This is a genomic window from Meridianimaribacter flavus, assembly GCF_004366715.1.
Classification (GTDB): domain Bacteria; phylum Bacteroidota; class Bacteroidia; order Flavobacteriales; family Flavobacteriaceae; genus Gaetbulibacter_B; species Gaetbulibacter_B jejuensis.
Genome location: NZ_SOQZ01000004.1, coordinates 230,686 through 288,356 on the forward strand (window position 1 = coordinate 230,686; position 57,671 = coordinate 288,356).

The following is a 57,671-nucleotide window of genomic DNA, read 5'->3' on the forward strand; positions in this document are numbered from 1 at the left end:
GGCTTTGTTTGAACCTGACAGGAATGGAATGGAAATTCCTGCTTGATAGGTATAAAAACCTGAATTACCATTAACTTTTTGTAAACCACCCTGAAGGTTCAATTTCGGTAAATTATCGGCTTTTGCCGCTCTCAATTCTGCTTCGGCGACATTCAATTGATTTTCTGAAACAGTAACCATTGGATGTTCATTTGTTGATAAGCTATCAGTTTCAATCGTTGCAATGTTTTCCAATTCTTCTGATACAGTATAAATTTCGTCTTCAAATAACCAAAGATTTAACTGTTGTATGGCTATGAGGTAATCTCTGTATGCCTGTACTTTTTTATTTTGAATTTGAAACACTTGATTTTTTGCCGCTGAATACTCCAATTTAGAAATGGCTTCCACTTCAAAGTTCAGCGTAACTGCTTGTTCAAAATTACCATAGATGGAATCAAGCTCTTTGTACAACTGAAAGTTTCTCATAGACTGATAACATTTTGCCCACGCTTTTTTCACTTCCAGTTCTACCTCCAATTCAGATAATTGCAATGCTTTTTGAGACAACTCAATGCGTTGTTGTTGCAGTTTTCGTTTTGCTCCGATTCCAAACACATCCATATTTGATTGTCCAACACCGACCGTTGTGTAGATTCCTGTTCCATCTTTCACTTCTTCACCTCCTGTAAAGATTTGAGTAGAACCAAAATCATATGCTGTGGATTTTAGGTTTTCTTGTTTGGTAACTTCCAATTGTTTTTGCTTCAATAGTGGATAGTTCTTTTTAGATAAAGCAACAGCTTCGTTTAAAGTGATTTTAGACAAGGTATCCGTGATTTGTTGTGCATTACTTCGAGTTGAAAACACAAACATTAAAACCAGTACTGCGGTTGCACTCACTACTTTTTTGTTCGGCTTTAACCTAAAGGTCTTATTCTCTACCCAATGATATAAAATAGGCAATACAAATAAAGTGAGTAATGTAGAAGTCAATAATCCACCAATAACTACCGTTGCCAACGGACGCTGTACTTCTGCACCTGCCGAAGCTGAAACAGCCATTGGTAAAAAGCCCAACACATCTGTAAATGCTGTTAGCATAATAGGGCGTATTCTTCGTTTTGTGCCTTCCAAAATCCGTTCTTTTAAATTGGTAACACCTTCTTCTTTCAATTCATTTAAGCCACTTATCATTACCAAGCCGTTTAATACGGCCACGCCAAACAATACAATAAAACCAACACCTGCCGAAATGCTAAAGGGCATATCTCGTAACCACAAAGCTACCACACCGCCAATGGTAGCCATTGGAATAGCAATGTATATCATTAAGGTTTGTGGTACTGATTTTAAAGCAAAGTATATCAGTACGAAAATAAGTAGTAAGGCAATAGGTACTACGGTTTGCAAGCGGTTACTGGCACGTTCTAAATTTTCAAAAGCACCGCCATAGCGTACAAAATAACCAGAGGGTAATTCTAATTGTGCATCTAATTTGGTTTTAATTTCTTCTACCAACGATTTTACATCACGTCCTCTTACATTGATGCCTACATAGGTTCTTCTGTTGGTATTGTCCCTACTTATTTGCATAGGTCCCGCTTTATAAGATATATCAGCTACTTCACGAAGTGGAATTTGTGCCCCTGAAGGCAAATTGATAAACAGATTTTGAATATCTGATATATCCTTACGGTTGTGTTGATTTAAACGAACTACCAAATCAAACCGCTTTTCGCCTTCAAAAATAACGCCTGCATTTCCTCCTGCAAATGCCGATTGCACCATTTTGTTAAGTGTGTTGATTTGCAGTCCATATTGAGCCAACTTATCTCTACTGTAGTTTATAGTCATTTGAGGCAGACCTGTTGTGGCTTCGGCTTTCATATCACCAATACCCGGTGTTCCTGCAATTATTTTTGTTATTTCTTCTGCCTTTTGAGATAAGACCTCGATGTCTTCGCCGTACAACTTAATGGCAATATCTTCCCGCACTCCTTCAAGTAACTCGTTAAAACGCATTTCTATAGGTTGGGTAAATTCATAATTGACTCCAGGAATAATTTCAACAGCTTCTTTCATTGCTTCAATAAGCTCGTCTTTTGTCTCTACCGTAGTCCATTCACTTTTAGGTTTCAGTATAACGAATACATCTGCTAAATCCATAGGCATTGGATCGGTGGGTATTTCGGCCACACCAATACGGCTCACAATTTTTTCGACTTCGGGAAATTTTGACTTTACAATTTGCTCTATTTTAGTAGTGGTTTCTACTGTTTCAGATAACGAGCTACCCGGTTTTAAAATGGCGTGGAATGCAATGTCGCCTTCATCGAGTTGTGGGATAAATTCACCTCCCATTCGGGTAAACATAAAGACTGTTACCGCAAATAGTGCCACTGCAATTCCCACAATCCATTTTCCTTTTAAGAGTGCTTTTTCCAATAAAGGTTTGTACTTATCTTCAACCCAATGCACAAATTTATCACCATGAGATAATTTGTTGTTTTTTGGTGTTCTCAATACCAAAGCAGACATCATTGGTACATAGGTAAGACACAAAACCATAGCTCCAATCATTGCGAAAATAAAGGTCAATGCCATTGGTTTGAACATTTTCCCTTCAATACCTTGTAAGGCTAAAATGGGAAGAAACACAATAAGTATAATCAACTGACCGAAAAAGGCTGCATTCATCATTCTTTTGGAAGCCGATGCTGCAACCTCATCACGCTCTTTGGCTGTTATTTTTTTCTTTTTAAGTACTTGGGAAGCGATAAGGAATACCGTAGACTCCACAATAATTACTGCACCATCTACAATAATTCCGAAGTCTATAGCCCCTAAACTCATCAGGTTTGCCCATACATTAAATACATTCATCAAAATAAATGCAAACAGTAAGGATAGTGGAATGGTTGAAGCTACAATTAAGCCACCTCGCCAATTACCCAACAAGAAAATGAGAACGAAAATAACGATTAAAGCCCCTTCAATAAGGTTTGTAGCAACCGTTGATGTCGTTTCTCTAATTAACTTACTTCTGTCTAAAAGTGGTTCAATAACAACTCCTTCTGGCAGGGATTTTTGTATTTGAACCATACGCTCTTTAACATTGGCAATCACATCATTTGAATTTGCACCTTTAAGCATCATTACCAAGCCACCGACAACTTCTCCTTCGCCATCTTGGGTTAATGCTCCGTAACGAATGGCTGAACCAAATTGAACCGTTGCTATATCACCAATGGTAATAGGTACATTATTAATGGTTTTAACCGTAATTTTTTTAATGTCGTCTAAACTTCTTGCCAATCCTTCCCCTCGTATAAAATTAGCCTGATGGTTTTTTTCGATATAAGCACCACCCGTATTTTGGTTATTGGCTTCGAGGGCTTCAAATACATCTGTAATGGTAATCCCAATAGATTTAAGCTCGTTAGGGTCTACAGCAACTTCATATTGTTTTATTTTACCACCAATAGCGTTGACCTCGACAACACCAGGAACCATTGCCATTTGGCGTTGTACAATCCAGTCTTGCATTGTACGCACATCTGAAATGGAATATTTATCTTGATATTCTGGTTTTACTTTTAATGTGTATTGGTATATCTCTCCCAGACCTGTGGAAATAGGTCCCATTGTAGGTTCTCCAAAACCCGCAGGAATTTGTTCTTTTACTTCGTTGAGTTTTTCTGCTACCAATTGCCTTGGAAGATATGTACCCATATCATCATCAAATACAATGGTGACAACTGACAGACCAAAGCGTGAAATTGAGCGAATTTCTTCCACATTGGGCAAATTGCTCATTGCCACTTCAACAGGGTAGGTTATTATCTGCTCAATATCTTCTGTACCTAAATTTGGTGATTGCGTTATTACCTGAACTTGGTTATTGGTAATATCGGGAACGGCATCTATGGGTACTTTGGTCATACTCCAGATACCTGCTCCAATAATGGTAAGCGTTAGCAAACCAATAATGAATTTGTTATTGATTGAAAAATCAATGATTTTATTGATCATAAGAATGGTTATAATGAATTTATAAAAGAGATAAGCAACCTATTTTAAATGGGTTACTTGAATTTATAAGACACCTACATACGCAGGTATTCATTAAACCTGTGGTGGCTGTAAAAGGGTAGTATTGAAGTCTTTTTCAAGACCATCAAAATAATAGAATAATTGAGTTGGAATAACAGTATTAGATAAACTGTAATCTACAACATTAAAATGTGTAACGTGAATATGACAACAGTGGCATTGGCAAAATGGTGAGCATAGATCTGCTCCTTGATGTTGATGGTCGTTGTCTAACGCTTGAGAAATTTCGGTTTTAACCTCATTATCTGGTATACCATTATCTTCACAAGGCACTAAATTGAGCGCAAAGATATAAATAGATAATATGAGTGCTAAAACTTTCATTGAGACAAAGATAAAAATATTTTAATGCAATGGTGTTGCAAAGTATTTATAAAAACCACAACGTATCTTTAGCGTCCTCTGGAACACCGTTTTCGAAACGAGGTGCTATTTGGGCTACCATTTCGGGATATTTTATGGTAATTGGTACATTTTGTTGGCGTAAGGATTTCCAATACAATCTGCTGAACTGATATACTTGGGTTAACAATTCTTCAATCACCTCAACATCTTCAAAAGCGTCTTCATCCGGACTGCTTATTTTTATCTTTATTGGAAATGGATAACCATCTGTATCTGCATAATAAATATCGTTTGGGTAACGTGCATTATTAAAAAGCAAAAATTTATTTACTCCTATGCGAATGTATGTACCGCTTACAGGCATTAATTTATTACCCCAATTTACATCGTAAGCAATCATATCTTCTGCTTCGGTTTTATTGATATTCAGAATATATAAAGGCACTCCTAATTTTAGTTTGTTCATACCATCAATAATTGGTTGCAGTTCTTCGTAGCTCATTTCTTTATAAAAATGAATGACTACTTTATCTGCTTGGGCTACTGATGTAAAATCTCTAATTGCTTTTAATATGCTACCTGCTAATAGTTTTGTTTCGTTTTGGTTGAAGTATTCAAAATTTCTAAACAATCCATTATTTTGAAAACTAAATGCACTGGCAATATACCTTCTGTTTTCCCCTTGATTGGTAAATGCTCCTACTCCAATTACCAATTCTTTTTTATCAGTTACTGCCAGCTTCCAAGGTGCACCACCTAATTTAGCGTGAATAGCCAATGCCATATTTTGTAATGAAAACTGAAAATTGTATTGGTCTTGGATGTTTACAATCATTTTTTCGTAATCGACCACTTGGGTTACAATGCCTTCATTTAAAAACAGTTCTTTAATTCGGATGTAAATTTCCCTATCGTCAGGATCTGGTGTAAACTTATCGAAAGGACTGATGTAAAAGGCTGCATACTTTACATTGTCGTGGTCAAAAGTTAAACTTTCAAGCTGTTCAACTATTTCAGGTATTGGGTCGTTTTCGTTAGTAAACTCAATAAAATGTTCTCTTGATGCTGTAGCCTTTATATTTACATAAGCCTCCAATCCTTTGTAATAGTTCTTTTCAGTATTTACACCTTCTTTTAAATTTTGATAGAAAGACAGCACAGAATCTTTATGTGAGGTATGGCAAATGAAAAATATCTTGATATTTTGATTGCTTGGGCGTCTGTAAGGGTTTAGAATGTTCATTGCCTTTTTAGGCACTAAATGGGTTCTTTTATTACCATATTGGTCTTTACCAAACTCTAATAAGCCCAAATTGGGGTTAATGTGATTAATACGATTGCCAGGAACATCTATAAATGCATCTTGCTTAAACGGAAATAAAGCCTTAAATTCTTCTGTAAACAAGTAGTTTTTAGCAAAAGTAGTGATGAGTGCTACGTATTTTTGGTATCTGTTCTTTGGTCTGTCGGGTTCTTCAATAGGTATGTTTAAAGCTCTTGCCAATTGTAAATTGAATATTGGGAAGGCTTGACTAAAATCTATGTTATTGTAAAAGTCTTCTTTGTTCTCTGTATCAAGGTTCATTTGGTAATTGAAGGTTTTTTGACCATACACACAACGCTTAATATACTCTGTTTCCTCAATATCCTTAACTGATTTTGTGAGGACTTTTGACGTACCATCATACGATACCACAAGTTCTGGTAAGTCTGTTAGTGTTGCAAACAGTATTTTGAATGAGAATTTATAGTATAAATTATAGTCTGCTGTATTTCCTTTTTTTGAAGGCATCCAAACCTGTACATCACGTACAAAGTTTTTGACCACGATGTAACCCTTTTCTAAAAAGTAGGTTTTTAATTGGTGCTTCAGGAATTGTTTGTATATGCGTAGTTCTTTGTCCTTTACCAAGTTTATTTTGATACTTGGGGCATTGGGTATTTCTTGGGTAAATGTGGTAAAAATATGCTCTAAACCTGATAAATCTGTATCTGGAAACGCCTCTTTTATCTGCTTTGAAAACTTTGATCTATGGATGGGATGGCTACCCTCAATATCTTCTAACGATAGATATATGACAGGTGTACTACTTGGCCATTTAAAATTGAGTATGTTGGTTTTTAAGTGTTCTTGCATAGATAATGGGGTGTTTTTGTATTTACATATAGTGAGTGATTATAGGTTATAAATAGACATCGTACTTTTCAAGTTTTTCAAATAGACCTAATATATTTTCAATGATTTCATTAATAAAATTCTTGTTGTCAAATACCAAGTTGTAATAAACAATATCCCTATCTTTCTCCAATAAAATATATCTTCCTTTAGAAAAGGATTTTAGAGTATTATATTTTCTAATTTCATCACCAAAGACTGTACTGTTATTGTGTACAATACAATTTCTCACTCTCCTTAAATTATTTATATATGACCAATGAGGTTCTAATTCTTTAATATCAACTTTAGCAGCTCTTGTTAAAAACAACTTTGCTTTTTCAAATTCACTATTACCACGTAAATCATCCAAACCAAACTCTTTATTATGCATTAAACAATAAGAATTACACACGTCTTGAATAGTCCGTTCTATAAAAGAAAACAATTGTGTAATCATTGAAGCCCTAAAACTTTGCACAAAATCCCTATCAATTTCGATTACTTTATCAACTAAAGTATCCTGTAAATGATTTAAATATTCATCCGCATACTTTTTAGGTTCTGCTTCAATTTTCTTCATTATTTCAGTATATTCCTTTTCGTGATTAGTCAAGGAACTATCAAAATGGTCTTCGACAAACTTTGCATAATTGCGAAAGGTTTGTAACTCCAAGTCTAAAAAGAAAATATTGTTATCTTTTCTGAAATTTGAAAGTGCGTTTATTCTTGACATTATTTACTATTCTTTTCAATCTTACTAATTTTTTCTTCAGCTATTTTGAGGATTTCCGTACTGTCCTTTTCGTTTTTTATCATTTGTACAATCTGTTCGGACATCCAAAGCTTAATTAATTTGTTCTCATCTTCTTTTAATTCTTTTGCAAATGCTATTACCTGCTCTCGTCTTGCCAAACGGTTTCCTCGTTCAATCTTGCTTAAATAAGCCACATCCATATTGACGTTTGCAGCCATTTCCCTTAATAACAAATTGCGCTTTTCGCGCAATGAGCGTATGTATTCTCCAAACTCCATAATAGCATTAATTAGACTTGTCAGATTTTGTCTAATTTAAGAAAAGGAAGCTAAAGGAAAACAAAAAGATATAAACAGTTATTAACAGAAAGTGAGGAAGTTAAGGATTTAAGGAAACACATACGCAAATTCCTTTGTTTCCTCAATTTCCTTATAATGATTTTGCAGGATTTGAATAGCTATTATGTGCTTCTCTATGTATTAATCCTGCTTCTACAAATTTGGTAATGTAGCCTTCTGCCGTTTTATGTGGGATGTTTTGTTTGGTGGCTAAATCTAAATAGTCTTGTCTGCTAAAATGCTTGGGTAGGCTTTCTAAAAACCGTTCTTTACGATTTAGGCGCTTTACCGCTTTTTGTTCAATAGGTAAATCGTTGAACACTTTACTGCTGTGCTTTACTAAAATAGAAATAATAGTTAGCGCATTTTGGAAATCGACATCCTCACATTCTTTTACTTGATTAACATCACCATCATCCATAATGCGAAATGCTGTAAATAACATCATTAATCGAAATGCTATTAAGCCTAATCGTCTAATGGTTGCAATATACTCTTCCGGTTGTAAGTTGATGTATTTGGTTTGTAAGGATTCAAAAAACGTATTGAATTGCTGTTGTTGAGTTTCGGATAAACGTATTTCAATCTCCGGGTTATTCTTTAGTGTTTTATACAAGTCTAAAAACTCATTACCTAATTGTGAATAGTAATCATCTAACCCAACATTTTTGTTGCTTGAAAATACATTTTTCCAAGTAGGCTTTATATTCATATAATAGAACATAAAACGACTGAATAAACCATTTTCTGCATTGGGAATCAAGGTTGCTACTTGCTTGGGTGTACCTGACAACACTGTTGACAAACAGGGTTTTTCAATATCCACATATTCTCTATCTGTTCTACGATAATAGCTTATTGTTTCGTGATGGAAAGCTTTACGAAAACCATCAGAATAATTACCGTAATCGCTTTTAAATGCTTGTGCCAAAGTATCTCCTTCTGTTTCAAAGATTAATCCTTTGCCTTCATTATCTGATATTAATTGATAGACACCCGTAACACTATTATTAGCAGGTATGAACAACATTCTTTCGGGTGGCTTACCGGGTTTCTCTAAATTTTCATCTTTACCTTTATTCATATTATAGGTTGCCATTTCTGTATTAAATTGTTGCTTTAGCACTTTAGCTTGTTCTCGTTTTAACTTGTGTACAGGATCTACCAAATTTTTAATTTGGTTAAGCCTGCCTTTACCTGCAGATGCAGATGCGGTAACAAATAAATATAAATTAGCAAAAACTTTACGTTGGTCGTAAATACCAAAGAGTTTAGGAAAACAGGCACTAAAAGCCGTTAAAGCACCCAATAGCAAAATATCTTTTTCCTCTTGACTGCTCGCAGGATTTACAACTTGTTGTAAAAACTTCGGTAAGGTATTAAATACCTCATCTGGTATTGTTGGCATTGCTTGCTCTATTGCATCAACAACAGTTGCAACATTTGTTGCAACCTCGTTGTTATTTGGTTGCTTCATTGGTCTTATACCTGCCTGATGTGCATAATGGTAAAACGTTGCAATGGTAATGCCGTGCCCTTTGGCATTTAGGCATTTATTGAACTGTTCGTCACATTCTTTTGAATCATAACCTACATAGTTTTTGCTTATTCTGTGAAAATAATCTCTTCCTGTTTCTCCATATTCTTCAGCAAAAGCAAATCCTAAATCTCTCCAAGTTGCATAATCCTCTGTGATGTCTGTACCTGATTGCTCAATTGCTGAAATATAGGTTTCAATGTCGTTATCAGCAACAGCAACAACATTAGTTGTTGCGTTGTTGCTTATTGGTTGCGATTGCTCTTCTGGAACTTCCAACCATTCTTTCGGATTAAATATTTTTGTCATAATGCTTGGTGTCTTTTATGTAAAAAGGCTGTTGGGTCGTATGGTAAAAAACACGCTCTGGAAACGTCTTTACCTGACTGGTCAACCTCTATGTTATAAGTATGCTTAATGTAATTGGCTACTGCCGTGAAATACTCTGAATGTGTTACTTCTGAAACATCTATCCTGATAATCCATTTTAGGCCATCGCCAGATGGTGATGTGAATAGCATTTCGGTTTCAAAGTATTCATCGTTTAGTAATTGCTTTTTTAACTCTTGAAGATTATCTAAATGGTCGAAATCAATAGTTAATAGATTGGAATGCTGTAACAAATTACTATCATTTCGCTTTTCAAACGTTCCTGAAAAGGTGACGTAATCAAAGCGATTCGCTTTGAATTTACGTGCTTCTTTTACATCGGTTATTGCTCTTAAATCTTCAGTAATTCTTTTGTATTTATCACTTGTGATTAATGCAAATACTTGATGTAATCGCATAGTTTCCGCAGGAAACACATTGCGAACTGGTGCTTTGAAAAAGCTACAATACCCATACCAGGTATCGTCTGGACCATTCAGCCAATCTAATTCGCTTTTTTCCTTGACTTCTAAATTTAGGTGCAACTCTTGGTTAATCTTATGCAACAATTCTTCTTCATCGGTTATTCTAAAATGGTATTGTGCAAAATCAAATACATCTCCGTTAAAAGTTTTTAGTTCTGTATCTCGATGTGTTGCCATTACTCCATCAATATGAATCCGTAAGGTTTCTTTACCTCCATTAAAAGGGTTTCGGGTTATCCCGCAGTCTCTTCCTTTTACAGAAAGGACTGTTGTTTCAGGATAATACTGTCTTAACACGTAGGCATAAATCTTTATGCCGTAATGTGTTTTGTCTAAAATTGCCTCTCTACTTACTTCCATCTTGCTTGAAATTATGGTTGTAATAGTTATCTTGAAGCAATTGCTCCACATCGGAAACCTTGTAATAAAACTTACCCTTTACCTTGCTATAAGGTAGTGTTCCGTTATCTCTAAAAGTCTGTAAGGTTCGCTTACTGATGTGTAAGGTCTGCAATACGTCTTGGTTGTCTATCCACGTATCTTTTAATACTTCTGCTCTCGAATGTCGTAACAACTCGATACGTGCTTTTAAGTCCTTTATTTCTTGTGAGAGTGCCAAGAGTAAATCGATTATTTCAGTCATAACTTCACCGCTCCTTTCTTAATTAAGTAATCGGCAGCTTGCTGTTCGATTTCATCTTGTGAATCAACACGGTTAGTTAATAACCATTGCTCCAGTTCAACTCTGTTGAAATAAATCTTCTTACCATTCGGTTTGTAATGCGGAATGGTTCCGGTACTCGTAAGCTTGTATAAATGGGATTGTGACAATTCCAAAAATTTACAGGCTTCGTTAAAGCTCAATACGTTTTTTACAATAATGTTTCTGTCTAAAACGTGTGCTTCGATAATTTTAAGACGTTCTAATATTTCGTCCATAACTAATTAATTTTAAGTAATAGAAATGGACATCTGGCCAAATGTCATTCTTGGTTTTCAAGAACAGGACAAAGGTTTAAAATCAATGATTTTTAAAGTGTGAGAGTTTTATATGAGTGTGAGAATACAATGAGATTTCTAAATAATCTCATTGTTTTTTATTGTATTTGTTTGAAGATATTATCAATGGTTTCCTTTTTTAGAGGTGCTTTACTTTTGGTATAAAGATTTTGAGCTGTCAATGGTTTACCCAATTTTGTATAAAATAAACCCGTAGATTCAATTAAAGTGGGTGTCATATTTTTGAAATGTGGCTGCAACCGTTTAACAACATATTTAAACTCGGTTGTTTTACAATCTAAATAGATTTTCTTTTGAAAACCTTTAAAATCTTTAGCCACTAATAAATTATGCAAGTCTTTAACATCTGTTTTTGCATCAAGTAAATCAATACTTAATTGAAGCCTGCTCAATATTTTAGACAACCATTCAGAATCATCTTTTAAATATCCAAATGAGGTTTTTTGTTTGCTTTTCGGTTTAGATGGCTTTTTAACTACCTCTTTTTTATCTACTTCTAATTTTACAAATACTGAAGTATCAAAATCAGTATCATTAAAATACTTTTCTGCTATTTCTTGAATTGAGAATAACCCAGTATCTGAAAATTGTCCGTATTGCTCTTGTAATTCGATGTACAGGCGAATTGCCGATGCTTTTAAGTAATTGATGATATAATCGGCATCATTGCCTAAATCGTTACTTATAGACTGCTTTTTAATGTAGGTGGCAATATCCTTTAAGTACTTATTGAACTTATTAAATTGTACGGTATAGTTATACTTGTTTTCGGGTTCCGTAGCATCTTTTGGGAATTGGGATTTTAATGCTGCTAATTCAGTTTCAGTGTCATTTGAAATCAGCTTAAAGTAATATTCTTTTTTACTGTTTAAAGGTCTTTTAAAGTTTACTTTAAAAACCGCATTATCAGCTTTTGGTGTTTCATTTAATTCAGAGTTCAGAATGTTAAATTCTCGTTCTGATCTATCGTCTCTATGTAATCCGTTGGTAATCGACACCAAACTTGCAAACACATTTCCTTTCATTATAAATCCAATTGAATACGGTTAGCAGCTTCTTTCTTTTTATCATCAATTACCTTTGCATAAATCTGTGTTGTTCTCAATTCTTTATGTCCTAATAATTTTGATACTGTGTAAATATCTGTACCCAAAGTTAATTGTAAAGTGGCATAGGTATGACGCGCACAATGAAAAGTAATATTTTTAGTAATACCTGCTTTTAACATCCATTGTTGCAATTTTAGATTTGACCAAGCACTATAATGTAAGCCTTCAAAAACTTTTGCTTCGGGTTTTCCTGCTTCACCTAATAATTCTCTTGCTTGTTCTGATATTGGCAAAGTTTCTGCTCCTTTGGTTTTCTTTTGTCTGAAACGTATGTAATAACCCATTTCTTTAGAGTGTTGGATTTCTGACCACAACAATTTTTCAATATCTGACCAACGTAATCCGGTAAGGGCTGAAAATATAAACGCATTTTTTAATAATGGTAATTCACATTCTGTGTTAACTGCTTTTTGTAATTCATCAAGCGTTAAAAATTCTCGTTGAGGTTCTCCTTGTTTGAAATAATCCACACCATTAGCAGGATTAACTTTTAAAATACCATCCTTAACCGCTTGCTTTAAAGCTGCGCAAAACTTACCATAGTATGAATATTTAGAGTTTTGAGACAATTTTTTACCTGCTCTTGCCATAGCATCTTTGTCTAAATACTCTTTGAAACGCTCAACAAATGATTTATCCAAATCTTGAAAACTAACATCTGTAGGACAAAAGGTTTTCAAATGTTTTAGCATACTGTTCCAATTCCCATAGTTGCCAGAGCTGGTATTTTTCTTTTCCGCTAAAGCTGTAACATAAGTAATAAAACTACCCTTTAATTTCTCTATATCCTGAAAGCCATAAATACCATTTTGTATTTCTATTTGGCGTTGTGCGCAAATGGTTTCTGCTAATTGCTTGGTTTTCTTGTTAACCTCTCTTTCGGTTTTAGTTTTAGGATTAGGCGTAAGGTATAAGCGTAAATACTCGGTTTTGCGTTTTCCTTTATGATAGTAATCTAAATACAGACTTATTTTATCATTCTTTTTGCGTTGTCTTAATGTTACTTTCATAGGGTGCTAATTAAAGAGGTTTTCTATTTGCCATCTGGCTACAATACGTTTTCTTCCAAAAGGGACTGCTTTTAAACGTCCTTGTTGAATCATTCTTTGAATGGTCCATCTACTTACACCAATCAATTGTGAGGCTTCAGTAACGCTTAAAAAATCTTTATTATTTACCATGTTGAGGTTTGGAACTTGAACAGCTTCCTTTTGCTGCTGCATATCCTTTGTGAGAGTAGCTTGTACTTTTTCTTTACGCTTACGTGCCTTATAGGCCTTTTTAGCGCAAGTATCACCACAGTATTTAGTTACTGTTGTGCGTGCTGTAAAAGCATTACCGCAATGTTTACAGATTTTTGGGATGTATAAATTACTGCTCATAAATGGTGCTTTATGTAGCGTTATGGTGCAACGTGGGGCAATATGGTGCATCATTTCGCCAATCTTTTAGCCAACAGATTTGGGCAACAAATCCATATTTAAGGCAACAGATATACAACAAATTTAGTTAAAAAAGAGCAAAAAAGCAACAAAAAAAAGAAGATAAAAACTCATAAAGTCAATAAAATCAATACATTAACAAACAAAAGAAAGTAAGTTACTTCCCGATACAGAAATTAGCAAAAATATTACCAAGTAGGTCATCATTAGTAATCTCACCTGTAATCTCACCAAAGTGGTAAAGCGTTTGTCGTATATCAATAGCCAATAAATCTCCTGAAAGCCCAGAGTCTAGTCCATACTTCACTTTCTGAACCTCCTCAAAAGCCTTTAAAAGAGCATCATAATGACGAGTGTTAGTTACAATAGTTTCATTATTACGTAAAGCACCTGTATTAATTAAATTCAATAACGAATCGGTTAATTGCTCCACACCAAAACCTGTTTTTGCTGAGAGTAACTGCACGCCTTCAATCTGTTGCTGTAATGTAGCAAGTTGGCTATCATCAAGTAAATCTATCTTGTTGGCAATAATAAGCAAAGGTTTTTGAGGGTACTTATTTTTTATTTTTTCAAGTTCTATTTGTATCGATTTTAAATCAGTAATCCCTTTTGTACTGTCAAAGAGGTAGATTGTGACTTGAGATTGTTCAATCTTTTCAAAAGTCTTTTTAATTCCAATACTTTCAACAACATCTTCTGTTTCTCTTATACCTGCAGTATCTATAAATCGAAACCCAATACCTCCTATAGATAGCTCATCCTCTATAGTATCTCTTGTAGTACCTGCAATATCACTCACAATAGCACGCTCTTCATTCAATAGCGCGTTCAATAAAGTAGATTTTCCAACGTTTGGTTCACCAACAATAGCTACAGGAATTCCGTTTTTGATGACATTTCCAACAGCAAACGAGTCTATCAAACGTTTTAACACAAATACAATACGGTCAACTAAACTTTTAAACTGTGTACGATCTGCAAACTCAACATCTTCTTCAGCAAAATCAAGCTCTAACTCAATTAAAGATGCAAAATTTAAAAGCTCTTCTCTCAACTTTGCAATCTCACTCGAAAAACCACCTCGCATTTGTTGCATAGCAATTTGATGAGACGCTTCGTTATCACTAGCTATTAGGTCTGCAACAGCTTCTGCTTGACTCAAATCAAGTTTTCCATTTAAAAAGGCACGTAGCGTAAACTCACCTGCATTAGCCATTCGACAGCCTTTTCTAAGAAATAATTGAATAATCTCCTGTTGTATATAGGCTGAACCATGACAAGACACTTCAACCACGTCTTCTCCTGTATAAGAGTTTGGATTTTTAAATACCGAAACTAATACTTCATCATACACTCGTTTATCCTCTACAATATGTCCTAAATGTATGGTATGTGTCGTTTGGTCTTTAAGTGACTTATTGTTTTTTACTGATTGAAAACAACTATCTGCTATTGCTATAGCGTCCTTTCCAGAAAGTCGTATAATAGCTATTGCACCACTCCCTGATGGTGTTGCCAAAGCTACAATAGTATCTTGATGAAACATCTTTGATATAATTTTTAACAAAAGTATTGTAAAATTACTAGTACTCACTAATTGAACCTAGTTTCTTTAGGATTTTATTAAGAAAAAACCATTGACATTCTCCTATATTCATTAGTATATTTGTGCAACTTTAAAAAGAATATAAAATGAAAAAAATACTTGGTTTTCTATTAGTAAGCTTATTACTAACTGCTTGTGAAACTACCGAAAAGCCTGATGGATATGTAGTAAACGGAACTGCCAAAGGGGTTTTAAATGGTATTAGAGTGTACTTAAAATCTAGAGATGACAAAGGAAAAGAAATGTTTAAGGACACAGCTATAATTGTAGATGAGAAATTTAAGTTTGAAGGCAAAATTGAAAACCCTCAAATGTGGTTCTTACAAGTAAATAGCGTTCCTGGAAGCAAACCTTTTATGATTGAAAATGGAGTTATAAACATACAGGTTGAAAAGGACAGTATGCATACTACTAAAGTATCAGGAACAAAGTCCAATAAAGCCTTTGAAGAATATAATCTTAAAGTAAAAGAGCTTTCTCAAAAACGCAGAACTTTAAGCATGAATCATAGACAAGCTGAAAGAGGTACAGATTCTGCAAAAACTAAACTAATCAAAGAAGATCTAGACAAGCTCACTAACGAAATGATGAGCTATCCTTTTGAGTTCATAAACAAAAACAATGACAACTTCTTCTCTTTAGTATTGATTGAATCGTTATTAGGAGGTAACAATACCGATTTAGACAAACTCAGCAATGCATTTAACAATCTTGAAAGTGACATTAAACAATCAATCTACGGAATGAGAGTTAACACTAGAATAATAACCAAAAAACAAGAAAAAGAACGTTTAGCAAACCTTGAAATAGGAAAAGCTGCTCCTGAGTTTTCAGCACCAGACCCAGATGGAAAAATGCTTGCCTTAAAAGATATGAGAGGAAAAGTAACTATTATCGACTTTTGGGCTTCATGGTGTGGACCTTGCAGAAGAGAAAACCCTAATGTGGTAAAAGTCTACGAAAAATACCACGACAAAGGTCTTGAAATTATTGGTGTGTCTTTAGATAAGCAAGGTCAAAAAGACAGATGGTTAAGTGCTATTGAAAAAGACAAATTAACTTGGCATCATGTATCTAACCTAGCTTATTTTAACGATCCTGTAGCTAAACAATATGCGATTAATTCTATTCCTGCAACTTACATTTTAGATGAAGAAGGAACAATTATAGCAAAAAACCTCAGAGGTCCAGCTTTAGAAAATAAAATTGCTGAATTATTAGATTAACAACACACAAGCACTAAAACAAAAAAGTCTTCATAATTGAAGGCTTTTTTGTTTTTATAACTTTCCTGTTTTATGCATCACAAATAAAATAAGTATTGGCACAGCTAATAAACCTACAAATAACAAATTGGTTTCAAACAACCAAGGTGCCAGCATTAGAGTTACAATATAGCCTCCTACTGCTCCACCAAAATGCGCATCGTGTCCTATATTTCCTATTCTGTTTTTCATTCCGTATATAGAATATAAAAGATACCCAATCCCAAAAATATATCCAGGTATTGGAATTGGAACAAAAAACATATAAAGTCCCATATTAGGCTCCAATAATATTGCAGAATATAACACACCAGTAACAGCTCCACTTGCTCCTACTGCACTGTAATAATATTCATCTTTATGAAAATATAAAGAGAGTAAGCTACCTAAAATTAAACTGGCAATATATACTATAATAAAGTTTAAACTGCCTAAATAAGCAATAACAACATCGGCAAAAAAGTATAGGGTAAACATATTAAAAAACAAGTGCATTGTATCTACATGTAAAAACCCAGAACTAAACATGCGTATTTGTTCTCCTCGTTTTATACTTCCTACATTAAATTTATAGCGCTCAAAAAAGCCATAATCATTAAGTCCTTTAAAAGAAATAATAACATTGGCAGCAATAATAACAATTGTAACTAAACTTAAATTACCCATAAACTGTAAACGTTTAAATAGAATATAACATATATTTGCTGATGCAAATCTAATACTAAAAAATGCAATTTCTAGTTTACATTCTGGTTTATCCCTTTTTATGGCTTATTTCTATTTTACCATTCAGACTATTGTATGCATTTTCTGATTTTGTATATCTTTTTGTCTTTCGCATTTTTGGTTACCGAAAAAAGACTGTAAAAGAAAATCTTCGATTAGTATTTCCTGATAAATCAAAAGAAGAAATTAATAGAATTACCAAAGTTTTTTACCACCACTTATGCGACATGATTGTGGAATCTATTAAGTCCATGACCATATCTGAAGCTGAAATGAAAAAACGCTTCACCTTTACTAATATCGATGTTATAAAAGCTATTGAAGAGCAAAATAAAAGTATCATTTTAATGTGTGCTCATTATGGGAGTTGGGAGTGGATATTTATTCTTCAAACTTATGTAAAATATAGAGGAAATGCTGTCTACAAGAGATTAGCTAATAAATATTTTGACCGATTAGTAAAACGTATTCGTGCCAAATACAACAGCTACCTTATCACTACTAAAGAGACTGTACCAACGCTTATTGACTTAAAACGAAAAGGGATTTTAACGATAAACGGATTTGTATCAGACCAATCACCTAAGCCTAGTAAAGCATTTCACTGGAATGAATTTATGGGCTTAAAAGTACCTGTATATACTGGAGCTGAAATGCTAGCTAAAAAACTAGATATGGCTGTAGTATTTTTTAAAGTGAAAAAGCTAAAACGTGGATATTATGAAACCACTTTTGAAACTATTACACTAAATCCAAAAGAATATAAAGACTACGAAATCACTGATATCTTTTTAAAGCTTGTAGAACAACAAATCTATGAAGCTCCAGAGTATTACCTATGGACTCACAAACGTTGGAAACATAGAGACAAAGTGCCTGAAAAGTTTTTATAATTACAACTTAAACCAATCGTCAATTGGTGTATTATTTGAGTTTGTCGCGTTCTTATGAATAAACTCATTAGTCATCTTATTGTAGTTGTAATCTTCTGCCCAAACCTTATGGTTTGCTACCAATGCTTTTAAGCTTTCGCAAACATAATTTACTTCTTCAGTTGTTGTTGTTGGGTGAATAGAAAGTCGTATCCAACCTGGTTTTCGCGTTAGCTCTCCCAATGAAATTTCTTGAGTTAACTCGTGAGAAGTATCATAATCTACATGCAACAAATAATGTCCATAAGTTCCTGCACAACTGCAGCCTCCACGTGTTTGAATTCCAAAACGATCATTAAGTAGCTTTACGCCTAAATTATAGTGTAAATCATCAATATAAAACGAAAATACGCCTAGTCTTTCTTCATGTTGACCTGCTAAAATATTTAAGTGTTCAACATTGCCCAATTCATTAAAAAGCGTAGTCAATAGCTCATGCTCTCGCTTTAACATATTGTCAACTCCCATTTGCTCCTTCAATTTAATCGCTAAAGCAGTTTTAATGGTTTGAAGGAAACCTGGTGTTCCACCATCTTCTCTATCTTCAATATTATCAAAATACTTATGTTCTCCCCAAGGATTAGTCCAACTTACAGTACCTCCTCCTGGACAATCAGGAATCATATTTTTATACAATTTCTTATTGAAAATCAACACACCTGAAGTTCCTGGTCCACCCAAAAACTTATGAGGTGAAAAGAAAATAGCATCTAAGGCTTTTGCTTCGTCTTTAGGATGCATATCAATATCTACATAAGGTGCTGAACAAGCAAAATCCACAAAACAAACGCCTCCATGTTGATGCATCAGTTTTGCAATATCGTGATATGGTGTTTCAATTCCTGTAACATTAGAACCTCCAACTACCGAAGCTATTTTTAAGGTTCTATCTTTATATTGATGTAGTAATTTTTCAAGATTTTCTAAACTGAATAATCCTTCTTCTCCTGGTGGAATTACCTCAACCTTTGCGATGGTCTCTAACCATGATGTTTGATTAGAGTGATGTTCCATATGCGTGATAAAAACAACTGGTTTCATTTCGTCAGGAACAGCAGTGTAACTCTTAAGGTTTTCAGGCACTTTCAAACCTAAAATACGTTGAAACTTATTTACAGCATCAGTCATTCCACTACCACATACAATCAACACATCGTCTTCATTGGTATTAACATGTTGCTTTATAATTTGACGTGCTTTATGGTACGCTTTAGTCATTGCTGTACCTGACACAGTGGTTTCGGTATGTGTATTGGCTACAAAAGGTCCAAAATCATTGGCTATTTTGTTTTCAATAGGTCTGTACAAACGTCCGGAAGCAGTCCAGTCGGTATATATGATTTTTTGAGTTCCAAAAGGCGATTGAAACTCTTGGTCAATTCCTATAATATGCTGTCTGAATTGTTGAAAATACTGTTCTAATTCAGTGGTGTTATGAGTCATTTCAGTCGTCAGCATAAGTCTGTGATTTAAAAGATAAAGTTACTAATTTTTCTACGGAAGTTCTTTTACTAATTACTAATAGCTTTAATTTCTGAAATGATTTTATCTGCTAAAGTATCAGCTTCTTCTTGAGAAGGCGCTTCGGTGTAAATTCTTATAATAGGCTCAGTATTACTCTTTCTTAAATGCACCCAACTATTACTGAAATCAATTTTTACACCATCAATAGTGGTAAGTTTTTCAAGGCTATACTTAGCTTCCATATGCTTTAAAATACCATCAACATCCAACTCTGGAGTTAATTCTATTTTCTTTTTGCTCATATAATACAAAGGATAAGTTGCCTTTAACTCACTTACTCGCATCTTTTTCTTTTGTGCCAACAAACTTAAAAACAACGCAATCCCAACTAAAGCATCACGACCATAATGTAACTCAGGATAAATGATTCCTCCATTACCTTCTCCACCTATAATGGCATTATTTTTTTTCATAAGCTCCACAACGTTCACCTCTCCTACTGCACTAGCTTCATAAGTTCCTCCATGCTTTTCAGTAATGTCACGTAATGCTCTTGTAGAACTCATATTGCTCACAGTATTTCCCGGAGTTTTGCTCAACACATAATCTGCACAAGCTACAAGGGTGTATTCTTCTCCAAACATGTCGCCATTTTCATCCATAAAGGCTAAACGGTCAACATCAGGATCTACCACTATTCCTAAATCTGCACGTTCTTTTACAACAGCTTCTGATAAGTCGGTTAAATGCTCCTTTAAAGGTTCTGGATTATGCGGAAATTGTCCGTTAGGTTCGCAATATAGTTTTACGGTATGCACTCCCAATCGGTCTAACAATAACGGAATTGCAATACCTCCTGTAGAATTTACACCATCAACTACCACTTTAAAGTTAGCCGATTCTATGGCTTTTTTATCTACCAAAGGTAAATTTAAAACCTCATCAATGTGCATATCAATATACGCTTGGTTTTTTGTGATTTTTCCTAAACTATCAACATCAGAAAAAGTCATGCTATCATTTTCAGCAATTTCTAAAATCTTAGCACCTTCCGCACCATTCAAAAATTCACCCTTAGCATTCAACAACTTTAAGGCATTCCATTGTTTTGGATTATGACTTGCGGTTAAAATGATGCCTCCATCAGCATGCTCCATAGGTACAGCAACCTCAACCGTTGGTGTTGTGGACAAGCCTAAATCTATAACATGAATTCCTAAACCTACCAAAGTGTTCATTACTAAGTTCTGTATCATTTCACCTGAAATTCTAGCATCTCTACCAACTACTACTCTATAATTTTCTTTTTGGCGTTGTTGTTTTAACCACGTACCATAAGCCGAAGCAAATTTCACAGCATCAATAGGTGTTAAGTTTTCACCAACTTGTCCGCCAATTGTACCTCGTATTCCTGAAATAGATTTTATAAGTGTCATGAATTTATTCTTATTTTTAGCAAATATACCATTTCAAAACCGTAAACCTAAAATCGTAATTCGTAAATTCGACCTATGAATTTTCTAGCTCATATATACCTTTCTGGAGACAACGAATTTGTAACTATTGGTAATTTTATTGCTGATGGCATTAGAGGAAAATCGTATAAAAAATTCCCAGTTGATGTTCAAATAGGCATTCTACTACATCGCGAAATTGACACATATACTGACGCACATCCTATTGTAAGACAGAGCACAAAACGCTTGCATAAAAACTACAGTCATTACAGTGGTGTAATAGTTGATATTTTGTACGATCATTTTTTGGCAAAAAACTGGAAAGACTATTCCAATGTTCCTTTAGAAGTTTATGTTGAACAGTTTTATGATTCGTTAGAAGCTAATTTTGAAATGCTTCCCAATCGCACACAGCGAATGTTACCGCACATGATAGCTGACAACTGGTTGTTGAGTTATGCTAAAATTGAAGGTATACAACGTGTTTTGGATGGTATGAACCGTCGTACTAAAAACATTTCTGGTATGAACACTGCTACTAACGAACTTAAGCAATACTACGCTGAGTTTGAAAATGAATTCACTTCTTTTTTTGAAGAATTAAGAGCCTTTACCAAACAAAAACGAATAGACATAACAAAAACATTTCAGCATAAATGAAAAAACTCATTCTGTTCTCACTCTTCTGTATCACTTTAATTTCTTGTAACGAAAACTCTAAGAAACAAACCCAACCCAAAACGCAAAGAGGTTTAATCACTTCAAAAGCTATGGTAGTTTCGGCAAGAGCTGAAGCTTCAAAAATAGGAACAGATATTTTAAAAAAAGGAGGTAATGCATTTGATGCTATGATGGCTACTGAAATGGCTTTGGCTGTAACATATCCTTATGCAGGGAACCTTGGAGGTGGCGGATTTATGGTTTACAGACTCAAAGATGGCACTTTTGGCGCTTTGGATTATAGAGAAAAAGCTCCTTTAGCAGCAACAAAAAACATGTATCTTGATGAAGAAGGTAATGTTATAAAAGACATAAGTACAGTTGGCGCTTTTGCGGTTGGAGTTCCTGGTACTATAGCAGGCATCTTTGCGGCTCACGAAAAATTTGGTTTTTTACCTGTTACTGAAATCCTTCAGCCTGTAATTGACTTAGCAAATAATGGTTTTGTAATTACTGAAAAACAGCAACAACGCTTTACAGAATATGACAGTATTTTTAATGCTGTAAATGAAAAAGAAATACTGTTTTCAAAACACACTAAAGCTAATGACACCATCAAAAACCTTAAACTTGCTAAAACTTTAAAACGTATAGCCAGCAAAGGAAAAGATGAGTTTTATAAAGGTGAAACAGCGCAACACTTGGTTGATTTTTTAAGTCAAAAAGGTGGGATTATAACACTTGAAGATTTAGAACTCTATGAAGCTAAATGGCGAGATCCAATTGCTTTTAACTACAAAGACATTAAAGTAGTTTCTATGTCTCCACCTTCGAGTGGTGGTATTTGTTTAGCGCAGATTATGAAAATGATTGAGCCTTTCGACATTCAACAGTATGGACATAATTCGTTAAAAGCTATTAAAGTAATTGTTGAAGCAGAACGTCGTGCTTATGCTGACCGTAGTTTTTATTTAGGTGATCCTGATTTTGTAGATATTCCAACCAATCATTTGTTGAGTGATGTATACTTACAAGAGCGCATGAGTGATTTTTCATTTAAGAATCCTACCATTTCCGATTCTCTATCTTACGGAATAATTCCAGGTTATGAAAGTGACCAAACCACGCACTATTCTATTGTAGATCAATTTGGGAATGCTGTATCTGTTACAACAACACTCAATGGTGCTTATGGTTCAAAACTGTATGTTGATGAACTAGGTTTTTTTCTTAATAATGAAATGGACGATTTTAGCAGCAAACCAGGAGTTCCTAATGTGTATGGACTTATTGGTGCTGAAGCCAATAGTATTGCACCACAAAAACGCATGTTAAGCGCTATGACACCTACAATTGTTGAAAAAGAAGGCGAATTACACATGGTACTTGGAACTCCAGGAGGATCAACCATTATTACATCAGTATTGCAAACTATATTAAATGTTGAGGAATTTGGGATGACAATGCAACAAGCTGTAGATGCTCCTCGTTTTCACCATCAATGGTTACCTGATGAAATTAGAATGGAAGTTAACCGTTTTCCTGATGAACTTAAACAACAACTTCAAAAAAGCGGTTATCCTATCAATGAAGAAGCACCTCCTATTACCGCAAGAGTAGATGCTATTTTAGTGTTAGATGATGGCACCTTAGAAGCTGGTGCTGATCATCGAGGAGATGATACTGCTGATGGCTTTTAATCGAAATAATTTAATAGTCAACGTACAATTGAATAGCAATTAAAAAAATCGCTTAACTTAACCTTTCAAAAATTAATATATGTCATCTAAAAAGATATTAAAAATAGTTGCTGGAGTAATCATTTTTATTACTCTACCTAGCCTTTTGCTTTTTGGATATCTGCATTTTAAATATGATGAAGACCTTCCTGTTGGCACACAAAATGAGCAAGCTGACGCTTTAGCAAAAAAAATGCTAACTGCTCTTGATTATGAAGCCTATAAAAACACGAAGTATATTGAATGGACCTATAAAAAACGTAGGCATTATAAATGGAAAAAGAGCGAACATTCTTGTACTGTTTATTGGGAAGAATACAAAGTTGATTTAAAACTTAATGAGCTAAACAGCAGTAAAGCTTACGTTCATAATTTTAAAGTTGAAGGCGAACAAGCTAAAAACTTGATTGCTGAAGCCCATACATATTTTAGTGAAGACTCATTTTGGTTAGTTGCACCATACAGAGTCTTTGATGAAGGTGTTACACGTAGTGTAGTTAATGTAAACGGAAAACAAGAATTACTTGTAAACTACCAACCTGATGATACTTATTTATGGCAACTAGACACTAACGGAATGCCTACCAGTTTTAAAATGTGGAATAATAAACTCCCTTTTGATGGTGTAGAGCTCTCTTGGAAAGACTGGACAACTACCGAAAGTGGTGCAAAGCTACCAACCTTTCATAAGTTTATGTTTTTTGGGATGGAACTTCAAGATGTTAAAGGCACCAAGTAAATGCTAAAGAAAATATTCAATCTGGTTTATGATGTTCTTATTTTTATCTCAAACCTCACAGGATTTAGCTACAAAGAGGTAAACATTATTATTTGGTATATTATTATTCCTTTGTTTTGGTGCATACTTATTGATAAGATTATAAAACGTCATTACTTAAAAAATGCATTTACACTCATTGTAGTAATTACACTATTAAGCGTTAAAAGTTTTTCAGAATTTTCAAATCAATTGTTTGATGCATCTGCAGACTTTTTAAGAAGTTTTAATGCAGTAGGAAGCAATTACACTACTTCCTCTATAGTTATATGCATTGTTATACCGATTGCTATTAGTATTTACCTTATCAAAAAAGCATTCAAAAAAAAATCTTAGTAATTAATTAACCTCCTTTTTGACCAACAAACTGTTGTGATTTTAATTTAAAAAGCACATTAAAGGTTGTTAAACTACCATAACTCCTGGTGATGTATTGTTGTAAGTCTATTTTCTCTTGCTCATCAAGGTTTTTACTGGAGTTAATTTTTTGTTCCATAACACGCAATCTATCACGCACCATTGTTATCTTATGAAAAAAAGTATCTATTGGTAACTCTTTTCCTTGTAAACTTGTATCTCCAGGTTCCATAACAAGTTTACCGCCTTTCCATTTATCAGCAATTGGCACTACTTCACTTACATCACTCCAACGTTTTAAAATTTGCACCAAGCTACTTTCAACTTCAGAAAAACTAATAGTATCAACATCATCTTCGCAAAGCTCTATAACTTCAAATTCACTATCGATATCAATAGTTTCTAACCCGTTTTCAATAAAAGTTACCCAATAGTGTTTTGATGTAACATTGGTCACTACACCTTTTCCGTACTCGTTGTGGTTTATTCTAGAACCTATTCCTAGTAATTGCATAAATTATAAGTTTTATGTTTAAGTAAAATGCTTGTTATTTAAAATTAAAATTTTTGGATGCATCAAGACAAACTAAAATACATTCGCAGAGTTAAAAGTAGTTATTTTTTATACGAATACTAAAAATCAACTCCTCAATTTATCACACAAAACACTGTTTCATAATTGACATTGCTATTGCAAAAAACTACCCGCTAATACAGCTATTCACTTCTATAAAATCATCTTGAGTATCTGCAATCACCATTAACACATCATTTTCTAACAATTCCGTGGAACCTCCAGGTCTAATATATTCTTTACCTCTTTTTATCATTACTATAAATGCCGATTTAGGAAACTTAACGTCAACTATTCGTTTATTAGCTGCATAAGAATGAGGTGAAATCACAAACTCTTGAAATGACGATTTAGGCAAATCTAGTATAAGCCTATCAACCTCAGTTATTTTTTTAGTTTCTTCTGGTAAAGCCACTTTTAACCAATTAGCAAAAACCGAAAGTGTTGTACCTTGTATTAAAACCGATGTTACCGAAATAAAAAATACAATACTAAAAATCATGTTTGCTTTATCAATTCCTGCTAGCAAAGGATATGTAGCAAACACAATAGGTACAGCTCCTCGCAATCCAACCCAAGAGATGTAAGCACGCCTTCTTAGTTTCATTTTAAAAAACATCAAACTAATAAAAACACCTATAGGTCTAGCAACAACAATAAGAAACAAAGAAATAAGTAGTCCGATACCTATATAAGGAACAATTTGAGAAGGAAATACTAATAAGCCTAAGGTAAGGAATAAAACAATTTGCATTAACCAAGCCAACCCATCAAACATCTTTAAAATTGTAGATTTATGAATTAAGTCTTGATTTCCTAAGTAAACAGCACAAATGTAAATAGCAAGAAAGCCATTACCTCCTATAAAATCGGTTGCTGAAAATGTAATAAACATTAGTGCTATTGCTAAAACTGGGTACAACCCTTCAAAGCCTAGTTTAATGGTATTTATCGTAAACTTACTCAATTTACCAAATCCAAAACCTGCTATACAGCCTATAACCATTTGTTGTAAAAATAAAGGGATGATTGACCACGCACTTTGATCTTGATTTACTACCAACGTTAAAAATGCAATAGTTAACACATAAGCCATTGGGTCGTTACTTCCGCTTTCAAGCTCTAGTGTAGGGCGAAGATTAGTGCGTAACGAAAGATTTTTAGAACGTAAAATTGAAAATACAGCAGCAGCATCAGTTGACGACACAATAGAACCTAACAATAAACTTTCATAAATCGTAAAATCGGTAACCATCCAAACAAAAACACCTAGCGAAGTAGCTGTAAGCAATACTCCTAAAGTAGACAACATTAAACCTTCTCTTAATACAGGTTTAACCGATTTCCAACTGGTATCGAGACCACCTGAAAACAAAATAAAATTAAGTGACACAATACCTATAAACTGCGCTAGCTTAGGGTCGTCAAAATAAATTCCCACAATACCATCAGAACCTGCTAACATCCCAATCACTAAGAAAAGTAGTAATGTTGGCACTCCAAATTTATAGGAAGTTTTACCCACAACAATACTCACAAAAAGCAATAACGAACCTATTAAAAGTATATTTTCAATTGTTATATCCATAAAGTTGTATCATTCAATCAGTTTTTTAGTTCTGTACTAAGAATTATTACATTTTCCAAAGGTCTGTCATTTTCATCGGTTGGCAAATTTACAATTGAATCTACTACATTCATTCCTTCAATTACTTCGCCAAAAACAGTATAATTTTGATCTAAATGCGGAATACCTCCTATAGATTTATAGACTGCTCTATGTGCTTCAGGAATAGTGTAGGCTTCAAAATCAGTATAAGTTTCAGCTAATTGTTGTATACTATCATTAAGCTTAGTTGCGAGCTGCTCATCATTACCTTCACTTGCTATCTTTAATGCTTCAAACAAAGGTTTATGCGCTTTACTTTTAATTACATGATAACGAGCAGTCATAGTGTTAATGCGTTGTTGAGCAACATCCAGTAAGCTATCGTTATACACTTTACCATCAACTATAAAAAATTGCATAGCGCTTGATGCTCGTGTTAAATTTTCTTCTCTGGCAGTAGCCAAGGCACCTCGTTTATGAAACAAATTTGGTCTAAATTCAGCTGGCACAGTATAATCTAAATCACCTTCACCTAAAAACTTTCCTAATGGTGCATTTTTACTATCAGGATCTCCTCCTTGTATGACAAAGTCTTTAATGACACGATGAAATAACAAACTATCATAAGCATGCTCATTGACCAGTTTTATAAAATTATCTCTGTGCTTAGGAGTATCATTAAAAAGCTCTAAGGTTATTTCGCCATAATTAGTTGTTAATACTACTATTGTATTACTTGTATCTTCTATTTTCTTTTTTTCTGGTTTTGAATTGCATCCTAAACACATAAGCATGCTAAACAGAACAAATACTACGTTTTTATTTTTCATTTTCACAAATCAAAATTTACACTCACTAATATACACTTTTATGCCTTTTAGCATCATAACATTGTACTTTTTTCCAAATTACCTTATGATCAGTTATATTTTAAAATTCAACAAAAACTAATACGCTCAGTAATATCTTTTTAACAAAACTCTAAAACAGCTTCACTTCGTTTTGTATTACTAAATCTGTACCTTTGCAACTTTGCAATTCTATGAGTCAATTTGAAGAACATATAGAGGTTCAAGGCGCAAGAGTCCATAACCTCAAAAACATAGACGTTACAATACCTCGCGAAAAGCTTGTGGTTATCACAGGTCTTTCAGGTAGTGGTAAGTCCTCTTTAGCATTCGATACTATTTATGCCGAAGGACAGCGTCGTTATATCGAAACCTTTTCGGCTTATGCGCGTCAGTTTTTAGGTGGATTGGAGCGTCCTGATGTCGATAAAATTGATGGACTATCTCCTGTAATTGCTATAGAACAAAAAACAACTAGTAAGTCGCCTCGTTCTACAGTAGGTACTATTACAGAAATATATGATTTCCTCAGACTTCTTTTTGCTCGTGCAAGTGATGCCTATAGTTACAACACTGGCGAAAAAATGGTGAGCTACAACGATGAGCAAATTAAAGCACTTATTGTAGAGTCTTTTAATGGCAAACGTATAAATATTCTTGCACCTGTTATTAGATCTCGTAAAGGTCACTATCGCGAACTCTTTGAGCAAATTGCAAAACAAGGTTTTGTAAAAGTGCGTACTGATGGTGAAATAAAAGACCTAGTAAAAGGTATGAAGTTAGACCGTTACAAAACGCATGATATTGAAATTGTAATCGACCGACTTAAAATTGATAATTCTGCCGATAACGATAAGCGCTTAACAGAAACTATAAACACAGCCATGTATCATGGAGACGATGTGCTTATGGTGTTAGACCAAGACACTAACGAGGTACGTTATTTTAGTAGAAACCTAATGTGTCCTTCTTCTGGTATATCTTACCCAAACCCAGAACCAAACAACTTTTCGTTTAATTCACCTAAAGGTGCTTGTCCAAAGTGTAATGGTATTGGTAGACTTTATCAAATCAACGAACGTAAAATTATACCAGATGACAGCTTATCTATAAAAGCAGGAGCACTTGCACCTCATGGACCACAAAAGAACTCATGGATTTTTAAACAGTTAGAAACCATTGCACATCGCTATGGCTTTAATTTATCCGATCCTTACAAAAGTATTCCTGAAGACGCTAAACAAATGATTCTCTATGGTGGAAATGAAAAGTTTTCGGTAGAAAGTAAAACACTTGGTGTTACCAGAGATTATAAAATCGAGTTTGAAGGTGTTGCTAATTTTATTGAAAGCCAATACAACAATGCAGAGTCAACATCTTTAAAACGTTGGGCAAAAGACTACATGGATAAAGTAAAATGTAGCGAATGTGAAGGCTCTAGACTTAGAAAAGAATCTTTATACTTTAAAGTTAATGGTCTTAATATTTCTGAATTAGCAAACAAAGACATTGTTGATTTAGTAGATTGGTTTAATGAATTACCAAAACATCTATCTGAAAAACAGTTTAAAATTTCTGAAGAAATACTAAAAGAAATTTCAACACGATTACAGTTTTTGTTAGATGTAGGACTTGATTACTTATCACTTAACCGAAGCTCAAAATCGCTTTCTGGTGGAGAAGCACAACGTATTAGGCTTGCCACCCAAATTGGCTCGCAGCTGGTTGGTGTACTTTATATTTTAGACGAACCTAGTATAGGCTTGCATCAACGTGATAATGAAAAACTTATTAACTCGTTAGTTTCGTTGAGAGATATTGGCAACTCGGTAATTGTTGTTGAACATGATAAAGACATGATTGAACGTGCCGATTATGTTATTGATATTGGACCAAAAGCAGGAAAATATGGCGGCGAAATTATAAGTATTGGCACACCTGATGAATTAAAAACACATCATACACTAACTGCCGATTATCTTAATGGTAGTAAAGCAATTGAAGTACCAAAAGAACGTCGTGAAGGCAATGGAAAATTTATTGAGCTAAAAGGTTGTACTGGTAACAACTTAAAAAATGTTTCAGTGACTATTCCGTTAGGAAAAATGATTGGAGTTACTGGTGTTTCAGGAAGTGGGAAATCAACACTTATCAATGAAACCTTATATCCAATAATGAATGCGCACTACTTTAATGGCGTAAAAAAACCAATGCCTTACAAGAGCATTAAAGGTTTGGAGCATATTGATAAAGTTATAGACATTAACCAATCACCTATTGGTAGAACACCTCGTAGCAATCCTGCAACTTACACTGGTACATTTAGCGAAATACGAAGCCTTTTTGCTAAAATACCTGAAGCTATGATTAGAGGTTACAAACCTGGTCGTTTTAGCTTTAACGTAAAAGGAGGTCGTTGCGAAACTTGTCAAGGTGGTGGTTTACGTGTTATTGAAATGAATTTCCTTCCAGACGTTTATGTAGAGTGCGAAACCTGTCAAGGCAAACGCTTTAATCGTGAAACCCTCGAAATTAGATATAAAGGTAAAAGCATTAGCGATGTACTCAACATGACTATTAGCGAAGCTGTAGACTTTTTTGAGCACATTCCTAAAATCCATAAAAAACTAAAAACCATAAAAGACGTTGGTTTAGGCTACATTACACTGGGTCAACAAAGTACAACGCTTTCAGGTGGTGAAGCTCAACGTATTAAACTAGCTACTGAACTTAGCAAGCGAGATACAGGAAACACCTTTTACATTCTTGACGAACCTACAACAGGCTTACATTTTGAAGACATTCGTGTACTTATGCAAGTACTTAATAAATTAGCCAACAAAGGAAATACTGTACTTATAATTGAGCATAATATGGATGTTATTAAAATGATGGATCACATTATTGATGTAGGTTACGAAGGCGGAAAAGGTGGCGGACAAATTGTTGCTGAAGGCACTCCAGAAAAAATAATAAAGCACAAAAAAAGTTACACTGCGCAATTCCTTAAAAAAGAACTAAATTAGCATGTTACAAAAATAAGATTTATACTATGAGAAACGAACAACATCACAAAAGATGGAATGAAATAAAAACAAACGACTCTTGGGCAATTTTTAAAATCATGGGAGAGTTTGTTAATGGTTATGAAAAATTAAGCAGAATTGGACCTTGTGTTTCAATTTTTGGTTCTGCAAGAACAAAACCAGACCACAAATACTACAAACTAGCTGAAGAAGTTGCTAGCAAAATTGTAGACCATGGTTATGGTGTAATTACTGGTGGTGGACCTGGTATTATGGAAGCTGGTAACAAAGGAGCTCACATTGCTGGAGGAACATCGGTAGGACTTAACATTGAGTTGCCTTTTGAACAACATGACAACCCTTATATTGATTCTGACAAGAGTTTAGATTTTGACTATTTCTTTGTAAGAAAAGTAATGTTTGTAAAATACTCTCAAGGTTTTGTTGTAATGCCTGGTGGTTTCGGAACTTTAGACGAGTTGTTTGAAGCGATTACCTTAATTCAAACCAATAAAATTGAAAAATTCCCTATTATACTTGTGGGAACAGAGTTTTGGAGCGGATTGATGGATTGGGTTAAAGCAACACTTTTAGAAACTCACAATAACATTAGCCCTAAAGACTTAGATTTAATTCATTTGGTGGATACTGCAGATGAAGTTTTAGAAATTCTTGATGCATTCTACAAAGAATTCAACTTGAGCCCTAACTTCTAAAAAAAATTGCTTTTTAAAATATAGTTATGAAAAAGAAGAACATAGCATTGCTTGTACTAGCTGGTATGCTTAATATTTATGGTCTCTTCTCGCAAGAGACCTTCAATGTTATGTTCTATAATCTTTTAAACTATCCTCTAGAGAACAATGTAGAAAATAGGTTGCAATACCTCAATACCATTGTTGATGATTACCGACCAGACTTATTTATGGTTTGTGAACTCAACAATGAAAATGGAGCTAATGACATATTAGCTATGATGCAAAGCATAAATCCTAATTATAATAGAGCTGCTTTTGTTCTTAATAATTCTGATGACAATCTTGGTAATCAAAATGACCTACAAAACCTTATCTATTTTGACACTTCAAAATTTATTTTAGAAAGTCAGAATGAAGTAATTACTATTTATAGGGATTTTAATCATTACAGATTAAAGCTAAACACTGTAAATCAAAGCACAAACCCTATTTATATTGATGTTATTGTTTGTCATTTAAAAGCTTCTAGCGGAACAGACAATCAAGCATTACGATTTCAAATGGTTCAAGATTTAACAGATTACTTGACCACTTTTCCAGCAAACAGTAATGTTATTTTAGGAGGCGACTTAAATGTTTACACCCATTCTGAACCTGCTTTTCAAGAGCTAATTGACACTTCAAACAACATTACATTTGTTGATCCTGCTAATAGAATTGGAAGTTGGCACAACAATAATAGCTATATTGACGTTTTTACTCAATCAACCAGAACGCAAACAGGTTTAGGAGGAACTACAGGTGGTTTTGACGACAGATTTGATTTTATTTTAGCTTCAGAAAACATGCTTACCAATACTGATATTTTTTATGTAAACGATTCTTATAAAGTATTTGGTAATAATGCTAACACCTCTTGTCATAATCAAGAAATAAACTCAACCAATTGCTCAGGAACAGATTTTGATTTTAATATTAGAAATGCTCTATACTATTTTAGCGATCACTTACCAGTGACTTTACAATTACAAACTACTGAGGTTTTAAACACTCACAGTCCTAAGTTAAAAAAACCAATACGCTTTGTAGGTTCAAATATTTTGAATACTTCTTTTTTAGAACTAGAGATCCATTCTGAAGCACTTTTTAACACGACTATAACTATTTATAATGGTATTGGTCAATTGGTAAAAACCATTCCTTTAAAAAATTCGATATATATTAGGGAAGATATTTCAAATCTATCAAATGGTTTATACTATATTACCTTGTCCCAATTTAACAGTAACCCTTTAAAGTTTGTGGTAACGAATTGAAATCAGTAATAACTATATATCTACTTTTATTAGTAAACCTTTGTACATGGGCTCAAAATAAAATTGAGTTAAATGCAAAGTTTGATATTCCTAATAAAACCCTGCATATAAAGCAATATATTTCCTATCAAAACACCTCAAAAGACACTTTAAAAACCATATACCTTAACGATTGGAACAACGCCTACTCTGTTAAAACTAGTCCGTTAGCAAAACGTTTTACTGAAGAATTTAATAACAAATTCCATTTTGCTAAAAGTGATGAAAGAGGCTACACAAATATTACATCGGTTAAAGAAAATGAAGGTGACGATTTAGAGTTTACTCGTTTAAAAAACCATCCTGATGTTATTGAAATCACACTTAACAACGCTATTCCTCCAGGAGAATCGTATAATATTCTTTTAAATTACAACTTAGTTGTTCCTAATGATACATTTACCAGTTATGGAATAACCGAAACCAAAGATTTCAATTTAAAGTATTGGTATGTAACACCTGCTATTTATGATGGTGAATGGCATTACTACAGCAATAAAAATCTTGACGATTTATACCTACCAAAAACCGACTTAACGTTTGAAATCGAGCACCCAAGAAACTATGCGCTCATGACAGAGTTAAACACGCTTGCGCTAAACCAAACTGATAGTACATTAATTACTATTATAAATGGAAAAGATCGTATTAATTCGTTTTTATCTCTAGCTCGATTTCCTAATTTTAAATATGTAAAAACCGATAATGTAACTGTTATTACTAATTTAAAAGAAGAAAACTTAGAAGCGCATGAAAGAGCTATTATAACTGATAAAGTACTTAGTTTTATTGATGACAACTTAGGAAAGTATCCACATGAAAGAATGTTGTTAACCGAAATTGAGTATAAAAAAGACCCTTTATATGGTCTTAATCAGTTGCCTAGTTTTATTAGGCCTTTTCCTGATAATTTTCAATACGAACTGAAGCTTTTAAGAACAGCTCTCAATAAATATCTTGAAAACACATTATTGATAAATCCTCGTAAAGACTATTGGCTAAAAGATAGTTTTCAGGTTTATTTTCTAATGAAATATATTGAAGAACATTATCCAGACATGAAGCTTCTAGGAACATTAGCTGATGTTTGGGGAGTAAGATCTTTTCATGCTGCCGATTTAAAATTCAACGACCAATATCTGTTGTTTTTTATGCAAATGGCTCGTACTAATAGAGATCAACCGTTAGCAATGTCTAAAGATTCTTTATTAAAGTTCAATGCTAATATTGCAAGTAAGTATAAAGCAGGTTTGGGTTTAAAATACTTAGACGATTTTATTAACGGAAATGTACTTGAGCAGACTATCGTTCAATTTTTAAAAGAAACTAGACTACAACCAACTTCATCTAAAGCATTTGAAACACTTTTAAAACAAAACACCTCAAAAGATATCGATTGGTTTTTTGATGATTATCTAACAACAAGAAAAAAGATTGATTTTAAAATTAAAAATGTTTCAAAAACCGAAGATTCAATAACATTTACTATAAAGAACAAGCGTAAAAATGCAATGCCTGTGTCGTTATTTACTTTAAATAACGATTCAATACTTTCTAAAACTTGGATTGAAAATGTTAATGGAAGTAAAACGTTAACCATACCAAGAAATGACGCTAATAAACTGGTTTTAAATTACGATAATGCAATACCAGAAATAAACCTAAGAGATAACCAAAAATCCTTAAAAGGGTTTTTCTTCAACAATAAACCATTTCAATTCCGATTATTTAAGGATATTGAAGATCCTCATTACAACCAAGTATTTTTAATGCCAATTGTAGAGTATAAAAATATTTACGATGGTTTAAATTTAGGAGCAAAAATCTATAATAAAACATTGTTGCGTAAAAAATTAAACTACAAGTTTTCTCCACAATACTCAACAAACTCTAAGACCTTAACAGGATCTTCAACTGTTTTGTTTACTCACAATATTGAAAACAACAACCTATACAATATTACCTATGGTTTAACCGCTAGTTATTCATCTTTTGCTGAAAATGCTTTTGTAACCATAGTATCGCCTACGCTTTCATTTTATTTTAGAGATGACAAAAACTTTAGGTCTAATAAGTCTAACTACATTAACTTAAGGTATTTAGATATTTCAAGAAAGCAAGAAGACAATAATCTTATATTGACCGAAGAACCAGACTATGGTGTTTTCAATATTAGATATATAAACTCTAATCCTGGTTTGGTTGATTTTTATAAAATTTATACAGACTTTCAAATAGCTAATAAATTTGGTAAAATAGCTGTAAACTATGAGTATCGTAAGCTTTCTGAAAATAACAGACAATTTAACTTTAGGTTTTTTGCTGGTACATTTTTATACAATAAAACCAATGCCAATAACAACTACTTTAGTTTTGCATTAGACAGACCTACTGATTATTTATTTGATTACGATTATTTAGGACGCTCTGAAGCTTCTGGTATTTTTAGTCAACAAATTATCATTGCCGAAGGTGGATTTAAATCAAAGTTAAGACCTGCTTTTGCCAACCAATGGATGACAACTATTAATACCAGTACAAGCATTTGGAAATATATTGAAGCCTATGGAGACCTTGGTCTTGTAAAAAACAAATACTCTGATGCTGAAGTCGTTTATGACTCCGGAATACGATTAAACTTAGTGCCAGATTATTTTGAAGTATTTTTCCCTGTATATTCCAATTTAGGATGGGAAATTGCTCAACCACATTACGATCAAAAAATAAGGTTTAAATTTACAGTAGACCCACAAGCACTTTTAGGCCTATTTAGAAGGAAGTGGTATTAGGAATTTATTAACAGATTCTTAATTTTTATCGATTTAATAGAGAAATATTAAAAATATTTGCTTTTTTTTGATATATTCTTAATATTATAACAAATTTAGGCATTGTAAAGAACAGAAAGTTTCCCTAAATTTGCAACTTAAAAATACCTCTATAAATGCATACTGAACCAAACACTATAAACAACATCACTTTTGATGATTTCAAAGCCGAAGTCATAAACGATTACACAATTGCTGTTACAAGCAGAGAATGTAGTTTGTTAGGTAGACGTGAAGTTTTGACTGGTAAAGCAAAATTTGGAATTTTTGGTGACGGTAAAGAAGTCCCGCAACTTGCATGGGCAAAAGCATTTAAAAATGGAGATTTTAGATCTGGTTATTACAGAGACCAAACCTTTATGATGGCTATTGGTGAGCTAACCATTGACCAGTTTTTTGCTGGTTTATATGCACATCCTTCTATTGAAGCTGACCCTATGTCGGCAGGAAGACAAATGGGAGGTCATTTTGGTACTCACAGTTTAGACAAAGATGGTAACTGGAAAAACTTAACAAAACAAAAAAACTCAAGCGCTGACATCTCTCCTACTGCTGGTCAAATGCCTCGTTTATTAGGATTAGCTCAAGCTTCTAAAATATACCGAAATGTTAAAGGTATAGACGCTACTAAGTTTTCGGTAAATGGTGACGAAGTTGCTTGGGGAACAATTGGTAACGCAAGTACTAGTGAAGGTTTATTTTTTGAAACCATAAACGCTGCTGGTGTATTACAAGTACCAATGGTAATAAGTATTTGGGATGATGAGTATGGAATTTCAGTACATGCTAAACACCAAACTACTAAAGAAAACATATCAGAAATCTTAAAAGGATTTCAAAGAGACGATAAACATAAAGGCTACGAAATACTTAAAGTTAATGGTTGGGATTATGTAGCATTAATGGAAACCTACCAACAGGCTTCTAAAATTGCAAGAGAAGAGCACGTTCCTGTTATGATTCATGTGGTTGAACTTACACAACCTCAAGGTCACTCTACTTCTGGATCTCACGAGCGTTACAAATCTCCTGAGCGTTTAACTTGGGAAGCTGAGCACGATTGTATTTTAAAAATGCGCCAATGGATGGTTAGCAATAATATTGCTGATGAAGAAACATTAGACAGCATTGATAAAAACATAAAAAAACAAGTAAGAGAAGGTAAAAAAAGAGCTTGGGATGCTTACTTAAAACCAATCAAGCAAGAGCAAAACGAAGTTATTGATATTTTAACTAAGCTTGCATCTTCTAGTCCAAACAAGGTGTTTTTAACAAAACTTGCCAATGATTTATCTGCCATAAAAGAACCTATCAGAAAAGATGTATTTTCTTCTGCAAGAAAAGCACTTCGTTATGTGATTTCTGAAGAATCAGCAGAAAAAACAACATTACAAAACTGGATTAACACTAACTTAGACAGAGTTCAACCAAAATACAGTTCGCATTTATACAGCGAAACCAAACATTCTGTACTAAATATTAAAGAGGTTGAACCAACCTATGATGACAATGCAGAAGAAGTTGATGGACGTTTAATTTTAAGAGATAACTTTGATGCCATTTTTAGCAACTATCCTGAAACCTTAGTTTTTGGTGAAGACTCAGGAAATATTGGTGATGTTAACCAAGGCTTAGAAGGATTACAGAAAAAATATGGTGAACTTAGAGTAGCTGATGCTGGTATTAGAGAAGCAACAATTATAGGTCAAGGTATTGGAATGGCAATGAGAGGATTGCGTCCAATTGCTGAAATTCAGTATTTAGACTACCTAATGTATGCACTTCAAATCATTAGTGACGACCTTGCTACATTGTATTACAGAACTTTAGGCAAGCAAAAGGCACCATTAATTATTCGTACTCGTGGACACAGACTAGAAGGTATTTGGCATTCTGGTTCTCAAATGGGTGGAATTTTACACTTAATGCGAGGTGTTAATATTCTTGTTCCTAGAAATATGGTTAAGGCTGCAGGATTTTACAATACGCTTTTAGAAAGTGATGAACCTGCACTTATTGTAGAATGTTTAAATGGTTACCGTTTAAAAGAAAAAATGCCTAATAACTTAGGACAACTTAAAACACCTGTTGGTGTTGTTGAAACTGTTAAAGAAGGTGCAGACATTACTTTGGTATCCTATGGATCAACACTTCGTATTGTTGAAGATGTTGCTAAAGAGCTTCTAGAAGTTGGTGTTGATGCAGAAGTTATTGACTTACAGTCACTGCTTCCTCTAGACATTAACCATGATATAGTGAAGAGTGTTAAAAAGACAAACCGATTAATGGTTATTGATGAGGACGTTCCAGGAGGAGCTTCGGCATATATTTTAAACGAAATATTAAATACTCAAGGCGCTTATCAATATTTAGACAGTCAACCTAAAACATTAACAGCTAAAGCACACAGACCTGCTTATGGTACTGATGGTGATTATTTCTCAAAACCTTCTTCCGAAGATATTTTTGAGGCTGTTTATAATGTTATGCATGAAGTAAACCCTTCAAGTTATCCAAAAATTAGGTAATTTGACTTCATTTACTGTTTGATGTATTCAACTTAAAAATCAAATAGTTATATTTACTTATTATAAGTTCTCCTTTTTCAAGGTGAATAATTAGGTTATTCATGATAAGACGCTTTTTGTTGATTATTTTTTGTTTAACTACTATTAGCTTGTTTTCGCAAAACGAATCTGCTATTTGGTATTTTGGCTACAATGCTGGTCTTGATTTTAACACTGGAGATGATCCTTCAGTTTTATTAAATGGGCAACTCATTACCAAAGAAGGATGCGCTACAATTTCTGATGCTAATGGTAGTTTATTGTTCTATACTGATGGTAGAACTGTTTGGGATAGACAACATCAAGTTATGCCTAATGGCGAAGGACTTTTAGGACATTCTTCTAGTACAGAATCTGCACTTATTATCCCTAAACCTGGTAATTCAAACTCCTACTACATTTTTACTATTGACAAACCAAGTTATTTTTTAACAGAAGACGAACCTATTGATGGTGTTAATTATTCTGAAGTTGACATGACACTTAACAATGGCTTAGGTGATGTTGTTGATAGTCAAAAAAACATACATTTAATCACTTATGACGTTAACAATGCTACTCAAAGCGAATATAAATCTTCCGAAAAAATTACAGCCGTAACACATAGCGACGGAAGCGCTGTTTGGGTTATTACACATTTTAGAAATAAATTTTATGCGTTTTTAGTTGACTATACTGGTGTTGTTGATACTCCTGTTGTTTCTTCGGTTCAACAAATGGTAGAGCCTAGGATTAATGAAGAAGGTGCAAATGTTACTGCTATTGGGTACTTAAAAGTATCACCTGATGGAGAAAAAATTGCAATAGCACATAGCTCAACAAATCTAGGTAGCCCGAGAAACGGAACAAAAAAATCAGGAAAGGTATTATTGTACGATTTTAATAACGCTACAGGTGTTGTAAGCAATCAAAAAAACGTAATTTCAAATACCTATCCTTACGGAGTTGAATTTTCGCCTAATTCAGAGTTACTATATGTTACTACTAGTGTTTTTGATGAGGACGATTTATTTGTTACAAGTTATTTGTATCAATACCAAACCGAGGCTGCTAATGTTGAGGCTACACAGCAAACCGTTAACAGTTCTTCAAATGTTGCTGGCGCTTTACAATTAGCTATTAACGGTAAAATTTACAGAGCAGGATATCCTGTTTTTGGAGAAGGAGAATATCTATCAGTTATAAATAACCCAAATGGTATTGGTTCTGCATGTAACTATTCTCATAATTCTCTTTTTTTAGAAGGAAAAACTGCTCAACTAGGACTTCCGCCTTTTATACAATCTATATTCCTTTACACGTTTGATTACGAGTTTACCTGTCTTGGTGATACCACTCATTTTTTTATAACTTCTGAAGAGCCTTATGACACTGTAGAATGGAATTTTGGAGACGGTCAAACCTCAACTAACGAAGAAGCTTATCATTTTTATGACCAACCAGGAACTTATACAGCTACATTAACCCTATCAATTAATGGTGTTGAGTATGACCCAATGGTTAAGCAAATAAATATTTCAGAAGCTCCTAATGTAATGCAAAACACTTACGATTTGGTACAATGCGACTCGTATGACAACGACCCAAATGATGGTATTGCAACCTTTAATTTAGCTTTAGCCAATGGACCTTTAACCTTCAACACTTCAGAAGCTATTCAGGTTTACTATTATCATTCTGAAGCAGAAGCTCTAGCTGATGAACACAACTCAAATACCTTAAACAATGTTTATGAGAATCAATACCAAGGCGAAATATTATATGCCAAAGTATACAAAGCCAATACACAATGTTTTAATATCGCATCAATAAGACTCGAAACCACACAGTCAGTTGATTTAAATAGTTTTGAGCTTGAAACTTGTGATTTAGATAATTCTGGTATTGCTGAATTTGATTTAAATAATGCAGTTGAGAATATCGTAAACTCACTCAACTTACCTACAAATGTTAATGTTACCTTTCATGAAACACAACAAGATGCTGCTATTGGCATAAATGCAGTACCATTAAACTATACTTCATCTTCTACTAGCCTTTATATTAGAGCTGAAAGCGATAACGTATGTTATGGTGGTGGCGTTTTAGAATTAATTGTTAAAGACTTTCCTTTAGTTGACGACCAAACTATTAATGTTTGTCCTTCTGAATTTCCAATAATAATTGATTCTGGTTTAAGTAATAGTGATGTTTCTAACTTTAATTATTTATGGAATACTAATGATACCACCAATCAGATTTACATAAACGAACCTGGTATTTACAATTTAACAATAATTGACCCTGCTTTAAACTGTGAAAAACATATAACTGTTACTGTTAATCAAATTGAAACTGCTCAAGTAGAAAGTATAGTTATTAACGATTATGATGTAACTATAAACCTTATCACCACAATTGGAGATTTTGTATTTTCACTAGATGACCCTAACGGAATCTACCAACCTAGCAATGTATTTACTAATGTAGAAGCAGGTTCTCATACAGTATACATTAAAGACCTTTTCAACTGCAATATTAGTTCTGAAACATTTAATATTATTGGGTTTCCTAAATACTTCACACCAAATAACGACGGAAGACACGACACATGGAATATAAAAGGATTAGACCCAAACGATTATCCTGATATTACAATTTATATTTTTAACAGGTATGGCAAACTTCTAAAAGCTTTCAACCCAAATACATCAAATGGTTGGGATGGTTTATTACATGGTAAACTATTAACACCTGACGATTATTGGTATTACTTAAAACTTCCTGAAGGAAAAGAATATAGAGGTCATTTTTCGTTAAAAATATAATCAATTAATAATTTCGATTTACACCAAAACTATGCTCACAAAGCAAGACAAACAGCAATTAAGGAGTAATATTTTTAAACACCTTGATGGTATTGCTACTGCTACTACTGCTCATACTTTGAATTCAAAAGGAGTATTACAATACCTTTTAGAAAATAAAACGTGTAGTCTAACAGAATTAACCGAAAAGTTCAATGCTAACGATGGCTATCTCAATATTGCGCTAAGAATTTTGTCTGCTCAAGGTTGGCTTACTCAGCACCTAGACAATGCCAATGACAAAGTAGAGTACGAAATTAATGCTAACAGCAAAAAGGCTTTTGAACTTGTTCATTTATACGAAGATGCCGTAAAGCTTTTGGATTACTCGGTTAAATTTCCTGAAGACCGAATTGGCGCTGATGCATTTATTGCTCTTGAACGCATATTCAAAAAATTTGAGCAAAACTTTGGATTAGGCAAAGTAGAAGAAAACAGTATTGAACAACAAATTTTAAAACACATTGAAGGTGTTATTGTTGCTCCTATAATTGTGTTATTAGGAGTTAATGGTTTATTTCATAAATATTTTATGGAAGCCTCTTTTACTGCTGAAGAATACCATAAAGACCCAGAAAGTTTTAAGAAAATATTGGACTTTTTCACACATTTAGATTGGTTTACTAAGAAAAAGAACACCTATCAGTTTACCGACAAAGGATTGTTTTTTGCTAAAAGAGCAAGTGCTTATGGCGTTACTGTATCTTACCTTCCAACCTTTGTAAAACTAGATGAGTTGATTTTTGGAAATCCTATGATTTTAAAAACCGATTCTCCCGATGAAAAGGAAAAACATGTTGACAGAGAAATGAATGTTTGGGGAAGTGGTGGTGCGCATTCAACGTATTTCAAGGTTATAGACGAAGTTATTATTGAACTCTTTAACAAACCCATAGACGAACAACCAAAAGGCATACTAGATATGGGTTGTGGAAATGGTGCGTTTATTCAGCATATATTTGACGTTATCGAGCACCAAACTTCAAGAGGAAAAGTATTAGAAGAACACCCTTTATTATTGGTTGGAGCCGATTTTAACCAAGCTGCTTTAAAAGTTACTAGAGCCAACTTAATTAAAGCTGATATTTGGGCTAAAGTAATTTGGGGAGACATAGGACGTCCAGATTTATTAGCAAAAGATTTAAAAGAAGACTATAACATCGATTTAAAAGACTTACTTAATGTACGCACATTTTTAGATCACAACCGTATTTGGGAAGCTCCAAAAACAACTACTAACAGAGTTAGTCAATCATCTGGTGCTTATGCTTATCAAGGAAAACGCATTAGCAACAATTTAGTAGAAGATTCTCTGCTAGAACATTTACAAAAATGGAAACCTTATGTAGAACGTTTTGGTTTACTCATTATTGAACTACACACCATAAACCCTAAACTCACGGCTGCTAACCTAGGGAAAACTGCTGCTACTGCTTACGACGCTACTCATGGCTATAGCGACCAATACATTATTGAAGTTGATGTTTTTAATAGTATTGCTAAAGAAGCAGGTTTAGTTCCAAGTGAGCATTATTTTTCAAAATTTCCCGATAGTGAACTCGCCACAGTTAGTGTTAACCTACTAAAAGGAAACCTATGAAAGCAGCAACTGTAGTTAGCATTAAAAAAGAATTACAGCATCGTTCTTCTGAGGAATTAATAGAACTCTGCTTACGGTTATCAAAATTCAAAAAAGAAAACAAAGAGCTACTCACCTATTTACTGTTTGAATCTCATGATGAAACAGGATACATTGAAGCTGTAAAATCTGAAATTGATGACTTGTTTGAACAAATTAACACCAACAGCTATTTCTACATTAAAAAAAGTGTCAGAAAAATATTGAGACTCATAAAAAAATACGCACGATACTCACTTAAAAAAGAAACCGAAGTTGAGCTTCTACTCTACTTTTGCAAGCAACTAAAAGCGTTTAAACCTTCAATAAAGCACAATGTAACGCTAACTAACATATATCAAAGACAATTAGTTGCCATTCAAAAAATAGTTGCAACACTACATGAAGATTTACAATACGATTACACTGTAGAATTAGAGCAATTAGAAGCTTAATTCATAATTCTAACCATTAATTCCTTAAGCAAATCGCTTTGCGGTATTGAGTTAGCACCAACACCTTTGCTCTTTACATCAAACTCTCTTAGTGAGGCAATAACAGCACTTACTTTTTTCATTGGATAGTTACGTGCTGCTACAATATATTCGTTAGCAAAATAAGGGTTTATTTTTAATGCAGAAGCAACGTTTCTGGACGACTTATCATTTAATCCATGTAACTGCAATAGTTTAGAAAAATAACTATGAAGTAATGAAACTGTAACTACCATTGGATTATCTTTTGGGTTTTCACCAAAATACTTAATAATCTTAAAGGCTTTTTTAGTATCTCTATCTCCAATAGCTTTGTGCAATTCAAAATTATTATAATCTTTGCTAATCCCAATATTTTGCTCAATATGCTCAGGAGTAATCTCAGTGCCTTCAGGAAGTACAATCTTTAGTTTTTCAAGCTCATTATTTATTTTGCTTAAATCGGTTCCTAAAAATTCAGCAAGCATCAATGCTGCTTTTGGAGTTATTGAATAGCTTTGACCAGACAAAACTCTCCTAATCCAATCTGGCACCTGATTGTCGTATAGTTTTTTGCTTTCAAAGACAACACCATTTTTCTTTATAGCCTTATAAAGCGACTTTCGTTTATCAATTTTCTTGTACTTATAATTTACAACCAAAATAGTTGTTGGTTGCGGATTTGCAACGTAGGCTTCCAACTTATCAATAGTTCTAGAGAGATCTTGAGCTTCTTTTACTATAACCACTTGGTGCTCTGCCATCATAGGAAAACGCTTAGCATTACCTATAATATCCTCAACACTCACATCTCTTCCGTAAAGTACCATTTGGTTAAACCCTTTTTCTTCCTCGCTTAAAATATTGTCTTCAATAAATTCTGACAACTTATCTATATAATAAGGTTCTTCACCCATTAAAAAATAAACAGGTTTAATGTGTCCTTTTCGTATATCGCTTACTAATTCTTTGACTTCGTCCATTGAAAAATTTTCACCAAATTTGTAGTGTGCAAAAACTAAATTTTCCTACATACTCGTTTCGATTCAAAAATAACGAAAATAAAGTTTCTATTTTTGATGCTATTCGCAAAAAATTTGTGGTTTTACAACCTGAAGAATGGGTAAGACAACATTGTTTACAGTTTTTAATTGAAGAGAAAAAATATCCAAAATCTTTAATTAATGTTGAAAAAGAATTAACGGTCAACGATTTACGAAAACGCTACGATATAGTCGTTTATAACCCAAACGGACAAATACATTTGGTTGTAGAATGTAAAGCACCAAAAATTAATATCGACCAAACTGTCTTTGATCAAATTGCACGTTACAATTTAGAGTTAAACGCAACCTATTTAATGGTTACCAACGGAATTAACCATTATTATTGCCAAATGGACTTTGAAAATGAACGCTACGTGTTTTTAAGAGACATTCCTGAATATCAAAAATGAAAATAGCTGTCGTCATACTTAATTGGAACGGAAAGAAACTTTTAGAACAGTTCTTACCATCGGTTGTTGCTTATTCTCAAAATGCTGATATTTACGTAGCTGATAATGCTTCAACAGATAACTCCGTTGAGTTTTTAAAAACAGAATATCCTAACATTAAAGTTATTGTCAATTCTACAAATGGTGGTTATGCCAAAGGCTATAACGATGCTCTTAATACTATTGATGCTGATGTATTTTGTTTACTCAATAGCGATGTAGAAGTAACTCCTAATTGGCTTACACCTATTCAAGAGGCTTTTAGCAACGATAAAAACATTGCCATTGCGCAGCCAAAAATTTTAGATTACAAACAAAAAGACCATTTTGAATATGCTGGAGCTGCAGGAGGCTATCTAGATAAATATGGTTACCCTTTTTGCAGAGGTCGCATCTTCAACACTCTTGAAAAAGATAATGGTCAATACAATGATATTGCTACTATTTTTTGGGCAACAGGTGCTTGTTTATTTATAAAGCGATCTGTTTTTGGAGAACTCAATGGATTTGATGAAGACTTTTTTGCCCACATGGAAGAAATTGATTTGTGCTGGAGAGCCTACAACAAAGGGTATACAACAAAATACATTGGCACATCAAGTATATACCATGTTGGTGGTGCAACACTGAAAAATTCTAATGCAAAAAAAACGTATTTAAACTTTAGAAATAGTCTTTATACCTTAGTTAAAAATGCTCATGGCTCAATAATACCAAAAGTGTTTACTAGGTTACTTTTAGATGGTGTAGCTGGCATCAAGTTTTTACTAGAGTTTAAGCCTCAGCATTTTTTAGCAATCATTAAAGCACACTTTGCATTTTACGCAAAACTACCTAAGCTTTTAAAATTTCGAAATTCACAAAAAAAGAAAGAAAATTACTACCATAAAAAATCTATAGTGTGGTCTTATTACGTAAATAAGGATAAAAGATTTTAATTGTTTATAAAATTGTTAAAGTTTTTGTTAACATATACCAAACGGAGTAATCTTTTATATAATTTTGGTATGTTAAATTACAAATTATTTAATCACACACTAATTATGAAAAAACTAATGTTATTAAGTGTTTCAGCCATGTTGCTTTTTGGATCATGTGTATCTAAAAAAGAATATGCAGCACTTGAAGCGAAACAACAAGAAACACAAGACCTATTAAATACTGCAACTGTTAAATTAAACAGCTGTTTATCTGATAAGGCTTCTGCGATTGCAAGAGCTGAAGCTTTAGAAGACAGAATTTCTGACTTAAAAAAATCTAACGACAACCTAATTCAAAGTAACAAGGATTTAACTATTCTTACTTCAAAAGGTGCTTCTAACGTTGAAAAAACTTTAGAAAGCATGAAAGAAAAAGACCTTAAAATCTCTCGTTTACAAGATGCTATCACTAAAAAAGATAGTGTAATGTTGGCTTTAGTAACTAGCTTGAAAAAAGAAGTTGGTATTAACGATCCTGACATTGAGGTAAACGTAGAAAAAGGAGTTGTATTTATTTCAATTGCTGACAAACTTTTATTTAAAAGCGGAAGTTATGTTGTAAACGAGCGCGCTAAAGAAGTTTTAGGTAAAGTTGCCAAGGTAGTTAACAGCAAACCAAACTTTGAGTGTATGGTAGAAGCACACACTGACCCTGTTCCTTACAACAAACCACCATTGGTTGACAACTGGGATTTAAGTGTTAAACGTGCTACATCTGTAGTTCGCGTACTTGAAGATTTAGGTGTTTCTTCATCTAAACTTATTGCTGCAGGACGTGCAGAGTTTGTTCCTATTGCATCTAATGACACTGCTGAAGGTAAAGCAGCTAACCGTCGTACTAGAATTGTGATTTTACCAAAAATCGATGAGTTCTACGATATGATTGAAAAAGAAATGAAAAACTTAGAAGCTGGTACTAACTAATTGCTTCTTTATAGAAAAAGAAAAGCTCAACCAATGGTTGAGCTTTTTTATTTAAAATATCTCCAAACTTCCTTTACCTTCCCTAACAATGATTGGTTCTTCTTCTGAAAGGTCAATAACAGTGGACGCTTCATTATCACCATAACCTCCATCAATTACCAAATCAACTCGGTTATTCCATTTCTCCAATATAAGTTCAGGATCAGTTGTATATTCCAAAACTTCATCTTCATCACGTATAGATGTTGAAATAATAGGGTTACCTAATTGCTTCACAATTTCTAAGGCAATAGTATTGTCAGGCACACGAATACCTACTGTCTTTTTCTTTTTAAAAGCATTTGGTAAGGTCTTCGCTCCTGGTAAAATAAACGTATAAGGACCAGGTAATGCTCGTTTTAAAATCTTAAAAGTTGTGGTATCTATTTGCTTAACATAGTCGCTTAAATTGCTTAAATCATGACAAATAAATGAAAAGTTAGCTTTATCTAACTTTACGTTTTTTATTTGAGCAATACGCTCTAAAGCCTTAGTATTTGTAATATCACAACCTAAACCATAAACCGTATCTGTTGGATAAATAATCAATCCACCATTTTTAAGCACCTTAATCACTTTAGCAATTTGCTTAGGATTAGGATTCTCCGCATAAATTTTCACAAATTCAGCCATAAATATGTATCTTACAGTTACATTACAAAGTAAAGCATTTTTATGATGTAATGCATATAAACCAATTTTGATACTAATTAAAACACCTACAAAAGCACATTTACTATAAAAACATGTAACAATATTCAATTTTTAGAGTCTTAACTATATGCAAAAGATACTACTCATAATCATACTTTTTATCACTACAGGAAAAGCGTTTTCCAATTTTAAAGTAGAGTATGTATCTTTTACCGAAGCTGAAATTATAAACGATTATACTACCAGAATTCCTTTTAAGCTTATTGACCATTTAATTGTTGTTGAAGCTAAACTGTTAGGAAAAGAAGGTAATTTTATAATAGATACTGGCTCTGAAACTTTAATTTTAAATAAAGTTCATTTCCCAACAAAATACAGTCACAATAAAAAGAAAAACGAAACATCTGGTGTAGTGAATATTGTTGACGACCCTTTAGAAAGACAACTCAGTCAGTTTGTAATTCAAAATTTGATTTTGGAAAACAAAACCTCTGATGTTATTGACCTTTCTCATATTGAAAGAACAAAAAAAATGAACCTTTTAGGTGTTATTGGTTATAACATACTGAAAGACTACGAAGTATTTATAGATTTATACTTAAACCAAATTACACTTACTAAAACAGATAGGTTTGGTGAAAAACTAGATAAGTATGTTTATCTAGAAAAAATAACAGATAGCATTGATTTCAAATTAAAAAACCATACTATTGTACTCAACGCAACGGTAAATGGTCAAAACTTAAAAATGGGATTGGATAGTGCTGCTGAGCTAAACCAAATAAACAAATCAGTTAGTAAAAAGGTTTTAAAATATTTCCATCCTAAAGAAAGACTCATGCTTACAGGAGCAAGTAATTCCAAAATTGAAGTTTTGGCAGGGAAATTGCATCGTGTTAAACTGAGTGAAACTATTTACTTTGGCCCAATGAACACAATATTGACCAATTTAAGTAAAATGAACGAAGCCTTCGGAACCAAGTTAGATGGTGTTTTAGGCTTTGAGTTTTTTCAGCAGAAAAGAACAATTATAAACTATAAAAAAGAAAAACTTTACTTCGTAAAGCATCCAAACATAAAGGATTGAAATTAGTCATAACATATTTATGCCTTTGCTTTTTAAGCTTAAACCTCGTAGCACAAAATGGCAACACTTTAGGCTACAAAATTGAAGGTGAAGAGGTCGTGTTTACTTTTGATGTTAGAGACTACAAAGAATACACCAATGAGCATACTGGCAGAAAGATGGATTTTAAAGACTTTGACATTGAAAATGTTGTCGTTTCTGGAGAATTCAACCTTTGGTCTAGAGACAAATGGAAAATGAACAAAGTAGGTGAATACACTTATGAATTAAGAAAAAAGCTTTCTGATTTTACTGATGAATTTTCTTGGGAGTTTAAGTTTGTAATAAACAATTCGTATTGGGCAGAACCTAGCAACAAGGTATCCAATATTGCTCCAGCAGTTGATAACTACGGAAACAATTACCACACATACAACCTTAAGATTTACACTGCTGTTCCTGATCCAAACGGAAATGCATGTTTTAAATTAAATGGCTATGAGAACGCAAAAAATGTAATCTTAAGTGGAAGTTTTAACCGTTGGGATGAACACTTATTTAAAATGACCAAAACAACTAATGGCTGGGAACTTACCCTAGATTTAAAACCAGGAGAATATCAATACAAGTTTATAGTTGACGGTAACTGGATAGAAGACCCTGACAATCCTTCTAAAAAAAGAAACGAGTATGATGGTTACAACTCTGTCATCAACATACAAGTTCCTGTTACATTCAATCTTTTTGGTTTTAAAAACGCTAACACTGTGATTCTTGCTGGTTCTTTTAATGATTGGAACGAGCACGAAATAAAAATGACCAAAACCGACAAAGGATGGACATCTACCATACTTCTATCTGGCGGAAAACATCACTACAAATACATTGTTGATGGCGAGTGGATTGTTGACCCAAACAACTCTATAAAAGAATATGATGGTTATGGACACATCAATTCTGTAAAAATGGTTAGATAATTAACCCAACACTTGCAATTTAGCAAATCGTAACAACAGCTTTTTCACACCTCCATTTTCAAAATTGATTTCTGCTTTTGTATCAGCGCCTTGACCTTCAATTTTAAGCACTTCGCCTTTACCAAACCTAATATGCTCCACAATATTTCCTACAGTAAGTTTACCATCAAACAGATTCACTCCATCGCTTGTGGTTTTTGATATAGGTTTCAATTTAGGTGGAGCTACAAACTTAGGAGGCTTGTTTTCAGATTTTCGCTTAATAGGTTTCTTAAAACGAATTTTATCAGGTTCAACATCACCAAAAATATCAGGATTCAACATAGGGTTTTGCCTTGGGTCGTTTACTGGAGTTAATACCTCTAAGTACTGATCATCAATTTCTTCAATAAATCGACTTGGTTCAGCATCAATTAATTTTCCCCAACGGTACCTCGAAAGTGTATAGGTTAAGTAAGCTTGCTTTTCTGCTCTAGTTAATGCCACATAAAACAAACGTCGCTCCTCCTCTAGTTCACTACGCGTATTCATGCTCATGGCACTCGGAAATAAGTCTTCTTCCATACCTACAATATACACATAAGGGAACTCCAAACCTTTAGCCAAGTGAATGGTCATTAATGCTACTCTATCGTCGTCACCTGTGTCATTATCTAAATCGGTAGCTAGAGCAACATCTTCTAAAAACTCGGTTAAAGAACCTGTAGTGTCTGCCAATTCTTTTTGTTCTTCAACAAAATCCTTAATACCATTTAAAAGTTCTTCAATGTTCTCCATTCTAGCGATACCTTCAGGAGTACCATCTTTATTGAACTCTCTTATCAATCCGCTAGCTTTAGTGACGTGTTCAGCAAGTTCAAAAGCATTAGCATTTTGGTTCATGACCTGAAAACTCTCAATCATAGTTACAAAATCCTGAAGTTTGCCTTTTGTACCAGAGTTGATTTTTATATCAACCTTATCCAGGTTTTGTAATACTTGAAATATTGAACGGTTATAACCATTTGCCGCAACCACCAATCTATCAATAGTGGTTTGCCCAATACCTCGTGCAGGAAAATTAATCACACGTTTAAGCGCTTCCTCATCGGCTGGATTAATAATCAACCTTAAATACGAAAGTACATCTTTAATCTCTTTACGTTGGTAAAAGGATAAACCTCCATAAATTCGGTATTCAATTCCTCGTTTTCGAAGCGCATCTTCCATAGCACGCGATTGCGCATTGGTACGATACAGTATGGCAAAATCTTTATTTTTAAGCTGATTATTCATCTTATTCTCAAAAATAGAACTCGCCACATAACGACCTTCGTCACCATCGGTCATTAAACGGTTAACCTTTATTTTAGGACCTTCATCATTAGCTGTCCAAACTACTTTATCTAGCTTGGTTTGGTTTTTATCAATAATAGAGTTTGCTGCATTAACAATGTTTTTTGTAGAACGGTAATTTTGCTCTAACCTAAACACTTTTACATCATCATAATCGCGTTGAAAATTCAAGATGTTATTAATGTTTGCACCACGAAACGCATATATACTTTGCGCATCATCACCAACCACACATATATTTTGAAAACGATCAGAAAGCGCTCTTACAATCAAATACTGCGAATGGTTGGTATCCTGATACTCATCAACCAAAATATATCTAAAACGATCTTGATATTTGGCAAGCACATCAGGAAAACGAGTTAAAAGCTCATTGGTCTTCAACAATAAATCATCAAAGTCCATAGCACCTGCCTTAAAGCATCTCTCTACATAGTTTTTATAAATATCACCTAATCTTGGTCGTCGAGCAGCAGTATCAGCTTCAATAAGCTCTGGATTGTTAAAATAGGCTTTAACTGTAATTAAGCTGTTTTTATACGAAGAAATTCTAGATCTTACTTGCTTGTACTTATATACATCTTTATCAAGATTCATTTCCTTAATGATTGAAGAAATCAATCGATCAGAGTCCTGTGTGTCGTAAATTGTAAAGTTACTTGGATAACCTAACCTATCGGCTTCAAACCTTAAAATTTTAGCAAAAACCGAGTGAAATGTTCCCATCCAAAGGTTTTTAGCTTCGCTATTTCCAACTATATCTGCAATACGCGATTTCATTTCGCGAGCAGCTTTATTTGTAAAGGTTAATGACAAAATATTAAACGCATCAACGCCTTGACTCATTAAATACGCTATTCTATAAGTAAGCACACGTGTTTTCCCTGAACCTGCTCCTGCTATTACAATCATAGGTCCATCTTTTTGCAATGTAGGTGCTAATTGTGCATCATTTAACTGACTTAAATACTTCTCCAATTCAATTTCATTTTAAAGTGTGAAAATAACCAATGTTACTTAGTTACATAAACAGTTTTATTAATAATTATAAACAATTAAAGTATTGTAAAAAGGCTTTGACAAATTTTAAATATATTTAGAGTTCAAAACGTAAATAGATACTTCATGAAATTTCTACCAGCTTTATGTTGCCTTATCATTTCAAGCGCATTTTCGCAAACAACTTTAGAACAAGATATTATTGATATTGAACCAAAAGTTATTGAATGGAGACATCATTTTCATCAAAATCCTGAATTGTCAAACCGAGAGTTTAAAACTGCTGAAAAAATTGCTGAACACTTAAAATCTTTAGGGTTTGAAGTGCAAACAGGAGTCGCAAAAACAGGAGTTGTAGGCATTTTAAAAGGTGACCTTCCAGGGAAAGTAGTGGCGCTTAGAGCTGATATTGATGCGTTGCCTGTTACCGAAAGAAATGATTTACCCTTTAAATCGGAAGTTAGAGATACCTTTTTAGGTACTGAAACTGGAGTAATGCATGCTTGCGGACACGATACGCACATTTCAATTTTAATGGGAGTTGCTGAAGTATTTTCAAAACATAAAGACAAGATTAAAGGAACTATTAAATTTATTTTTCAACCTGCTGAAGAAGGTCCTCCTCCTGGAGAAGAAGGCGGAGCGTCTTTAATGGTTAAAGAAGGCGTTTTAGAAAATCCAAAAGTGGATGCTATTTTTGGTCTTCATATTAACTCTGCAACTCCTGTTGGTACTATAAAATACAAACCTGGAGGTATGATGGCTGCTGTAGAGCGTTTTGTAGTGAATGTAAAAGGCAAGCAAACTCACGGTTCGCAACCTTGGGGAGGAGTGGATCCTATTTACATTTCTGCTAAAATTATTGATGGTTATCAAAGTATCATCAGTAGAGAATCTAATTTATTGGTTGAACCTGCTGTTATTACTGTTGGTAAAATTACAAGTGGTGTACGTTTTAATATTATTCCTGAAAGTGCTGAACTTATTGGGACTGTTAGAACTCTAGATGCTGATATGCGAACCAAAATCATTACGCGAATGACTGAAATGACTGAAACCATCGCCAAAGCTTATGGTGGTGAAGCAACTATTGAGTTTCAGGAAAACACACTTGTTACCTATAATGACCCAGATTTAACCTCACAAATGCTACCTTCGCTAGAAAAAGCAGCAGGAAAAGATAATGTTAAACTTATGAAAGCAGTTACAGGAGGTGAAGACTTCTCTTATTTTCAAGAAGTTGTTCCTGGACTTTACTTTTATTTAGGCGGAATGACACCAGGAAACACTGAAGCGTTTCCTCACCATACTCCAGATTTCAAAATTGATGACAATGGATTGATTTTGGGTGTTAAAGCCATGACATACTTAGCATTAGACTACTTAAACAATTAATAATGAATACGTTTTTAGATTTTATAAGCAGCATAAGCTGGTGGATGTGGATGTTAATCGTTTTAGCTTTAGTTGCTATAAGAGACATCTTTTTACAAAGAAAACACACCATAAGCCATAATTTCCCTGTTATTGGGCATTTTAGATATATTTTAGAACGCATTGGTCCCGAACTTAGACAATATCTTGTAGCAAACAATAGAGAAGAATTACCTTTTAACCGAATTGAACGAGGTTGGATTTATGCGTCTGCTAAAAAAGAAAACAACTACGAAGGGTTTGGAACTGACAGAGATATTTATTCGCATCATCACATCTTTATCAACAATGCAATGATGCCATATAAAATAGAAAAAGACCATCCTAATGCTGTTGACAAAACGTTTTTACCTTGTGCAAAGGTTATTGGTGCTTACAACAAGCGAAAAAAACCGTTCAGACCTGCGTCTGTAATTAATGTTTCAGCTATGAGTTTTGGTTCTTTATCTGCCAAAGCAGTTGAATCTCTCAACAAAGGTGTTCATATAGCTGGAGCATACCACAATACAGGTGAAGGTGGTTTGTCTCCTTACCACTGTAATGGTGGTGATGTCATGTTTCATTTTGGAACAGGCTATTTTGGAGTAAGAGATAGCGATGGTAACTTTTCAATGGAAAAATTAGTGCAGTTAGTTAATGATAATCCACATGTAAAAGCCATAGAAATTAAGCTTTCCCAAGGTGCAAAACCTGGAAAAGGTGGTGTACTTCCTGGAGCAAAAATCACTGAGGAAATTGCTCGCATACGTCACGTAGAAGTCGGTAAAGACGTGTTATCACCTCCTAACCATTCAGCGTTTTCAAACGTTCCTGAAATGGTTGACTTTATTGAAGCCATTGCTGAAGCAACAGGTTTGCCTGTAGGTATAAAAGCTGCTATTGGAAAACTAGACCAATGGGAAGAACTTGCTGATATAATGAAAACCAAAGGTCATGGACCAGACTTTATAACTGTAGATGGTGGCGAAGGTGGCACAGGTGCTGCTCCACCAAGTTTTGCAGACCACGTTTCATTACCTTGGGTTTATGGTTTTAGCGATTTATACAAACTATTTCAGAGAAAAGGTTTAAGTGAACGTATTGTATTTATTGGAAGTGGAAAACTAGGATTTCCTGCAAAAGCTGCAATGGCTTTTGCTATGGGAGTTGACTGTATTAACGTTGCCAGAGAAGCCATGATGAGTATTGGCTGTATCCAAGCACAAATTTGCCATACCAATCATTGTCCTAGTGGTGTTGCCACCCAAAGCAAATGGCTACAAAGTGGTATTGATGTAACTTTAAAATCACATCGATTAGCACAATATTTTAAAACCTTTAGAAAAGAGTTTATAGAAATTACACATTCCGCAGGTTACGAGCATCCTTGTCAGTTTAAAATGAGTGATATTGATGTAAATGTAGACGACCATAACCTGTCTAAAGAATTAGATTTAACCTATCACTACGAAAAAACTCCTGTGCCTTTTAAAAGTATGCAAGATTTAAAAGATTGTATATATTTGGGAGGTCAATATAAAAACCAAAACACCTAACCTAACTAAAACACTATGGAAGTTGAAAAAATATTTGAAGTATTATTGTATGCTGTTCCTGCCCTAATTACTGGAATGATTGCTTATTACTTTTTTAAAGAACACACTAAAAACGAAGATGGTAGAAGACGCTTTTTATTACATAAAGACATACAAGTAAACACACTTCCTATCCGCTTGCAAGCCTATGAAAGAATGGCTTTGTTTTTAGAGCGTATTACACCTTCAAAATTACTAATTAGAGTTATCCCAAATTCCTCAAATAAAGAAGATTATGAATCTTTAATTATAGCAACTATTGAGCAGGAGTTTGAGCATAATTTATCACAACAAATCTACATGACTGATGAATGCTGGAACATTATTGCAGCAGCAAAAAATGCCACTATTCAACTGATAAGAAAAGCAAGTCTTTTAGAAAAAACTGACACTGCCAATAAACTTAGAGAAGTTGTTTTAACCGAAATGATGGAAAAGCGAGCTCCTAGTGACGCTGCATTATCCTACATAAAACAAGAAGTAAGCGACATGTGGTAAAACTCCACTACCTTTCATTTCTTGCTTTAGCATAATCATAACCTAATTGCCACCATTTAGTCATCAAACGCTTACTGAAAATTAAGGAGTTTTCAGTAAGGTCTGTTGGCGTATAGTACAAATTCAGCTTTACGCCTTTATTTCGCGCTGCAAGCTTGCCTATAACTATATCATTACGCTCCACTTGGTTAAGCAAATGCCCAAATAGGTTAATCATTAATGAAAATGGATTTTTACCCAACACCTTCAACCTATCCATTTGTTCAGCTTCTAAAACAATAGCATCAATTTCAGTTGCTCCACGCTGTATAGCCTCGCGTATTGGCACTACACAACCCAAACCACCATCAGCATATTCATAACCGTTCACTTTTGCTAAAGACATAAACGGTATATAGTTACAAGAAATCCATATCCAATTACAAAACTCTTCATACGAGTAGTCGTTAATAGACTTGTACTCTACTGTGTTTTTAGAAAGGTTAGACACAGTCACCACAACATCCTCTTTGGTGTCTTTTATCTTTAAAAACTCTTCTTTAGTAAAATTCTTCCTAATATTCCTCCTTAGTGATTTACTCTCTCCAAAGGTGCGTTTCATTCGAATAAACTGCCATAAAGAGTTCACAAAATCAATAGACACAAACTCTCTTCCGTCTTTTTCACGCTGCACAAAAGGACTTACACTAAAAATATCACTCTGTTGCACATTAGTAAAAATATCATACAACTTACCAATATCGTTGACAGCCAAATGAGGTATTAACAAACTTCCTGTAGAAGTTCCTAAATACATATCGTAAGTTTTCCCCTGACCCTCAATAAGGTACTGCGCAACTCCTCCTGCATACGCACCTTTACTTCCGCCACCTGATATTACTAATGCTCGCATTTTATTTGTTTTCTGCTCGTTTTAGAGTTCCAAAATACAAAAAATCAAGTTTTATCTTTCAAGTATTAGAATTATATTCGTTACCATGAATACCAATCTTCAAACACCTATAGATTACCTTAAAGGCGTTGGACCAAATCGAGCCGATTTACTTCGTAAAGAGCTTGGTATTCACACCTATCAAGACCTAATCAACTTATTTCCAAATCGATACATTGACCGAACTCAATATTACAAAATTAATCAACTGCAACGCAACAACGCTGACGTACAGGTTATTGGAAGAGTTACTAGCTTTAAAGAAATCGCTCAAAAAAGAGGTAAACGGCTAGTTGCCACGTTTCAAGATGATACTGGAGTTATGGAGTTGGTTTGGTTTAGAGGTCAAAAATGGATTAGAGACAGCATAAAACCAAACACAACTTATGTGATTTTTGGAAAAACCAATTGGTTTAATGGCACATTTAGCATGCCTCACCCTGAAATGGAACTGCTTGAAGAACACGAAAAGAATTTGCGCTCTGCAATGCAACCTATTTATCCTTCAACTGAAAAGCTATCCAATAAAGGCATCACCAATAGAGTAATTAGTAAAATTATGCAGAATCTGTTCTTGGAAACCAAAGGCAGGTTTTTGGAAACCTTATCTGAAAATTTACTTTCAGAACTTAAATTACTCTCAAAAAGCGAAGCACTTTTTAACGTGCATTTTCCAAAAAACCAAGAGCTATTATCTCGTGCTCAATTCCGATTAAAATTTGAAGAATTATTCTACATCCAACTGCAACTTATTCTTAAAAATCTAATCCATAAATCAAAAATTAAAGGCTTTCCATTTGAAAAAGTTGGCGACTATTTCAACACCTTTTTCAAGGAACATTTACCCTTTGAATTAACCAATGCTCAAAAGCGAGTTCTCAAAGAAATTAGAGCCGATTTAGGCAGTAATGCACAAATGAACCGATTATTACAAGGTGATGTTGGTTCTGGAAAGACTATAGTTGCGCTAATGTCAATGTTAATCGCACTTGACAACGGTTTTCAAGCTTGTTTAATGGCTCCAACTGAAATTTTGTCAGTTCAGCACTATAACGGTTTATTGGAGTTTTGCAACAAATTGAATATCAGTATAAAATTATTAACTGGTTCAAGTAATACTTCAGAACGAAAAGAAATCCATGAAAATCTTGAAAATGGCAATTTACAGATTTTAATTGGTACTCATGCACTGCTTGAAGATAAGGTAAAATTTAAAAATTTAGGGCTTGCAATTATAGACGAACAACATCGATTTGGAGTCGAGCAAAGAAGCAAATTATGGAGAAAAGGCCCAGAGGCATCTTCTGATAATGAAAGAGCAACTACTCCAACTCCTCCACACATTTTAGTGATGACTGCAACACCAATTCCGCGAACTTTAGCAATGTCGGTTTATGGTGATTTAGACATCTCAGTAATTGACGAATTACCTCCAGGAAGACAGTCTATAAAAACAGTACATCGTTACGATAAAAACAGACTTCGTGTGTTTCAGTTTATAAGAGATGAAATTAAAAAAGGCAGACAAGTATATGTGGTATATCCATTAATTCAGGAAAGTGAAAAAATGGATTACAAAGACCTTATGGATGGTTACGAAAGCATTTCTAGAGACTTTCCTATGCCAGAATACCAAATCTCCATTGTACACGGAAAGATGAAACCAGCCGATAAGGATTACGAA

Annotated in this window: 46 protein-coding genes (2 of these 46 only partly in view); 23 read left to right on the forward strand and 23 right to left on the reverse strand. The window is 33.8% G+C overall.

All coding sequences use genetic code 11. The annotated features are described in order from the left end of the window. From A8975_RS10055 to mnmE, 13 genes are all read right to left on the reverse strand, one after another. A protein-coding gene (locus A8975_RS10055; protein WP_134200230.1) for a CusA/CzcA family heavy metal efflux RND transporter crosses the window boundary here: on the reverse strand, window positions 1-4,014 show its 5' portion. It extends 321 nt beyond the left edge of the window; the window shows 4,014 of its 4,335 coding nt (coding positions 1-4,014); it begins with the start codon at window positions 4,012-4,014; the stop codon falls past the left edge of the window. 93 nt (window positions 4,015-4,107) lie between these two features. Then, window positions 4,108-4,419 (reverse strand): DUF6660 family protein, encoded by a 312-nt coding sequence (locus tag A8975_RS10060; RefSeq protein WP_062618764.1) that lies wholly within the window; start codon window positions 4,417-4,419, stop codon window positions 4,108-4,110. A 46-nt stretch (window positions 4,420-4,465) separates the two neighbouring features. Next, on the reverse strand, window positions 4,466-6,577 hold the full coding sequence (locus tag A8975_RS10065; protein ID WP_134200232.1) for a Piwi domain-containing protein: 2,112 nt from the start codon (window positions 6,575-6,577) through the stop codon (window positions 4,466-4,468). A gap of 46 nt (window positions 6,578-6,623) precedes the next feature. After that, window positions 6,624-7,331, reverse strand: coding sequence for a hypothetical protein (locus A8975_RS10070; RefSeq protein WP_134200234.1), 708 nt, complete (start codon window positions 7,329-7,331; stop codon window positions 6,624-6,626). Continuing rightward, window positions 7,331-7,630, reverse strand: coding sequence for a helix-turn-helix domain-containing protein (locus tag A8975_RS10075; RefSeq protein WP_134200236.1), 300 nt, complete (start codon window positions 7,628-7,630; stop codon window positions 7,331-7,333). Before A8975_RS10075 ends, A8975_RS10070 begins: the two co-directional genes overlap by 1 nt. Before the next feature lie 151 nt (window positions 7,631-7,781). Further along, window positions 7,782-9,536, reverse strand: a complete 1,755-nt coding sequence (locus A8975_RS10080; RefSeq protein ID WP_134200238.1) for a DUF3987 domain-containing protein — start codon at window positions 9,534-9,536, stop codon at window positions 7,782-7,784. Beyond that, window positions 9,533-10,441: a BT4734/BF3469 family protein gene (locus A8975_RS14670; RefSeq protein WP_134200240.1), complete on the reverse strand. Its 909-nt coding sequence runs from the start codon at window positions 10,439-10,441 to the stop codon at window positions 9,533-9,535. Before A8975_RS14670 ends, A8975_RS10080 begins: the two co-directional genes overlap by 4 nt. Beyond that, on the reverse strand, window positions 10,428-10,724 hold the full coding sequence (locus tag A8975_RS10090) for a helix-turn-helix domain-containing protein (protein ID WP_134200242.1): 297 nt from the start codon (window positions 10,722-10,724) through the stop codon (window positions 10,428-10,430). The genes A8975_RS14670 and A8975_RS10090 overlap by 14 nt, the downstream gene beginning before the upstream one ends. Next, window positions 10,721-11,020 carry a helix-turn-helix domain-containing protein gene (locus A8975_RS10095; RefSeq protein WP_132704074.1) on the reverse strand — a complete coding sequence of 100 codons (300 nt, stop codon included), beginning with the start codon at window positions 11,018-11,020 and terminating at the stop codon, window positions 10,721-10,723. Before A8975_RS10095 ends, A8975_RS10090 begins: the two co-directional genes overlap by 4 nt. A 158-nt stretch (window positions 11,021-11,178) precedes the next feature. Beyond that, window positions 11,179-12,126, reverse strand: coding sequence for a DUF6617 family protein (locus A8975_RS10100; protein WP_134200244.1), 948 nt, complete (start codon window positions 12,124-12,126; stop codon window positions 11,179-11,181). Further along, window positions 12,126-13,220: a site-specific integrase gene (locus A8975_RS10105; RefSeq protein ID WP_134200246.1), complete on the reverse strand. Its 1,095-nt coding sequence runs from the start codon at window positions 13,218-13,220 to the stop codon at window positions 12,126-12,128. The genes A8975_RS10100 and A8975_RS10105 overlap by 1 nt, the downstream gene beginning before the upstream one ends. Before the next feature lie 6 nt (window positions 13,221-13,226). Beyond that, window positions 13,227-13,646 (reverse strand): helix-turn-helix domain-containing protein, encoded by a 420-nt coding sequence (locus A8975_RS10110; protein ID WP_243832978.1) that lies wholly within the window; start codon window positions 13,644-13,646, stop codon window positions 13,227-13,229. A gap of 163 nt (window positions 13,647-13,809) precedes the next feature. After that, window positions 13,810-15,201: a tRNA uridine-5-carboxymethylaminomethyl(34) synthesis GTPase MnmE gene (mnmE, locus tag A8975_RS10115; RefSeq protein WP_134200248.1), complete on the reverse strand. Its 1,392-nt coding sequence runs from the start codon at window positions 15,199-15,201 to the stop codon at window positions 13,810-13,812. 146 nt (window positions 15,202-15,347) lie between these two features. On the opposite strand from mnmE, the gene A8975_RS10120 reads away from it, so the two are divergent. Further along, the gene (locus tag A8975_RS10120; protein ID WP_131507534.1) at window positions 15,348-16,487 is read left to right on the forward strand and encodes a TlpA disulfide reductase family protein; all 1,140 of its coding nucleotides are present in this window, start codon (window positions 15,348-15,350) and stop codon (window positions 16,485-16,487) included. Between the two features lie 54 nt (window positions 16,488-16,541). Here A8975_RS10120 and A8975_RS10125 read toward each other — a convergent pair whose 3' ends face one another. Continuing rightward, window positions 16,542-17,192, reverse strand: coding sequence for a rhomboid family intramembrane serine protease (locus tag A8975_RS10125; RefSeq protein ID WP_129760598.1), 651 nt, complete (start codon window positions 17,190-17,192; stop codon window positions 16,542-16,544). 62 nt (window positions 17,193-17,254) lie between these two features. Between A8975_RS10125 and A8975_RS10130 the strand changes: the two genes are divergently transcribed. Then, window positions 17,255-18,145 carry a lysophospholipid acyltransferase family protein gene (locus A8975_RS10130; protein ID WP_131507536.1) on the forward strand — a complete coding sequence of 297 codons (891 nt, stop codon included), beginning with the start codon at window positions 17,255-17,257 and terminating at the stop codon, window positions 18,143-18,145. On the opposite strand, the gene A8975_RS10135 is transcribed toward A8975_RS10130, so the two are convergent. Both A8975_RS10135 and glmM read right to left on the reverse strand, forming a co-directional pair. After that, entirely contained in the window at window positions 18,146-19,642 is a 1,497-nt protein-coding gene (locus A8975_RS10135; protein ID WP_134200250.1) for an aminotransferase class V-fold PLP-dependent enzyme, read from the reverse strand. A gap of 53 nt (window positions 19,643-19,695) precedes the next feature. Further along, a complete protein-coding gene (gene glmM, locus A8975_RS10140) occupies window positions 19,696-21,084 on the reverse strand; it encodes a phosphoglucosamine mutase (RefSeq protein WP_134200252.1) in 1,389 nt (462 codons plus the stop codon). A 75-nt stretch (window positions 21,085-21,159) separates the two neighbouring features. On the opposite strand from glmM, the gene A8975_RS10145 reads away from it, so the two are divergent. The 4 genes from A8975_RS10145 to A8975_RS10160 all read left to right on the forward strand — a co-directional run bounded on the left by A8975_RS10145 (window position 21,160) and on the right by A8975_RS10160 (window position 24,618). Further along, window positions 21,160-21,765, forward strand: a complete 606-nt coding sequence (locus A8975_RS10145; protein ID WP_134200254.1) for an ACP phosphodiesterase — start codon at window positions 21,160-21,162, stop codon at window positions 21,763-21,765. Beyond that, window positions 21,762-23,465, forward strand: coding sequence for a gamma-glutamyltransferase (gene ggt, locus A8975_RS10150; protein ID WP_134200256.1), 1,704 nt, complete (start codon window positions 21,762-21,764; stop codon window positions 23,463-23,465). The genes A8975_RS10145 and ggt overlap by 4 nt, the downstream gene beginning before the upstream one ends. A gap of 79 nt (window positions 23,466-23,544) precedes the next feature. Continuing rightward, entirely contained in the window at window positions 23,545-24,243 is a 699-nt protein-coding gene (locus A8975_RS10155) for a hypothetical protein (RefSeq protein WP_134200258.1), read from the forward strand. After that, window positions 24,244-24,618 carry a hypothetical protein gene (locus A8975_RS10160; RefSeq protein ID WP_134200259.1) on the forward strand — a complete coding sequence of 125 codons (375 nt, stop codon included), beginning with the start codon at window positions 24,244-24,246 and terminating at the stop codon, window positions 24,616-24,618. A 7-nt stretch (window positions 24,619-24,625) separates the two neighbouring features. Here A8975_RS10160 and A8975_RS10165 read toward each other — a convergent pair whose 3' ends face one another. The 3 genes from A8975_RS10165 to A8975_RS10175 form a co-directional block, all read right to left on the reverse strand. After that, window positions 24,626-25,153, reverse strand: a complete 528-nt coding sequence (locus tag A8975_RS10165; RefSeq protein WP_134200261.1) for a hypothetical protein — start codon at window positions 25,151-25,153, stop codon at window positions 24,626-24,628. A 187-nt stretch (window positions 25,154-25,340) separates the two neighbouring features. Then, entirely contained in the window at window positions 25,341-26,801 is a 1,461-nt protein-coding gene (locus A8975_RS10170) for a potassium/proton antiporter (RefSeq protein WP_134200263.1), read from the reverse strand. Between the two features lie 17 nt (window positions 26,802-26,818). Further along, window positions 26,819-27,652, reverse strand: coding sequence for a peptidylprolyl isomerase (locus tag A8975_RS10175; RefSeq protein ID WP_134200265.1), 834 nt, complete (start codon window positions 27,650-27,652; stop codon window positions 26,819-26,821). Window positions 27,653-27,864: 212 nt separating this feature from the next. Here A8975_RS10175 and uvrA point away from each other — a divergent pair, with 212 nt between their 5' ends. The 8 genes from uvrA to A8975_RS10215 all read left to right on the forward strand — a co-directional run bounded on the left by uvrA (window position 27,865) and on the right by A8975_RS10215 (window position 43,063). Further along, window positions 27,865-30,696 (forward strand): excinuclease ABC subunit UvrA, encoded by a 2,832-nt coding sequence (uvrA, locus tag A8975_RS10180; protein WP_134200267.1) that lies wholly within the window; start codon window positions 27,865-27,867, stop codon window positions 30,694-30,696. A gap of 26 nt (window positions 30,697-30,722) precedes the next feature. After that, the gene (locus A8975_RS10185) at window positions 30,723-31,412 is read left to right on the forward strand and encodes a TIGR00730 family Rossman fold protein (RefSeq protein WP_129760586.1); all 690 of its coding nucleotides are present in this window, start codon (window positions 30,723-30,725) and stop codon (window positions 31,410-31,412) included. 26 nt (window positions 31,413-31,438) lie between these two features. After that, window positions 31,439-32,710 carry a hypothetical protein gene (locus A8975_RS10190; RefSeq protein ID WP_134200269.1) on the forward strand — a complete coding sequence of 424 codons (1,272 nt, stop codon included), beginning with the start codon at window positions 31,439-31,441 and terminating at the stop codon, window positions 32,708-32,710. Then, window positions 32,707-35,538 carry a metalloprotease gene (locus A8975_RS10195; protein ID WP_134200271.1) on the forward strand — a complete coding sequence of 944 codons (2,832 nt, stop codon included), beginning with the start codon at window positions 32,707-32,709 and terminating at the stop codon, window positions 35,536-35,538. The genes A8975_RS10190 and A8975_RS10195 overlap by 4 nt, the downstream gene beginning before the upstream one ends. 155 nt (window positions 35,539-35,693) lie before the next feature. Continuing rightward, on the forward strand, window positions 35,694-38,105 hold the full coding sequence (locus tag A8975_RS10200) for a thiamine pyrophosphate-dependent enzyme (RefSeq protein ID WP_134200273.1): 2,412 nt from the start codon (window positions 35,694-35,696) through the stop codon (window positions 38,103-38,105). Between the two features lie 101 nt (window positions 38,106-38,206). Next, window positions 38,207-40,951 carry a T9SS type B sorting domain-containing protein gene (locus A8975_RS10205; RefSeq protein ID WP_134200275.1) on the forward strand — a complete coding sequence of 915 codons (2,745 nt, stop codon included), beginning with the start codon at window positions 38,207-38,209 and terminating at the stop codon, window positions 40,949-40,951. A gap of 31 nt (window positions 40,952-40,982) precedes the next feature. Further along, window positions 40,983-42,590, forward strand: coding sequence for a class I SAM-dependent methyltransferase (locus A8975_RS10210; protein WP_134200277.1), 1,608 nt, complete (start codon window positions 40,983-40,985; stop codon window positions 42,588-42,590). Further along, on the forward strand, window positions 42,587-43,063 hold the full coding sequence (locus tag A8975_RS10215; RefSeq protein WP_134200279.1) for a hypothetical protein: 477 nt from the start codon (window positions 42,587-42,589) through the stop codon (window positions 43,061-43,063). The genes A8975_RS10210 and A8975_RS10215 overlap by 4 nt, the downstream gene beginning before the upstream one ends. On the opposite strand, the gene holA is transcribed toward A8975_RS10215, so the two are convergent. Next, the gene (gene holA / locus A8975_RS10220) at window positions 43,060-44,064 is read right to left on the reverse strand and encodes a DNA polymerase III subunit delta (protein WP_134200281.1); all 1,005 of its coding nucleotides are present in this window, start codon (window positions 44,062-44,064) and stop codon (window positions 43,060-43,062) included. The genes A8975_RS10215 and holA overlap by 4 nt on opposite strands. Window positions 44,065-44,090: 26 nt before the next feature. Here holA and A8975_RS10225 point away from each other — a divergent pair, with 26 nt between their 5' ends. From A8975_RS10225 to A8975_RS10235, 3 genes are all read left to right on the forward strand, one after another. After that, window positions 44,091-44,537: a type I restriction enzyme HsdR N-terminal domain-containing protein gene (locus A8975_RS10225; protein WP_134200283.1), complete on the forward strand. Its 447-nt coding sequence runs from the start codon at window positions 44,091-44,093 to the stop codon at window positions 44,535-44,537. After that, on the forward strand, window positions 44,534-45,514 hold the full coding sequence (locus A8975_RS10230) for a glycosyltransferase family 2 protein (RefSeq protein ID WP_134200285.1): 981 nt from the start codon (window positions 44,534-44,536) through the stop codon (window positions 45,512-45,514). Before A8975_RS10225 ends, A8975_RS10230 begins: the two co-directional genes overlap by 4 nt. 105 nt (window positions 45,515-45,619) lie before the next feature. After that, window positions 45,620-46,480: an OmpA family protein gene (locus tag A8975_RS10235; RefSeq protein WP_134200287.1), complete on the forward strand. Its 861-nt coding sequence runs from the start codon at window positions 45,620-45,622 to the stop codon at window positions 46,478-46,480. A 51-nt stretch (window positions 46,481-46,531) separates the two neighbouring features. Here A8975_RS10235 and A8975_RS10240 read toward each other — a convergent pair whose 3' ends face one another. Then, entirely contained in the window at window positions 46,532-47,152 is a 621-nt protein-coding gene (locus A8975_RS10240; RefSeq protein ID WP_129760575.1) for an L-threonylcarbamoyladenylate synthase, read from the reverse strand. 148 nt (window positions 47,153-47,300) lie between these two features. Between A8975_RS10240 and A8975_RS10245 the strand changes: the two genes are divergently transcribed. Next, window positions 47,301-48,260: a hypothetical protein gene (locus A8975_RS10245; protein ID WP_134200289.1), complete on the forward strand. Its 960-nt coding sequence runs from the start codon at window positions 47,301-47,303 to the stop codon at window positions 48,258-48,260. Then, on the forward strand, window positions 48,257-49,216 hold the full coding sequence (locus A8975_RS10250; protein ID WP_134200291.1) for a hypothetical protein: 960 nt from the start codon (window positions 48,257-48,259) through the stop codon (window positions 49,214-49,216). The genes A8975_RS10245 and A8975_RS10250 overlap by 4 nt, the downstream gene beginning before the upstream one ends. On the opposite strand, the gene A8975_RS10255 is transcribed toward A8975_RS10250, so the two are convergent. Further along, window positions 49,217-51,529 carry an ATP-dependent helicase gene (locus tag A8975_RS10255; RefSeq protein ID WP_131507582.1) on the reverse strand — a complete coding sequence of 771 codons (2,313 nt, stop codon included), beginning with the start codon at window positions 51,527-51,529 and terminating at the stop codon, window positions 49,217-49,219. It abuts the gene before it with no gap. 147 nt (window positions 51,530-51,676) lie between these two features. Between A8975_RS10255 and A8975_RS10260 the strand changes: the two genes are divergently transcribed. From A8975_RS10260 to A8975_RS10270, 3 genes are read left to right on the forward strand one after another with little or no spacing between them, the layout of a single operon-like run. Further along, window positions 51,677-52,945 (forward strand): amidohydrolase, encoded by a 1,269-nt coding sequence (locus A8975_RS10260; RefSeq protein ID WP_129760573.1) that lies wholly within the window; start codon window positions 51,677-51,679, stop codon window positions 52,943-52,945. A 2-nt stretch (window positions 52,946-52,947) separates the two neighbouring features. After that, window positions 52,948-54,519, forward strand: a complete 1,572-nt coding sequence (locus tag A8975_RS10265; RefSeq protein ID WP_134200293.1) for an FMN-binding glutamate synthase family protein — start codon at window positions 52,948-52,950, stop codon at window positions 54,517-54,519. A 15-nt stretch (window positions 54,520-54,534) separates the two neighbouring features. Next, on the forward strand, window positions 54,535-55,056 hold the full coding sequence (locus tag A8975_RS10270) for a hypothetical protein (protein ID WP_129760571.1): 522 nt from the start codon (window positions 54,535-54,537) through the stop codon (window positions 55,054-55,056). A 7-nt stretch (window positions 55,057-55,063) separates the two neighbouring features. On the opposite strand, the gene A8975_RS10275 is transcribed toward A8975_RS10270, so the two are convergent. After that, entirely contained in the window at window positions 55,064-55,948 is an 885-nt protein-coding gene (locus A8975_RS10275; protein WP_129760569.1) for a patatin family protein, read from the reverse strand. Between the two features lie 85 nt (window positions 55,949-56,033). Between A8975_RS10275 and recG the strand changes: the two genes are divergently transcribed. After that, a protein-coding gene (recG, locus tag A8975_RS10280) for an ATP-dependent DNA helicase RecG (RefSeq protein WP_134200295.1) crosses the window boundary here: on the forward strand, window positions 56,034-57,671 show its 5' portion. The gene runs 501 nt beyond the window's last position; the window shows 1,638 of its 2,139 coding nt (coding positions 1-1,638); its start codon is at window positions 56,034-56,036; its stop codon lies off the right edge, out of view.

Coding starts and splice junctions, on each gene's coding strand:
- A8975_RS10175 (WP_134200265.1), bottom strand. CDS start 27,652: ATGAAAAATAAAAACGTAGTATTTGTTCTGTTTAGCATGCTTATGTGT.
- A8975_RS10210 (WP_134200277.1), top strand. CDS start 40,983: ATGCTCACAAAGCAAGACAAACAGCAATTAAGGAGTAATATTTTTAAA.
- holA (WP_134200281.1), bottom strand. CDS start 44,064: ATGGACGAAGTCAAAGAATTAGTAAGCGATATACGAAAAGGACACATT.
- A8975_RS10170 (WP_134200263.1), bottom strand. CDS start 26,801: ATGGATATAACAATTGAAAATATACTTTTAATAGGTTCGTTATTGCTT.
- A8975_RS10080 (WP_134200238.1), bottom strand. CDS start 9,536: ATGACAAAAATATTTAATCCGAAAGAATGGTTGGAAGTTCCAGAAGAG.
- mnmE (WP_134200248.1), bottom strand. CDS start 15,201: ATGTTTCATCAAGATACTATTGTAGCTTTGGCAACACCATCAGGGAGT.
- A8975_RS10265 (WP_134200293.1), top strand. CDS start 52,948: ATGAATACGTTTTTAGATTTTATAAGCAGCATAAGCTGGTGGATGTGG.
- A8975_RS10105 (WP_134200246.1), bottom strand. CDS start 13,220: ATGAAAGTAACATTAAGACAACGCAAAAAGAATGATAAAATAAGTCTG.
- A8975_RS10260 (WP_129760573.1), top strand. CDS start 51,677: ATGAAATTTCTACCAGCTTTATGTTGCCTTATCATTTCAAGCGCATTT.
- A8975_RS10065 (WP_134200232.1), bottom strand. CDS start 6,577: ATGCAAGAACACTTAAAAACCAACATACTCAATTTTAAATGGCCAAGT.
- A8975_RS10185 (WP_129760586.1), top strand. CDS start 30,723: ATGAGAAACGAACAACATCACAAAAGATGGAATGAAATAAAAACAAAC.
- ggt (WP_134200256.1), top strand. CDS start 21,762: ATGAAAAAACTCATTCTGTTCTCACTCTTCTGTATCACTTTAATTTCT.
- A8975_RS10090 (WP_134200242.1), bottom strand. CDS start 10,724: ATGACTGAAATAATCGATTTACTCTTGGCACTCTCACAAGAAATAAAG.
- A8975_RS10160 (WP_134200259.1), top strand. CDS start 24,244: ATGCTAAAGAAAATATTCAATCTGGTTTATGATGTTCTTATTTTTATC.
- A8975_RS10110 (WP_243832978.1), bottom strand. CDS start 13,646: ATGATGCACCATATTGCCCCACGTTGCACCATAACGCTACATAAAGCA.
- A8975_RS10165 (WP_134200261.1), bottom strand. CDS start 25,153: ATGCAATTACTAGGAATAGGTTCTAGAATAAACCACAACGAGTACGGA.
- A8975_RS10125 (WP_129760598.1), bottom strand. CDS start 17,192: ATGGGTAATTTAAGTTTAGTTACAATTGTTATTATTGCTGCCAATGTT.
- A8975_RS10245 (WP_134200289.1), top strand. CDS start 47,301: ATGCAAAAGATACTACTCATAATCATACTTTTTATCACTACAGGAAAA.
- A8975_RS10100 (WP_134200244.1), bottom strand. CDS start 12,126: ATGAAAGGAAATGTGTTTGCAAGTTTGGTGTCGATTACCAACGGATTA.
- A8975_RS10270 (WP_129760571.1), top strand. CDS start 54,535: ATGGAAGTTGAAAAAATATTTGAAGTATTATTGTATGCTGTTCCTGCC.
- A8975_RS10275 (WP_129760569.1), bottom strand. CDS start 55,948: ATGCGAGCATTAGTAATATCAGGTGGCGGAAGTAAAGGTGCGTATGCA.
- A8975_RS10230 (WP_134200285.1), top strand. CDS start 44,534: ATGAAAATAGCTGTCGTCATACTTAATTGGAACGGAAAGAAACTTTTA.
- A8975_RS10120 (WP_131507534.1), top strand. CDS start 15,348: ATGAAAAAAATACTTGGTTTTCTATTAGTAAGCTTATTACTAACTGCT.
- A8975_RS10130 (WP_131507536.1), top strand. CDS start 17,255: ATGCAATTTCTAGTTTACATTCTGGTTTATCCCTTTTTATGGCTTATT.
- A8975_RS10060 (WP_062618764.1), bottom strand. CDS start 4,419: ATGAAAGTTTTAGCACTCATATTATCTATTTATATCTTTGCGCTCAAT.
- A8975_RS10075 (WP_134200236.1), bottom strand. CDS start 7,630: ATGGAGTTTGGAGAATACATACGCTCATTGCGCGAAAAGCGCAATTTG.
- A8975_RS10145 (WP_134200254.1), top strand. CDS start 21,160: ATGAATTTTCTAGCTCATATATACCTTTCTGGAGACAACGAATTTGTA.
- A8975_RS10205 (WP_134200275.1), top strand. CDS start 38,207: ATGATAAGACGCTTTTTGTTGATTATTTTTTGTTTAACTACTATTAGC.
- A8975_RS10190 (WP_134200269.1), top strand. CDS start 31,439: ATGAAAAAGAAGAACATAGCATTGCTTGTACTAGCTGGTATGCTTAAT.
- A8975_RS10155 (WP_134200258.1), top strand. CDS start 23,545: ATGTCATCTAAAAAGATATTAAAAATAGTTGCTGGAGTAATCATTTTT.
- glmM (WP_134200252.1), bottom strand. CDS start 21,084: ATGACACTTATAAAATCTATTTCAGGAATACGAGGTACAATTGGCGGA.
- A8975_RS10235 (WP_134200287.1), top strand. CDS start 45,620: ATGAAAAAACTAATGTTATTAAGTGTTTCAGCCATGTTGCTTTTTGGA.
- A8975_RS10135 (WP_134200250.1), bottom strand. CDS start 19,642: ATGCTGACGACTGAAATGACTCATAACACCACTGAATTAGAACAGTAT.
- A8975_RS10095 (WP_132704074.1), bottom strand. CDS start 11,020: ATGGACGAAATATTAGAACGTCTTAAAATTATCGAAGCACACGTTTTA.
- A8975_RS10240 (WP_129760575.1), bottom strand. CDS start 47,152: ATGGCTGAATTTGTGAAAATTTATGCGGAGAATCCTAATCCTAAGCAA.
- A8975_RS10215 (WP_134200279.1), top strand. CDS start 42,587: ATGAAAGCAGCAACTGTAGTTAGCATTAAAAAAGAATTACAGCATCGT.
- A8975_RS10200 (WP_134200273.1), top strand. CDS start 35,694: ATGCATACTGAACCAAACACTATAAACAACATCACTTTTGATGATTTC.
- A8975_RS10070 (WP_134200234.1), bottom strand. CDS start 7,331: ATGTCAAGAATAAACGCACTTTCAAATTTCAGAAAAGATAACAATATT.
- uvrA (WP_134200267.1), top strand. CDS start 27,865: ATGAGTCAATTTGAAGAACATATAGAGGTTCAAGGCGCAAGAGTCCAT.
- A8975_RS14670 (WP_134200240.1), bottom strand. CDS start 10,441: ATGGAAGTAAGTAGAGAGGCAATTTTAGACAAAACACATTACGGCATA.